Source organism: Streptomyces daliensis, assembly GCF_054782395.1.
Genome location: NZ_BAAGSO010000119.1, coordinates 1 through 55,116 on the forward strand (window position 1 = coordinate 1; position 55,116 = coordinate 55,116).

At 72.8% G+C, this 55,116-nt stretch carries 46 protein-coding genes, 1 pseudogene and 1 riboswitch; of the genes and pseudogenes, 21 read left to right on the forward strand and 26 right to left on the reverse strand.

Going from position 1 to position 55,116, the window contains the following annotated elements; all coding sequences use genetic code 11:
• From ACYVOO_RS33450 to ACYVOO_RS33470, 5 genes are all read right to left on the reverse strand, one after another.
• Positions 1-718 (reverse strand): putative T7SS-secreted protein (locus tag ACYVOO_RS33450; protein ID WP_461019483.1); only part of this gene is annotated, 718 nt, incomplete at its 3' end.
• A complete protein-coding gene (locus ACYVOO_RS33455; protein WP_461019484.1) occupies positions 715-1,296 on the reverse strand; it encodes a hypothetical protein in 582 nt (193 codons plus the stop codon). The genes ACYVOO_RS33455 and ACYVOO_RS33450, both read right to left, overlap by 4 nt.
• Before the next feature lie 106 nt (positions 1,297-1,402).
• The gene (locus tag ACYVOO_RS33460) at positions 1,403-2,470 is read right to left on the reverse strand and encodes a prenyltransferase (RefSeq protein ID WP_461019485.1); all 1,068 of its coding nucleotides are present in this window, start codon (positions 2,468-2,470) and stop codon (positions 1,403-1,405) included.
• Complete coding sequence (locus ACYVOO_RS33465; RefSeq protein WP_461019486.1) at positions 2,467-3,297, reverse strand: class I SAM-dependent methyltransferase; 831 nt, start codon at positions 3,295-3,297, stop codon at positions 2,467-2,469. Before ACYVOO_RS33465 ends, ACYVOO_RS33460 begins: the two co-directional genes overlap by 4 nt.
• A gap of 140 nt (positions 3,298-3,437) precedes the next feature.
• On the reverse strand, positions 3,438-4,943 hold the full coding sequence (locus ACYVOO_RS33470) for a glycosyltransferase family 4 protein (RefSeq protein ID WP_461019487.1): 1,506 nt from the start codon (positions 4,941-4,943) through the stop codon (positions 3,438-3,440).
• 266 nt (positions 4,944-5,209) lie between these two features.
• Between ACYVOO_RS33470 and ACYVOO_RS33475 the strand changes: the two genes are divergently transcribed.
• Positions 5,210-5,839, forward strand: a complete 630-nt coding sequence (locus tag ACYVOO_RS33475) for a TetR family transcriptional regulator (RefSeq protein ID WP_461019488.1) — start codon at positions 5,210-5,212, stop codon at positions 5,837-5,839.
• Positions 5,840-6,022: 183 nt separating this feature from the next.
• Positions 6,023-6,655 carry a LuxR C-terminal-related transcriptional regulator gene (locus ACYVOO_RS33480; RefSeq protein ID WP_453350892.1) on the forward strand — a complete coding sequence of 211 codons (633 nt, stop codon included), beginning with the start codon at positions 6,023-6,025 and terminating at the stop codon, positions 6,653-6,655.
• A 54-nt stretch (positions 6,656-6,709) separates the two neighbouring features.
• Here the strand turns inward: ACYVOO_RS33480 and ACYVOO_RS33485 are convergent, their stop codons facing one another.
• The 7 genes and pseudogenes from ACYVOO_RS33485 to ACYVOO_RS33515 all read right to left on the reverse strand — a co-directional run bounded on the left by ACYVOO_RS33485 (position 6,710) and on the right by ACYVOO_RS33515 (position 16,423).
• Positions 6,710-8,692 (reverse strand): ATP-binding cassette domain-containing protein, encoded by a 1,983-nt coding sequence (locus ACYVOO_RS33485; RefSeq protein WP_461019489.1) that lies wholly within the window; start codon positions 8,690-8,692, stop codon positions 6,710-6,712.
• Positions 8,685-10,535 (reverse strand): ABC transporter ATP-binding protein, encoded by a 1,851-nt coding sequence (locus ACYVOO_RS33490; protein ID WP_461019490.1) that lies wholly within the window; start codon positions 10,533-10,535, stop codon positions 8,685-8,687. The genes ACYVOO_RS33485 and ACYVOO_RS33490 overlap by 8 nt, the downstream gene beginning before the upstream one ends.
• Before the next feature lie 184 nt (positions 10,536-10,719).
• Positions 10,720-10,842: a SapB/AmfS family lanthipeptide gene (locus ACYVOO_RS33495; RefSeq protein WP_453350889.1), complete on the reverse strand. Its 123-nt coding sequence runs from the start codon at positions 10,840-10,842 to the stop codon at positions 10,720-10,722.
• A gap of 27 nt (positions 10,843-10,869) precedes the next feature.
• Positions 10,870-13,638 (reverse strand): class III lanthionine synthetase LanKC, encoded by a 2,769-nt coding sequence (lanKC, locus tag ACYVOO_RS33500; protein ID WP_461019491.1) that lies wholly within the window; start codon positions 13,636-13,638, stop codon positions 10,870-10,872.
• 257 nt (positions 13,639-13,895) lie between these two features.
• Positions 13,896-14,813, reverse strand: a complete 918-nt coding sequence (locus ACYVOO_RS33505) for a 5-oxoprolinase subunit C family protein (RefSeq protein WP_461019654.1) — start codon at positions 14,811-14,813, stop codon at positions 13,896-13,898.
• 210 nt (positions 14,814-15,023) lie between these two features.
• Positions 15,024-15,656: pseudogene (locus ACYVOO_RS33510) on the reverse strand (5-oxoprolinase subunit B family protein); the annotation flags it as partial.
• Entirely contained in the window at positions 15,653-16,423 is a 771-nt protein-coding gene (locus ACYVOO_RS33515; RefSeq protein ID WP_461019492.1) for a LamB/YcsF family protein, read from the reverse strand. The pseudogene ACYVOO_RS33510 and the gene ACYVOO_RS33515, both read right to left, overlap by 4 nt.
• Positions 16,424-16,503: 80 nt before the next feature.
• On the opposite strand from ACYVOO_RS33515, the gene ACYVOO_RS33520 reads away from it, so the two are divergent.
• The 6 genes from ACYVOO_RS33520 to ACYVOO_RS33545 all read left to right on the forward strand — a co-directional run bounded on the left by ACYVOO_RS33520 (position 16,504) and on the right by ACYVOO_RS33545 (position 23,431).
• Positions 16,504-17,214 (forward strand): GntR family transcriptional regulator, encoded by a 711-nt coding sequence (locus ACYVOO_RS33520; RefSeq protein ID WP_461019493.1) that lies wholly within the window; start codon positions 16,504-16,506, stop codon positions 17,212-17,214.
• Positions 17,215-17,476: 262 nt separating this feature from the next.
• On the forward strand, positions 17,477-18,187 hold the full coding sequence (locus tag ACYVOO_RS33525; RefSeq protein ID WP_461019494.1) for a DUF969 domain-containing protein: 711 nt from the start codon (positions 17,477-17,479) through the stop codon (positions 18,185-18,187).
• Positions 18,184-19,152 carry a DUF979 domain-containing protein gene (locus tag ACYVOO_RS33530; protein ID WP_461019495.1) on the forward strand — a complete coding sequence of 323 codons (969 nt, stop codon included), beginning with the start codon at positions 18,184-18,186 and terminating at the stop codon, positions 19,150-19,152. Before ACYVOO_RS33525 ends, ACYVOO_RS33530 begins: the two co-directional genes overlap by 4 nt.
• Positions 19,153-19,211: 59 nt before the next feature.
• Entirely contained in the window at positions 19,212-19,898 is a 687-nt protein-coding gene (pcp, locus tag ACYVOO_RS33535; protein ID WP_461019496.1) for a pyroglutamyl-peptidase I, read from the forward strand.
• A 77-nt stretch (positions 19,899-19,975) separates the two neighbouring features.
• On the forward strand, positions 19,976-21,001 hold the full coding sequence (locus ACYVOO_RS33540; RefSeq protein WP_461019655.1) for a DUF2891 family protein: 1,026 nt from the start codon (positions 19,976-19,978) through the stop codon (positions 20,999-21,001).
• 210 nt (positions 21,002-21,211) lie between these two features.
• Positions 21,212-23,431: an NADP-dependent isocitrate dehydrogenase gene (locus ACYVOO_RS33545; protein WP_461019497.1), complete on the forward strand. Its 2,220-nt coding sequence runs from the start codon at positions 21,212-21,214 to the stop codon at positions 23,429-23,431.
• Between the two features lie 146 nt (positions 23,432-23,577).
• Here the strand turns inward: ACYVOO_RS33545 and ACYVOO_RS33550 are convergent, their stop codons facing one another.
• A complete protein-coding gene (locus tag ACYVOO_RS33550; protein WP_461019498.1) occupies positions 23,578-23,814 on the reverse strand; it encodes a ferredoxin in 237 nt (78 codons plus the stop codon).
• Positions 23,815-23,819: 5 nt separating this feature from the next.
• Positions 23,820-25,316, reverse strand: a complete 1,497-nt coding sequence (locus ACYVOO_RS33555; protein ID WP_461019499.1) for an aldehyde dehydrogenase — start codon at positions 25,314-25,316, stop codon at positions 23,820-23,822.
• A 333-nt stretch (positions 25,317-25,649) separates the two neighbouring features.
• Here ACYVOO_RS33555 and ACYVOO_RS33560 point away from each other — a divergent pair, with 333 nt between their 5' ends.
• The 6 genes from ACYVOO_RS33560 to ACYVOO_RS33585 all read left to right on the forward strand — a co-directional run bounded on the left by ACYVOO_RS33560 (position 25,650) and on the right by ACYVOO_RS33585 (position 33,403).
• Positions 25,650-26,747 carry an MBL fold metallo-hydrolase gene (locus tag ACYVOO_RS33560; RefSeq protein ID WP_461019500.1) on the forward strand — a complete coding sequence of 366 codons (1,098 nt, stop codon included), beginning with the start codon at positions 25,650-25,652 and terminating at the stop codon, positions 26,745-26,747.
• Positions 26,748-26,840: 93 nt separating this feature from the next.
• Positions 26,841-26,940: riboswitch (cobalamin riboswitch) on the forward strand.
• A gap of 191 nt (positions 26,941-27,131) precedes the next feature.
• The gene (locus tag ACYVOO_RS33565) at positions 27,132-28,463 is read left to right on the forward strand and encodes a prenyltransferase/squalene oxidase repeat-containing protein (protein WP_461019501.1); all 1,332 of its coding nucleotides are present in this window, start codon (positions 27,132-27,134) and stop codon (positions 28,461-28,463) included.
• A gap of 2 nt (positions 28,464-28,465) precedes the next feature.
• Positions 28,466-29,224 (forward strand): SCO2322 family protein, encoded by a 759-nt coding sequence (locus tag ACYVOO_RS33570; RefSeq protein ID WP_461019502.1) that lies wholly within the window; start codon positions 28,466-28,468, stop codon positions 29,222-29,224.
• A complete protein-coding gene (locus tag ACYVOO_RS33575) occupies positions 29,221-30,429 on the forward strand; it encodes a CbiQ family ECF transporter T component (RefSeq protein WP_461019503.1) in 1,209 nt (402 codons plus the stop codon). Before ACYVOO_RS33570 ends, ACYVOO_RS33575 begins: the two co-directional genes overlap by 4 nt.
• Complete coding sequence (locus tag ACYVOO_RS33580) at positions 30,426-32,567, forward strand: ABC transporter ATP-binding protein (protein WP_461019504.1); 2,142 nt, start codon at positions 30,426-30,428, stop codon at positions 32,565-32,567. The genes ACYVOO_RS33575 and ACYVOO_RS33580 overlap by 4 nt, the downstream gene beginning before the upstream one ends.
• A complete protein-coding gene (locus ACYVOO_RS33585; RefSeq protein ID WP_461019505.1) occupies positions 32,564-33,403 on the forward strand; it encodes an ECF transporter S component in 840 nt (279 codons plus the stop codon). The genes ACYVOO_RS33580 and ACYVOO_RS33585 overlap by 4 nt, the downstream gene beginning before the upstream one ends.
• Before the next feature lie 10 nt (positions 33,404-33,413).
• Here ACYVOO_RS33585 and ACYVOO_RS33590 read toward each other — a convergent pair whose 3' ends face one another.
• A complete protein-coding gene (locus tag ACYVOO_RS33590) occupies positions 33,414-34,583 on the reverse strand; it encodes a steroid 3-ketoacyl-CoA thiolase (protein WP_461019506.1) in 1,170 nt (389 codons plus the stop codon).
• A 282-nt stretch (positions 34,584-34,865) separates the two neighbouring features.
• On the opposite strand from ACYVOO_RS33590, the gene ACYVOO_RS33595 reads away from it, so the two are divergent.
• Positions 34,866-36,110 carry a cytochrome P450 gene (locus ACYVOO_RS33595; RefSeq protein WP_461019507.1) on the forward strand — a complete coding sequence of 415 codons (1,245 nt, stop codon included), beginning with the start codon at positions 34,866-34,868 and terminating at the stop codon, positions 36,108-36,110.
• On the opposite strand, the gene ACYVOO_RS33600 is transcribed toward ACYVOO_RS33595, so the two are convergent.
• Positions 36,082-38,097 carry a bifunctional glycosyltransferase 87/phosphatase PAP2 family protein gene (locus tag ACYVOO_RS33600; protein ID WP_461019656.1) on the reverse strand — a complete coding sequence of 672 codons (2,016 nt, stop codon included), beginning with the start codon at positions 38,095-38,097 and terminating at the stop codon, positions 36,082-36,084. The genes ACYVOO_RS33595 and ACYVOO_RS33600 overlap by 29 nt on opposite strands.
• Positions 38,098-38,437: 340 nt before the next feature.
• On the opposite strand from ACYVOO_RS33600, the gene ACYVOO_RS33605 reads away from it, so the two are divergent.
• Positions 38,438-39,586, forward strand: a complete 1,149-nt coding sequence (locus ACYVOO_RS33605) for an acyltransferase (protein ID WP_461019508.1) — start codon at positions 38,438-38,440, stop codon at positions 39,584-39,586.
• 86 nt (positions 39,587-39,672) lie between these two features.
• Here the strand turns inward: ACYVOO_RS33605 and ACYVOO_RS33610 are convergent, their stop codons facing one another.
• The 3 genes from ACYVOO_RS33610 to ACYVOO_RS33620 form a co-directional block, all read right to left on the reverse strand.
• Positions 39,673-41,178 (reverse strand): polysialyltransferase family glycosyltransferase, encoded by a 1,506-nt coding sequence (locus ACYVOO_RS33610; protein ID WP_461019509.1) that lies wholly within the window; start codon positions 41,176-41,178, stop codon positions 39,673-39,675.
• 2 nt (positions 41,179-41,180) lie between these two features.
• On the reverse strand, positions 41,181-42,152 hold the full coding sequence (locus ACYVOO_RS33615) for a glycosyltransferase family 2 protein (RefSeq protein ID WP_461019510.1): 972 nt from the start codon (positions 42,150-42,152) through the stop codon (positions 41,181-41,183).
• A 531-nt stretch (positions 42,153-42,683) separates the two neighbouring features.
• Complete coding sequence (locus ACYVOO_RS33620; RefSeq protein ID WP_369696871.1) at positions 42,684-42,932, reverse strand: ArsR/SmtB family transcription factor; 249 nt, start codon at positions 42,930-42,932, stop codon at positions 42,684-42,686.
• A gap of 288 nt (positions 42,933-43,220) precedes the next feature.
• Between ACYVOO_RS33620 and ACYVOO_RS33625 the strand changes: the two genes are divergently transcribed.
• Complete coding sequence (locus ACYVOO_RS33625; protein WP_385223362.1) at positions 43,221-44,174, forward strand: NmrA/HSCARG family protein; 954 nt, start codon at positions 43,221-43,223, stop codon at positions 44,172-44,174.
• A gap of 61 nt (positions 44,175-44,235) precedes the next feature.
• Positions 44,236-45,195: a transposase gene (locus ACYVOO_RS33630; RefSeq protein WP_461019511.1), complete on the forward strand. Its 960-nt coding sequence runs from the start codon at positions 44,236-44,238 to the stop codon at positions 45,193-45,195.
• 102 nt (positions 45,196-45,297) lie between these two features.
• Here the strand turns inward: ACYVOO_RS33630 and ACYVOO_RS33635 are convergent, their stop codons facing one another.
• The 4 genes from ACYVOO_RS33635 to ACYVOO_RS33650 all read right to left on the reverse strand — a co-directional run bounded on the left by ACYVOO_RS33635 (position 45,298) and on the right by ACYVOO_RS33650 (position 47,963).
• Positions 45,298-45,573, reverse strand: coding sequence for a hypothetical protein (locus ACYVOO_RS33635; RefSeq protein ID WP_461019512.1), 276 nt, complete (start codon positions 45,571-45,573; stop codon positions 45,298-45,300).
• A gap of 131 nt (positions 45,574-45,704) precedes the next feature.
• The gene (locus ACYVOO_RS33640) at positions 45,705-46,187 is read right to left on the reverse strand and encodes a hypothetical protein (RefSeq protein ID WP_461019513.1); all 483 of its coding nucleotides are present in this window, start codon (positions 46,185-46,187) and stop codon (positions 45,705-45,707) included.
• A complete protein-coding gene (locus ACYVOO_RS33645; RefSeq protein ID WP_461019514.1) occupies positions 46,184-47,437 on the reverse strand; it encodes a DUF6973 domain-containing protein in 1,254 nt (417 codons plus the stop codon). Before ACYVOO_RS33645 ends, ACYVOO_RS33640 begins: the two co-directional genes overlap by 4 nt.
• A gap of 16 nt (positions 47,438-47,453) precedes the next feature.
• Positions 47,454-47,963, reverse strand: coding sequence for a hypothetical protein (locus ACYVOO_RS33650; RefSeq protein WP_461019515.1), 510 nt, complete (start codon positions 47,961-47,963; stop codon positions 47,454-47,456).
• A 157-nt stretch (positions 47,964-48,120) separates the two neighbouring features.
• Between ACYVOO_RS33650 and ACYVOO_RS33655 the strand changes: the two genes are divergently transcribed.
• The 3 genes from ACYVOO_RS33655 (at position 48,121) to ACYVOO_RS33665 (ending at position 49,640) form a co-directional block, all read left to right on the forward strand.
• Complete coding sequence (locus tag ACYVOO_RS33655) at positions 48,121-48,804, forward strand: hypothetical protein (protein ID WP_461019516.1); 684 nt, start codon at positions 48,121-48,123, stop codon at positions 48,802-48,804.
• An 86-nt stretch (positions 48,805-48,890) separates the two neighbouring features.
• On the forward strand, positions 48,891-49,253 hold the full coding sequence (locus ACYVOO_RS33660; protein ID WP_461019517.1) for an antibiotic biosynthesis monooxygenase family protein: 363 nt from the start codon (positions 48,891-48,893) through the stop codon (positions 49,251-49,253).
• 162 nt (positions 49,254-49,415) lie between these two features.
• Entirely contained in the window at positions 49,416-49,640 is a 225-nt protein-coding gene (locus ACYVOO_RS33665; RefSeq protein ID WP_461019518.1) for a DUF4236 domain-containing protein, read from the forward strand.
• Positions 49,641-49,744: 104 nt separating this feature from the next.
• Here ACYVOO_RS33665 and ACYVOO_RS33670 read toward each other — a convergent pair whose 3' ends face one another.
• The 3 genes from ACYVOO_RS33670 to ACYVOO_RS33680 form a co-directional block, all read right to left on the reverse strand.
• Positions 49,745-50,425: an HAD-IA family hydrolase gene (locus ACYVOO_RS33670; RefSeq protein ID WP_461019519.1), complete on the reverse strand. Its 681-nt coding sequence runs from the start codon at positions 50,423-50,425 to the stop codon at positions 49,745-49,747.
• A 250-nt stretch (positions 50,426-50,675) separates the two neighbouring features.
• On the reverse strand, positions 50,676-51,779 hold the full coding sequence (locus ACYVOO_RS33675; RefSeq protein WP_461019520.1) for a peptidoglycan-binding protein: 1,104 nt from the start codon (positions 51,777-51,779) through the stop codon (positions 50,676-50,678).
• A gap of 235 nt (positions 51,780-52,014) precedes the next feature.
• The gene (locus ACYVOO_RS33680; protein ID WP_461019521.1) at positions 52,015-54,093 is read right to left on the reverse strand and encodes an MDR family MFS transporter; all 2,079 of its coding nucleotides are present in this window, start codon (positions 54,091-54,093) and stop codon (positions 52,015-52,017) included.
• Positions 54,094-55,116: the final 1,023 nt, after the last annotated feature.

The window sequence follows — 55,116 nt, forward strand, 5'->3', positions numbered from 1 at the left end:
CCATCCCCGCCAACTGCATGGACGCACCATCCACGCCGTCCTCGACCAGGAACTCGAACTGCTTGAACAACCCCCACCCGGTATCCGCCGCACCACCGAGGAAGTCCTTGCCGCCCTGCTTCCACGCCTCCCACCCCTCCGGCTTGTCCGGCGCCTTCTCCGCCGCCCGCGCCAACGTCCGCTTCGAGGAGGAGACGACCCCCTCCAGCTCCTCCTCCAGCCGATCCAGCCGCCGGTAACACGCGTTCAGCGCCACGATCCCCGGATCATCCTCCGCCGGACGCTCCGGCAACGGATCATCCCCCCGCTCCACCGCCACGTTGTACGCATCCACCTCCCGCCAGTACCGCTTCGACGCCGCCCGCGCCGCATCCGCGTCCTCCACCAGCGGCTTCACCCGCCCCTGCACCGACCGCAACTTCTCCGCATACCCATCCAGCGCACCCGCCGCCGCGGAGAAATACTTGCGCGCCGCCTCCAACTCCCGCGGCAACGCCCTCGTCGCGTCCTTGAACCCCTCCGAACCCGCACCCGTCCAGTCCAGCAACGACAAATCGTCCAGCTTCGCCAGCCCGTCCCTGAACGCCCCCGCGTACGCCCGCAGCTTGACGACCAGATCATCCACATCACCCGGCGACCCGAAGACCACATCCGAAGGCTTCGCACCCGGCGGAATCCGCTCGACAGCCCCGCCCTCCACCGCGTCCTTCTGCGTCACGCGATCGTCCCCTTGTCGCCGCCGTCGGTCACCCAGCCGCCGTCGTACAGCTTGCGCGGGTTCGTCGGCAGCTCGCCCGTGCCCCCGCCACCACCACCGCCACCGCCGTCGTCGTCGAGCCACGGCTCCTGGTAGATCTCCGGCGGCGGGTCGAAGGAGGGACGGTCGCCCTCCTTCCACGCCCGCATGCCGTGCTCGCCGATGGGCAGCTTGGCCATGTTGTCCGCCGTCGGCGAGAAGTTCTTGATCGCCAGCAGGTCCGCGAGCATGTACGCCGCGATCACCTGCCGCAGCGTCTCCACCACCGTCTCCGTGTGCTCCGCGACCCGGCCCATCCCGAAGCCCCACTTGGAGAGCACGTCCTCGGCCGGGGACACGATGTCGATCGTCACCGTGTCGTGGATCAGCTCCGCCATCGGCTTCCAGTCGCTCTTGATCTTCTTGGCCGCGACCACCGACTCTTCCAGCGGCTTCAGGATCCGGCGCACGGAATCGATCTCGACCCGATACCCGTCACCCGGCTTCGGCCCGCCCGAACCGCCGTCCTTGCCCGTCACACCGACTCCCCCGTACTCCATCCGCACCCGCGCCCCCGCGCGCCCAGGTCACCGAGCCTTTGCCGAACGCATATCCGAACGGCATGATCGCACAGGGGTCCGACACGGCCGCCCCCGTACCGCCCCCTCAGCAGCAGTCCGGGGAGAGGCCTGCCGGGAGGGAGTCGCCGCCGAAGACCTGGACCGTCGCCTCGTCGCCGCCCAGTGCGGCGACCGCCAGGAGCAGGGAACCCGCCGTCCAGGAGGTCTGCTCGCGCGGCCACATCGCGTCGTCCTCGAAGACGTACCCCGTCCAGTACATGCCGCCCTCGGCACGCAGGTGCTGGATCCACTTCAGGATGTCCAGCGCACGGTCCGACTCCCCCATCGCCCACAGCGCGAGCGCCAGTTCCGCGCTCTCTCCCCCGGTCACCCACGGGTTCGGCAGCACGCACCGCACCCCGAGCCCGGGGACGACGAAGCGCTCCCAGCCCTCCTCGATCCGCTCCTTGGCCGCGGGCCCCCGCAGCGCCCCGCCCAGCACCGGGTAGTACCAGTCCATGGAGTAGCGCCCCTTGTCGAGGAACCGCTCGGGGTGGTGGCGCACGGCGTGGCCGAGCCAGCCGACGGCCAGCTCCCAGTCGGGCTGCGGCTCCTCGCGGTGCTCGGCCAGTGCCAGCGCGCACCGCAGCGACTGGTAGACGGACGAGGAGCCGGTGAGCAGCGCGTCGGTCACGGGGGTGCCGTCGGCCTCGCGCTTCCAGCCGATCTGGCCGCCGGGCTGCTGGAGGCGCAGCACGAACTCCATGGCGGCGACGGTGACGGGCCACATCCGTTCCAGGAACGCGTCGTCCCCCGTGGACAGGTAGTGGTGCCAGACGCCGACGGCCACGTACGCGCAGAAGTTGCTCTCCTTGCCCCGGTCGGTGGCGCGTGCCGCGTCGCCGTCCGCGTAGGCGGCGTACCAGGAGCCGTCGGGGAGCTGGTGGTCCGCGAGCCAGTGGTAGGCGGCCTCGGCGCGTTCGTGCTCGCCCGCCGCGTCCAGCGCCATCGCGGCCTCGACGTGGTCCCAGGGGTCGAGGTGGTGGCCCCGGAACCAGGGGATGGCCCCGTCGTCGCGCTGGACCGCCGCGATCCCGGCGACGGTCTCCACGGCCTGTTCCGCCGTCAGCACTCCGGGGAGGACGAGCCGCTCCGTGCGCTCCGGGCTCGTCACTTCGCCGCCGTCTGAGCCACGGCGTCGGCGGGGGTCACGTCGGCCGCGTCAGCCGCGTCAGCCGCGTCAGCCGCGTCGGCCACATCAGCGGCATCGGCCGCTTCGGTACGCGGCAGGTGCGGCTTCGTCGCGTACGCGACGAAACTCTTGCCGATCAGCGGGTCGAGCGCACGCTCGGCGACGCGCGTGGCCAGGGGCTTCTTCATGATGTCCCAGACCAGCAGCTTGTGGTACGCGCGCACCGGGAGCGCCTTCTCGTTGTCCACGCCGAAGGCGCACTTGAGCCACCAGTACGGCGAGTGCAGCCCGTGCGCGTGGTGCGTGCCGTACGGGCGGAGCCCGGCCTCGCGCATCTTGCGGAGCAGTTCGTCGCCGCGGTAGATGCGGATGTGGCCGCCCTCGACCTCGTGGTAGGCGTCGCTGAGCGCCCAGCAGACCTTCTCGGGCCCGTAGCGCGGCACGGTCACCGCGATGCGCCCGCCCGGCTTGAGGACCCGCACCATCTCGGCGAGGACGCCCTTGTCGTCGGGGATGTGCTCCATGACCTCGGAGATGATGACGACGTCGAAGCTGTCGTCGGGGAAGGGCAGCGCCAGCGCGTCGCCCTCCATGGCGGTGGCGGTCGCGCCCGCGGGGGCCTCTCCGGCCTCCTTCATGGCCGCGAACCAGGTGGCGACCTCCCGGATCTCCTCGCCGTTGCGGTCGAGCGCGACGACTCGCGCGCCGCGCCTGTAGCACTCGAAGGCGTGCCGCCCGGCGCCGCATCCCAGGTCGAGGACGCGGTCACCTGGGGCGAGCGGAAAGCGGGAGAAGTCGACGGTCAGCACGGGGGTCTGCCTCTTCCTTCGTACGTGCGCCCGTGCGGCCTCGTGTGGGGCCTGGCGGCGGGCGGTTCTGGACGGCGGTCGTCGGTCGTCGGTCGGCCGAGGGGGGCCGGCCTACGGGGGTGGTGACAGGGGGCTCAGGCTCAGCCGCCCGCGGCGACGGCGGGCCGGGAGGCTCCGGCCGCGCCGGACGGGGCGTCCTCTCCGGAGGGGACGTCCTCTCCGGAGGGGGCGTCCTCTCCGGACCCGCTCCCTTGAACGGGCTCGGACTCAGACACCGGCTCGGACACGGGCACCGGCTCCGGACGGGACCGGGCAACGGCCCCCGTGCCGCCCCCGCCCTGCTCCTCGATCGCCGCCCGGTACCGCTCCACGGTGCCCCGCGCGGCCTGCTCCCACGTGAAGTGCCGCAGCACGCGCTCGCGCCCCGCCGCACCGAGGCGGGCGCGCAGTTCCGTATCGCCGAGGAGGCGGGTCAGCACGGTGGCGAGCGCGCCCGCGTCGCCCGGCGGCACCGCGAGGCAGGTCTCGCCGTCCTTGCCAGCGACCTCCGGGATGGCTCCCCCGGTGGTGGCCACCAGCGGGGTGCCCGTGGCCATGGCCTCGGCGGCGGGCAGAGAGAAGCCCTCGTAGAGGGAGGGGACGCAGGCGACCTGGGCCGAGCGCACCAGGCCCGCGAGTTCCGCGTCGCTGATGCCCTTGACGAACTCGACGCGGCCGGCCAGCCCGTAGCGCTCGACGGCCGCCGCGACCGGCCCCTCCTCGGGCCGCTTGCCGACGACGACGAGGTGCGCGTCCTCGCGCTCCGTGCGGACCTTCGCGAGGGCCTCCACCAGGTGCACAAGGCCCTTGAGCGGAACGTCGGCGCTGGAGGTGGTCACGATCCGCCCCGGCACCTCGGCCACGGCGGGGTCGGGTGCGAAGAGACGGGTGTCGGCGCCGATGTGGACGACGTGGACGCGGTCCTGGCGCACCCCGAGGTGCCCTGTGATCTCCCCGCGCGAGGAGCCGGAGACGGTGAGCACGGAGGGCAGCCGCTTCGCGACGCGCTTCTGCATCCGCGTGAAGCCGTACCAGCGGCGCACCGAGGCACGCGCCCGCCAGCCCTGCGCCGCGTCCAGGTCCAGTCGCCGATCGACGGTGATGGGGTGGTGGATGGTGGTGACGAGAGGTGCGCCGAGGTTGCCGAGCAGCCCGTAGCCGAGGGTCTGGTTGTCGTGGACGACGTCGAACTCACCGCGTCGCGCGGCCAGATGGCGCCGGGCGCGCAGGGAGAACGTCAGCGGCTCGGGGAAGCCCCCGGTCCACATCGTCCCGACCTCCAGCAGGTCGGTCCAGTCCCGGTACTCGCCGCGCTTGGGCGTGCGGAACGGGTCGGGCTGCCGGTAGAGGTCGAGGCTGGGCAGCTCGGTGAGCGTGACGCCCTCGTCGAGCACGGGGTAGGGCTGCGCGCCGATGACCTCGACGGTGTGGCCGAGCCTGGCCAGTTCGCGGGAGAGGTGGCGTACGTAGACACCCTGTCCGCCGCAGAAGGGGTTCCCCTTGTACGTCAGCATGGCGATGCGCAGGGGGCGCTGGTCACCGCCTCCGGGCGCGCCGGGCCCCGTTCGGGGGCCGGACCCGGTGTCCTGTACGGCCTCTGCGGTCACTCGCGGCCCCCTTCATCACTGCACTTTCGCCGGAGCGTAACCGCTCGCGCTAACCTAGAACAAGTTTCAGGATGGCCGGGTCCGAGCGGATCATGAGCCATCCACAGGCTAAGAATTTACCGGCCAGTCACTTATCGGGCGGGGCCGGAGCAGGTGATTCGCGCCACCCCCTGACCGGCTGCGAGGATGCCCCCGGTTTCACCAGGGAGGCACTCTCGCCCGGCAGGGCCCGGAACGCACGGAAACACGCACGGAAACGGGGACACATGACGACACAGCCGAAGCCGTCCGCCTCCCCTGCCTCCCCTCCCCTGACCGAGCGCCAGGAGGCCAGGCGACGCCGCATCCTGCACGCGAGCGCGCAGCTCGCACGGCGCGGCGGCTTCGACGCGGTGCAGATGCGGGAGGTGGCCGAGTCCTCGAACGTCGCGCTGGGCACCCTCTACCGCTACTTCCCCTCCAAGATCCATCTGCTGGTCGCGACCATGCAGGACCAGCTCCAGCAGATGCACGAGACGCTGCACAAGCGCCCGCCGTCCGAGGAGGGCTCGGCGGCCCGCGTCGCCGAGACCCTGATGCGCGCCTTCCGCGCGATGCAGCGCGAACCGCACCTCGCCGACGCGATGGTGCGCGCGCTCACCTTCGCCGACCGCTCCGTCAGCCCGGAGGTGGACACCGTGTCCCGGCTGACGACGGCGATCATCCTGGACGCCATGGGCCTGGAGTCGGCGCCCACGCCCCAGCAGCTCTCCGCCGTACGCGTCATCGAGCACACCTGGCACTCGGCCCTGATCACCTGGCTCTCGGGGCGGGCCTCCATCGCCCAGGTGAAGATCGACATCGAGACGGTGTGCGGGCTCATCGACGTCACGGATCCGGAGCGCGGCCCTAACTAGGTCGGATGACCGCTCACGCGGCCGTGAAACTCGGGGGCGTGAAGTGTTTCCTCCCGCGCCGCCCCCGTGCGCCCCCTGTTGCACCGTCGTGGCCAAATCTACGCGTCTCCCCTCGCCGCCGAGGATGTATGTATTGACCCGTATTCGGTAGGCATGCCGAGCCGCGAGGCTGGAGGGGTGGGCGTGATTCGGGTTCTGCTGGTGCACGATGTGAGGCTTCTCAGATCGGGGCTGGCCGCGCTGGTGGGCAAAGCGCACGACATGGCCATCGAGTCCACGCCCTGGGGCGGTGCACTGGGCTACGCGCGTTCCTCGCCCACGGACGTGTGCGTGGTGGACGCGGACTCCTCCGGTGCCTCGGCGCTCCAGGAGATGGCGGCGCTGCCGCGCTTCACCTCGGCCGACGAGTACGGGAACCGGCGCGGGCGCGGGCGCTGCGGGGTGCTGGCGCTGGTCAGCGAGAGCCGCCCCGGCGCCCTGCGCAGGGCGCTGGACGCGCGCGCCCTGGGCTTCGTCGGCAAGGACGCGGCCCCTGAACGGCTGCTGACGGGCATCCGCCACGTCGCCCAGGGCAAGCGCTTCATCGACGACTCGCTGGCCGCGGCGTTCTTACGGGCCTCCGAAGTGCCGTTGACGCCGAGGGAGCTGAGCGTCCTGGCCGTGGCCGCCGAGGGCGCGTCCGTGGGGGAGATCGCGCGCAGGCTGAGCCTGTCGGACGGCACCGTGCGCAACTACATCTCCTCCATCACCCGTAAGACCGGGGCCCGCAACAGGGTCGACGCCATCCGCATATCCCAGGGCGCGGGCTGGCTCTAGGGGCCGAGTGGGCCATGTCCGCGGCACATACCGGCCACGCGGGGCCCTGGACGCTCATCTCTGGGCGTGTGGACGGGCAGGGCCCGGCGGGCGCGGGGAAGCCGTGCGAGGCGCCCATACGGCGGCCAGATCGCGGTAGAGCGGTGATCGCTCCAGGAGTTCGGCGTGGGTGCCGAGGTCGGTCCGTGCGCCGTCCAGCACGAGAACCCGGTCGGCACGCAGCGCCGAGCTGACACGGTGCGCGATGACGACGAGCGCGCCCGGCCGTCTGGCGAGAGCGCGCTCAGCGCACGCTTCGGCCACCGCGTCCAGTTGACTTCCGGCCTCATCCAGCAGCATCAGGGGCGCGGGCGAGAGATGGGCCCGCACCAGCGCGAGCAACTGCCGCTCCCCCGCCGAGAGCGCGGTGGGCTCCACAGGCCCGCCGGGCCCGCCCAGCCGCCGCACGAGATCACCCGCGCCCAGTGCGTCCGCAGCGGTGAGGATTTCTACGTCCGACGGCTTAGGGGGGGTGGCATCCGGCCCGTAGGAATCGGAGCAGTGATAGCCGAGGTTGTCCCGCACGCTCCCCGAGAACAGGTACGCCTCTTGCGGAATCAGCACCCTCTTTTGTGCCAGAAGTCTTGGATCGTCGCACGTCTGTACGGGGTGCCCGGCGATCCGGATCTCCCCGGCGCCGGGGTCGAGCAGCCCCGCGGCGAGAGACGCGAGCGTCGACTTGCCCGCTCCGCTCGGCCCGACGACCGCGAGGTGGCCGCCTGCGGGGAGCGTCAGATCCAGCGCGTCGAGGACGGGGCGCGCACCGGGTCCGTACGCGAAGGTCACGCCGCGCAGTTCGAGCGCGGGTGCGTGGTCAGGGGTGGGGTCGGGGGCGGGGTCGGCTGAGGGGCCGGGGGTGCGGACCTCGGCGGGGACGGTGCGCACGGGTACGGGGTCCGGGGCGGGGTCCTGGGCAGGCTGACGGGCGGGGTCCGGCGGGGTGTCCTCGCCCGTCAGCCTGCCGATGACCACGGCCAGCCGCGCCCCGGCGCCGCCCAGACCGTGCACCAGGCTCTGGAGCGCGGGCAGCAGCGACTGCGTCAGATAGGTCAGCGCGCCCGCGAGCGCGCCCGCCGTCACGCCGCGCGAGAGCAGCCAGGGCGCCAGCACGAGCAGCAGCACGACGGGCAGCCTGCCGCCGACGCCCAGCGCCAGGGCGCGGGCGACGCTCCAGCGGGCGAGCGCGTCGGCGGCCCCGCGCTCGGCCTCGACCCGGCGCAGCGCCGCACGGCGCACCGGCTCCTCTGCGCCGCAGGCCACCACGTCGCGCAGCCCGGCGACGGACGCGCCCAGTTCGTCCGCGATGCCCTCGTCCGCCACCAGGAAGGCGCGCTGGCGGCGGGCGAGCGGGCGCAGCGTCACGGCGAACAGGACGAGCCCCGCGAGGAGCGGGGGCAGCACGACCAGCAGGAGTTCGGGTGCCAGTGACAGCAGCCCGGTCAGCGCGCCGACGAGGGTGAAGAGGAAGGAGCGGGCCACCATCACCAGTCCTGCGAAGCTGTCCCGGGCGATCTCCACCTGGTGCGTCAGCCGCGAGACGACGGCGGTCTCCCCGCTCGGCGTGCCGCTGCGTGCGCCGGTACGGGGCGGGCGCGGGCGCTCCTCCGCCGCGGACGTGTCCGGCGCGCCGACACCGGCACCGACGCCCACGCCCACGCCCACGCCGACCGCCTCGCTCAGGCCGCGCGCGACGACCCGTCGCACCAGCGCGTCCCGCAGCGGCTCGGCCAGTGCCGCGACGGCGCGGTACACGCGCCCCGTGCCCAGCGCGCCGACCAGGACGCCGCACCCGGCGACGCCCAGCCAGGCCAGGCCCACGGCCGGGCGGGCGGCGAGGAAGCCGTCGTCGAGGGCGCGGGCGAGCCCGTAGCCGAGGGTGAAGGTGTGCCCGGCCTCCAGCACCGACCACCCGGCGAGCGCCCACAGCGCCCTCGGCCTGCGCAGCAGGAAGCGCGTGCCGTCGGCGACGAGGCCGTGCCTCCGCGCCGCCCTACGCACCGGCCACCTCCGGCCCGCCCTCGCCGAACACCGCGCGGTACTCGGGGAGTTGCCACAGCCGCTCGTGCGGGCCCAGGGCGCGGACGCGGCCTCCGTCGAGCCAGGCGGTCACATCGGCGCGGGCCGCCGTGGAGGCGCGGTGGGCGACGATCAGGCGGGTGCGGGCGCGGGTGCGGGGGCCCGCGTCGCCGGGCGGGTTCAACAGCGCCTCGGATACGCGCAGTTCGGTGACCGTGTCGAGGCTGGACGTCGCGTCGTCCAGGATCAGCAGTCTGCCGTCGTGCGCGAACGCGCGGGCCAGGCCCAGGCGTTGGACCTCGCCGCCCGACAGCGGGGCCTCGGCGCAGGGGGTGCCGTAGCCGTCCGGCAGGGTGCGGATGAAGTCGTCGGCGCACGCGGCGCGCGCGGCGGCGGCCACCCGCTCCGGCACGTTCACGTGCCGCGCGTCCCCTGCACCATCCAGGCCGTCGGGCCCGAAGGCGATCGTGCCCGCGATGGTGCCACCGAGGAGCGCGGGGCGTTCGAAGGCGTAGCCGACGGCGCGGCGCAGCTCGGCCCGGTCCAGTTCGGCGAGGTCCACCCCGTCGAGCAGCACCCGCCCCGCCTCCGGTTCCGCCAGCCGTCCGGCCAGCGCTGCCAGCAGGGACTTGCCCGAGCCAGAGCGGCCGACGAGGGCGACCGTGCGCCCGCCCGGCACCATCAGGTCCACCCCGTCCAGCACGGTGCGCGTCCCGCGCGTGGCGCGGACGCCGCGCAGCTCCAGCGCGCCCGGCCCCTCGGCCGGCAGGGCCCGGTGGCCCTGCGCGAGGGCGGGCACCTCGTGCACCTCGGCGAGGCGGCGGGCCGCGGCGCGGGCGCGCACGAGCCCGTTGAGCTGCCCGACGAGCACGCCGACGCCCGCCGCGAGCACCGCGTAGCGCGCCGCGGCCAGCAGCCCGCCCACGCTCAGCTCGCCCGCCGCCAGCAGCACTCCGCCGACCGCGACGACGGCGATCTGCAACAGCGGCACGAGCACGGCCGCCTGCGCCGTGGCCCGGCCCTGCACCCGCCACATCCGGTGGCCCTCGCCGCTGAGTTCGGCCAGCGGCTCCAGCACCCGGTCGCGTTCGCGCCGCCACGTACCGGCCGCCGCGATCGTACGGGCGCCGCCCAGCGCCTCCACCAGCCTGGCGGCGATGCGGCCCTGCGCCTCCTGGTAGCGGGCCACGCTGTCGGACGACGTACGGGAGAACGCGCGCAGCAGGAGGAAGAGGACCGGGGTGCCCGCGAGGAAGACGGCGACGAGGCGCGGGTCGAGCAGCGCGAGCGCGACGAGCCCGCCGAGCGGCGTGGCCAGCGCGGCGAGCGTCGAGGCCGCGGCGCTGGGCGCGGTGCCCGCGTGCGCCGCGTTGCCCGTGGACCGGGTGACGAGATCGCCGGGCCCGAAGCGCGCCGCCGGGCCGGGGCCGATGGCGAGGACGTGGTCGAGCAGCCGGGTGCGCAGCCAGGCGGTGGTACGGGAGTTGAGCGTGCCGGTGAGCACCGTGTCCAGTGCGTCGAGCACGACGAGCGCGTAGGTGAGGGCCGCGCAGAGCGCGATCCAGGGCGTGGCGCCGCCGTCGGCGCGGCCCGTCGCGAGCAGCAGGTCGAGGGTGTGTCCGAGGGCTGCGGGCAGCGCGAGGTTGGCGCCCGCCGCCGTGGCGGAGGTGAGGCAGAGCACGGTCGTACGGAGGGCGCTGTGCCGTCCCGCGGCGAGCAGCAGCCGGTCGGCGACCCGGTCACGGGCCCGGGTTCCGACGGCGCCGGTTCCCTCGGGCACGGGCCCGGTGCCTTCGTCGTCCTCGCGGGGTGTGGCGCTCGCCATCTCCCTCCTCGCACCTCGTCGTTCACATGGCGGCCGGGCCGTCGACGTCGACCGTCGCCGTCGGCCACCGTCGGGCCATGAAGACGGCCCCGGGCGGGGTTGACGCCACCGCCCGGGGCCGCCGGACATATCACCTCACGCGACTGTCAGACAGTTGCGGAGAGGCATGAGTCGCAGTGACGACTCACAGACACAGCAGGGTGCTGTGGGAGCTGTGCTTGTCGCACAGGAGGAGGCTGGCGCTGCTGTCGTCGCCGCCGCCGGTCCGCTCTTCCGGCTCAAGGGTCTGAAGGTCAAGAAGGCTCATGGTGATTCCTTTCGATTTCGTTGTTGCTCATGGGGACGGTGGTGCTCCGGTACGGCCCCCGAAGGGACCGGTCTGTGGGCCGCCGGGTGGCGGCGGAAGGAAGGGCAGGCCGACGGGCTGCCCGCCGAGCCGGGCGGTGGCGGCGGCACCGGCGGCGAGCAGGCAGCCCGCCGTTCCGGTGGCCAGGTCCATCGACAGGCGCATCATCTGGTCGCCGGGGAAGGCCAGTTGGCCCTCGTAGGGCATCGCGTACCACGCGAGGCCCGCGAGCTGTGCGTCCAGATCGGCGGCTGTCGCGCCCGGGGTGGTGGTCCGGCTCAGGTGGAGAAGCATTCCGGCCCGCCCCTGGAAGAGGCCGGGCTGCGCGTAGTAGCGCATACGGGCCGCGGGCAGGATGCCAGCGCGGGCCCGCTCGAAGTCGGGCTGGTGCGGCCGGTGTACGAGGTAGTCGTCGAGCACCGTCGCGATGCCGACGCTGCCCGCGCCCAGGTACGGCATGGTGCGCGTGCCCTCGTCGACCTGCCAGGTGCCGCCGCTGTCCACGACGCAGCGCGCCAGGTCCTGCTGGAGCGCCTCCTCCGCGAGGTCGAGCAGCGCGGGGTCGCGGTGGCGCTCGTACAGCCGCAGGAACAGCAGCGCCGGGCCCGTCGTGCCGTGCAGCAGCCCCGCGCGGGCCGGACGGTGCTCGCCGGTGCCCTCCTGGAGCCGGGCCGCGAGGAGCTGGGCCGCCTCCATGGCGCGGGTGTGCAGGGAGCCCTCACCCGTGCTGGCGGCGAGCTGGTCGAGGGCGAGGCCGAGGCCCGCGAGGCCGCTGTGCAGCGAGAGTCCCAGGCGCTGCCACTTCTCGTCGAGCACGCGGTCCGCGAGTTCGAGCGCGCGCTTGGCGTGGCCGAGGCGGTCCAGGACGAAGGCGACGCCGAGGAGCCCGTCGTAGAAGCCGAGCGGGGTGCCGCGCGGGAGCCGGGGCGCGCCGCCGGGTGCCGGGGACGGGTCGGTGTGGCGCAGCAGCCACTCCTCGCCCTCGGGGTAGTTGCCCGCGCCGGTCTCGGCGAGCGCGTAGAGGACTCCGGCCGCGCCGTGCGCGAGGCCGAGGCCGCCGCCGTCGCTGAACTGGCTGATGTCGCCGGGGAAGAGCCGGTCGTCGCGGTCCGGCGTCGCGGAGGCGAGGATGGCGGCTGCCATGGAGTCGCGGGCCGCGGGCCAGTCGGCGGGCTCGACGGTGAGCCGGGCGGCGCGCCGCACGCGGGGGCGGGCCGAATCGCGGGGCGCCTCCTCGTGCGCGGGTCCTTCGACGGGTCCCTCGATCGTGGCGACCGCCTCGGCCAGGAAGTCCTCGGGTATGCCGGGGAACTGCTCAGCCGCGATCCGCGCGAGGTCAGCGGCCTTGCGGCGGTCCACGGCGAGCAGCGTGGTCATCGGGAGGAAGAGGGCGAGGCGCAGACAGGCCAGCGCGTAGCGGTCGATGTCGTAGCGCGTGCGGTCGACGGGCGCGATGAAGCCGGGGTGCGCGACGATCTGACGCGGGTTCTCTGCCGCGAGGGCCGCCGCCTCGAAGTCCAGGAGCGCGACGGACTGTTCGTCGGGCGCGACCATGATGTTGAACATGTGCAGGTCGTTGAAGACCACGCCACGGGAGTGCACGGCCTCGACCGCGTCCTCCACGAGGCGGTGCATCCGCAGCGCCCACCGCGTGTACTCCTCGACGGCCTCCGGGTCGGGCTCGGCCGCGAGCAGCGGGTGGCGCTGCGCGAAGAAGGCGTTGAGGGTCTGGCCCTGGAGGTGGTCCATGACCAGGAAGCGGTGCCCGTCGAGCGTGAACCAGTCGCGTACGCCCGGGACCACGTCCAGCCCGGCCAGCCGGTCCAGCGCCTCCTTCTCGCGCTCCAGGCGGGTCACGGCGTCGGCGCCGTCGGCGGCGAGCCCGGCGTGCGGACGGGCCTCCTTGAGGACGACCTGATCCCCGGTACGCAGGTCCGTGCCGCCGTATACGCCGCCGCCGTTGGAGAAGTGCAGGGCGCGCTCGATGCGGTACGGCAGGTCGGCGACGGTGGACGCGGCGCGCGCGTCGAGGTGCGGGGTGAGGAAGTCGGGCAGCGTCACCCAGTCCGGTACGTGGAACGCCGGGTCCTTGCGGTCGGGGACGAGCCGCCCCTCGCCGTCCTCGATGGCGGGCACGAGGGTGCCCTTGGCGTCGAGGCAGAAGCGCGGCGCGAAGCCCCCGTAGCGCACGTAGAGCGGCCCTTCGCGCCAGCGCAGGTCGGTGAGGATGTACGGGCCCTGCTCGCCGTGGAGCACCTCGCCCAGCTCGGTGAGCACGGTGCGGAGCTGTTCCTCGCCGTTCGGATAGATAGTTGCGAATTTCCCGCTCGTTCCGCGTCCCGCGTACTTCGCATTCCGCAGATAGAGCAGGGTGCGGTCCGGGACGAACTTGAAGGGAATACCGCGGGGAATGCAGTACGCGCTGACGGCGGCGGCGACGGCGTCCGCGTTGCCGAGACAGGCCGACGCGTGAATCTTCCAGCCCTGGAGGGGGAATTCACCCTCTACGGGCCTCAGTTCGAGCCAGTCCCCCGATCGGGTGCTCCGCCAGCCCTCGGGAACCGGGCGGCGAGCTGTGGGGAAGGCGTCGGGCGAGACGCTTCCGGAGCCTTGGACACCCTGGGATTCCGGAGATTCCACGGAATCCGTCGCGGTGGTGGCGGCGGCGTCCGCCGCGTCCGTGGCGGCGGACAAGCGGTCCGGTGTTTCATAGAAATATCTATCCGCGAGGCAGAATACCTCGTACCGCTTGTCCATCGTCCCCCCTCGGGCAGCACGTGACGAGAATTCCACGCTGCCTGGAAGGGGGACTAGTCACGTCTGTCATAAAGCGACTGTGAAGAACTCATGAGTAACGGAAGATTACCGCCACGACATCCGAATAACACCCTTGACCGCACTGGGCCACACTGTGTTATTTGCCGGGTCACATACCGGGCCCCCGGTACAGGTATCGGCGCGCGCGGGGTGGCGCGGGGAGGCGGCGGCGCACGTCCGTACGCCGCCCGGTGTGCTCACGCCGCCCGTCGCACCAGGGTGAACCGCACCGGCGTGCCGGGCAGCGCCTGCGCGGCGGCGGCCAGATCCGGCTCCGGTACGACGCCGATCACCGGATAGCCGCCGGTGACGGGGTGGTCGGCGAGGAAGACCACGGGCCGCCCCTCGGGCGGCACCTGCACCGCGCCGAGTGCCATGCCCTCGCTGGGCAGTTCGCCCTCGTACGCACGCTCAAGGAAGGGACCCTCGGTACGCAGGCCGATGCGGTTGCTCGCGGAGGAGACGCGGTAGTCGCCGCTGGTGAGGGTGCGCAGTGCGCCCTCGGTGAACCAGTCGGCGCGCGGCCCGAGGACGACGGGCAGCACCAGTTCGCGTGGCGGCGCCTGCCAGGGCGCCGCGTCGGCGGGGGCGGCGCACACGGGTGCGCGCTCCCCCGAAGGGGTGGGGCGCAGCGGGAGCCGGTCACCCTCGGCGAGCGGCGCGGGACCGAGCCCTGAGAGCAGATCCGTGGCACGGCTGCCGAGCACGCGCTTCGCCTCCACGCCACCCGCGAAGCCGACGTAGGAACGCAGCCCGTACGTCGCGGGCCCCGCCTCCAGCACGGCTCCGGCGGGCAGGCGCACCGGGAGGCCCCAGGGCGCGGGCCGACCGTCGACGGTGACCCGGCAGGGTGCTCCGGTGACGACGGCGACGGTGGGGGAAAGCGCCCGCACCGCGCAGCCGTTGAGGGTGGTCTCCAGCGTGGCGACGGTCTCCGGGTTGCCGAGGAGGCGGTTGGCCAGCCGGTGCGCGGGCTCGTCCACGGCACCGGAACGGGGGACGCCGAGATGGGCGTGCCCCGGCCGCCCCAGATCCTGCACCGTGGTGAGGGCGCCGGGCCGCACGACGTGGAGGGCGGGGGCGGCGGGGGCGGCTTCGGGGGCAGGGGTGGACACGGGCTCGGGTCCGGGCTCGGGTTCGGCCTCGGCCTCGGCCTCGGGTTCGGGCTCGGACACCGGTACGGGTACGGGCGCGGGCTGGGGTGACCCGGCGGCGTCGGCCCCTGAAGCGGAACCGGAACCCGGAGCGGACGTGACCGTCAGCGTCTCCCGTGTCTCCCGTGCCGGAACGAAGCGGACGCGGGTGCCCGGAGCGAGCAGGGCCGCCGGGTCACGGTCCGGGTCCCACAGGACGGTGTCCACCGCTGTGCCGATCAGTTGCCAGCCGCCCGGCGAGGAGCGCGGATACACGCCGGTGTGGCCGCCGGCCAGCCCTACAGCGCCGGCCGGGACCTTGGTACGCGGGCTGGAGCGGCGGGGTACGTGGTACTTCTCGTCCAGCCCCGTCAGATAGCCGAAGCCGGGCGCGAAGCCGCAGAAGGCCACCCGGAACTCGGTCGCCGCGTGCAGCCGCCCGACCTCGCCGGGCGCGACACCCCACAGCCGGGCGACGTCCGCCAGGTCGGGCCCGTCGTAGCGGACGGGGATCTCGACGGCGGCCCCCGCGCCCTGGTCGAGCGGCGGTATCCGCCAGCCCGGCAGCTCGGCCGCCAGTCTGCCGGGGTCCGTCAGCCCGTCGAGCAGCACGGTGCGGGCACCCGGCACGATCTCGCGCAGCGGCGCGAGCGTGCCCTCGGCGCGGCGGCGCAGCAGTTCCGCGTGCAGCGCCTCGGCGGCCTCGGCTGTGGGCAGCTCCACCAGGAGTCCGTGCCGTCCCACCGGAAGGATGACGGGGGCGGTGTCCCCGGGAGAGGCAGCCGCGAAAGTGACGGACCCGGGAGATGAAGGGGCGTCGGTCATGCGAAGGCCCGGACCTCGACCCCCGCCGCGGTCAGCTCCTCCCTGACGCGCCGGGCCAGCCGCGCGGCGTCCGGGGTGTCACCGTGCACGCACAGAGAGCGGGCCCGCATCCGCAGCGCCCGGCCGTCGGCCGCCGTCACCTCGCCGTCGCGCGCGAGGCCGACGGACCGCTTGATCACCTGGTCGGCGTCGGTGAGCACCGCACCCGGCTCGCTGCGCGGTACCAAGGTGCCGTCTGGGCGGTAGCCGCGGTCGGCGAACGCCTCCCGCACCGTGGGCAGCCCCGCCTCCTCGGCCGCCGCGTGCAGCTCGGAGCCGGGCAGGCCCAGGACGGGGAGCGGGCCGAGGGTGGCGCCAGCGAGCCGGATGCCCGCCACGACGGCCGCGGCCTGCTCGCGGTCGCGCACGGCGCGGTTGTAGAGCGCGCCGTGCGGCTTGACGTAGCTGACGCGGGTCCCGGCGGCGCGGGCGAAGACGTCGAGGGCGCCGATCTGGTACGCGATCTCCGCCGTCAGCTCGTCGGCGGGGACGTCCATGGCGCGGCGCCCGAACCCGGCGAGATCGCGGTAGGAGACCTGTGCGCCGATCCGTACCCCGTGCTCGGCGGCCCGCTCACAGACCCGGCGCATGGTGGCGGGGTCGCCCGCGTGGAAGCCGCAGGCGACATTGGCGCTGGTGACCGAGGCCAGTAGGGCTTCGTCATCGGTGAGTTGCCAGCGGCCGAAGCCCTCACCGAGGTCGGCGTTGAGGTCGATGATCCCGTCCATCCGGAGAAACGTAAGCGATTGTTGAACGATCCGGCAAGGGGTCTGTTGTTTCGTGCTGATTTCTCGGCTTGACTGGCCCCATGACCGCCGACACCGCACTCGGGCTGTCCGAACTGGCCGCCGACCGCGCACTACTGGGCCGCACCAGCACGGCCGAGCGCGTGGCGGGCGTCCTGCGCGAGCGGATCGCGCAGGGCCTCTTCCGGCCGGGCGTACGGCTCTCCGAGGAGCGCATCGGCGGGGCGCTGGGCGTCTCGCGCAACACACTGCGCGAGTCCTTCCGGCTGCTCACGCACGAACGGCTGCTGGTGCACCGGCTCAACAAGGGCACCTTCGTGCGCGTCCTCACAGCGGCGGACATCGTGGACATCTACCGCGTAAGGCGCCTCGTGGAGTGCGCCGCCGTCCGCGGCCTGGACGCGGCGCCGTACCGGCTGACCGACGTGGCGGCCGCCGTGCGCTACGGCGAGGAGTCCGCGGCGCGGGGCGACTGGAAGGGCTGCTCGACGGCCAACATCCGCTTCCACCAGGCGCTCGCCGGGCTCGCGGAGAGCGACCGCACGGACGATCTGATGCGCGGCGTCCTGGCCGAGCTGCGGCTGGCCTTCCACGTCATGGACGACCCGCGCCGCTTCCACGAGCCCTACCTGACCAGGAACCGCGAGATCCTGAACACCCTGGAGGCGGGCGACGCGGCGACGGCCGAGCGGCTGCTCGGCTTCTACCTGGAGGACTCCAGGCGACAGTTGATCGAGGCGTACCCGGAGCACCCCGACACCTCCGCGCGCTGAAGCGCCGACGCGCCCCCGCCGCCCGCACCCCTCACCCTTCCCCCTTTCCCTCCTCCCCCTTCACGGGGCCCAGGTCGCGTGCCCGGCCGCGAAACCGCCCCTCCGGCCGCATTCGCATCCACACGCCCACTCCTGACGCAACAGAAATGCGTCACAGACTCTTGTCGGATCGTTCAACGATCCTCTAGCCTCCGTGCAACTCGCCTCACGCTCGTCGTTCACACATCGCTGAGGCGCCCCACGCACGGAAGGCCCGGAACGCATGATCGTTCTGCTTGGCGTCCTCGTGGTGATCCTCGGATTCGCCACACGACGCAATCCCCTGCTGGTGGTCGGGGTGGCCGGGATCGCCACCGGACTGCTGGGCGGGCTCTCCCCGCTGGACATCCTGCGGACGTTCGGCGAGAGCTTCGCGACCAGCCGTTCGGTGACGATCTTCGCCATCACCCTGCCCGTCATCGGCCTCCTGGAGCGCAACGGCCTCCAGCAGCAGGCCCGCACCCTCATCGGCAAGCTCGGCAAGCTCACCACGGGCCGCTTCCTCACCCTCTATCTGCTGCTGCGCCAGCTCACGGCCGCCGTCGGCCTCCAGACCATCGGCGGCCCGGCCCAGAGCGTCCGCCCGATGATCGCGCCCATGGCGGAGGCGGCGGCCGAGCGCTCCAACGGGGGCCGCGCGCTTCCGCAGCGCATCCGCGAGAAGGTCCGCTCCCACTCGGCGGGCGCCGACACGGTGGGCCTCTTCTTCGGCGAGGACTGCTTCCTGGCGATCGGCTCCATCCTGCTGATCACCGGGCTGGTGAACAGCACGTACGACACCCATCTGGAGCCCCTGCACCTGGCCCTGTGGGCGATACCGAGCGCCGTGTGCGCCTTCTTCATCCACGGCGCGCGCCTCCTGCGACTCGACCGCACTCTGGAGCGCGACCTCGTCACCGCCAACGCCGAGCAGGCCGGGGAGACCGCGAAGTGATCAAGTCCGAGTGGTTCTTCTGGCTCGTCGGTGCGGCGTTCCTCGTGATGGCCCTTCAGATGGTCAGGGACAGCACCAACCCCAAGCGCTTCGGCTCCGCCGCCTTCTGGGGCCTGCTGGGCGTCTGCTTCGTCTACAGCACGTGGGTCGTCGAGAAGACGGCACCTGCCGAGCCCCTCGGCGTCGCCGTCCTCGTCATGATCTGTCTCGGCGGCTTCAACCTCACGGGGAAGGGCACGCCCAGGACGACGAACGAGGAGCAGCGCACCGCGCTCGCCGCGCGCTGGGGCAACAAGCTCTTCATCCCCGCGCTCACCATCCCCGTCGTCGCGGTGATCTGCGCGGTCCTGGTCGCCAAGTGGCGCATCGGGGGCGAACCGATCCTGGAGGAGGGCAGCGAGACGATCCTCGGGCTCGGCTTCGGTGCCATCGCCGCGCTCGCCGTCGGCATGTGGGTGCTGCGCGAGCGCAAGGTCTCGGTGCCGATCCACGCGGGGCGCGGGCTGCTGGAGTCGATGGGCTGGGCCCTGCTGCTGCCGCAGTTGCTGGCCGTCCTGGGCTCCATATTCGGTGCGGCCGGGGTCGGTACCCAGGTCGGGAAGATCACCGAGTCCATCCTCCCCGACGGGCAGCGGCTCGCGGCCGTCGCGCTCTACTGCGGCGGCATGGCCATCTTCACGATCATCATGGGCAACGCCTTCGCCGCCTTCCCCGTGATGACGGCGGCCGTCGGCTGGCCCGTCCTGATCGAGCAGATGAACGGCGACCCCGCCGCCGTGCTCGCCATCGGCATGCTCGCCGGCTTCTGCGGCACCCTGTGCACCCCGATGGCCGCGAACTTCAACCTGGTGCCCGCGGCACTGCTGGAGCTGAAGGACCAGTACGGCCCGATCAAGGCGCAGGCTCCGACGGCCGCCGCCATGCTGGGCTGCAACATCCTCCTCATCTACTTCTTCGCCTTCTAGCCCCTCCGGCTCCTCCCAGAGGCCCCGGCCCCCCGAGCACCTACGGAGCGCCCGCACCCATGCCCTCCCCTTCTCCGTCCTCCCCTTCCTCCCCTCCCTCCCCCGCCAAGGTCCTCGTCACCGGCTTCGAGCCGTTCGACGGGGAGACCGTCAACCCCTCGTGGCTGGCCGTCCGCAGCCTCGCCGAGGCGCCCCCGGCCGGGGTGGACCTGGCCACGGCCGAGCTGAGCTGCGTCTTCGGCACCGCCATCGAGGATCTGCGTGCCGCGGTCGAGGCCACGTCGCCGGATCTCGTGCTCTGCGTCGGACAGGCGGGCGGGCGGCACGGGCTCACCGTCGAGCGCGTCGCGGTCAACGTGGACGACGCCCGTATCCCGGACAACGCGGGCCGTCAGCCCGTCGACGAGCCGGTCGTCGAGGGCGGCCCGGCCGCGTACTTCGCCTCGCTCCCCCTCAAGGCGTGCGTGGCCGCGGCCCGCGAGGCGGGCGTGCCCGCCGCCGTCTCGCAGACGGCGGGCACGTTCGTGTGCAACCACGTCTTCTACGGGCTCGCCCACCTCATCGCCACCGAGCGCCCCGCGCTGCGCGGCGGCTTCGTGCACGTGCCGTACGTGCCGGAGCAGGTCGTGGACCGGGCCGCGCCGTCGATGTCCGTGCGCGACATCGCCACCGGGCTCTCCGCGATCGTCACGGCGGCCCTCACCACGACCACCGACCTGCGCGTCACGGGCGGAGCGACCCATTGAGCCCCGACGGCACGAGCAGCGATGCGACCAGCGGCACGACCACCGGCACGCCGAGCGGCGACGGCGGACGCGCCGAGCTGGCCGCCCGCGCGGGCGCGTTCGCGCGGCTGGCCCTCGCCAACGTCACCCGTGAGTACCCGAACGCCCCGGCCCATCTGATCGCCTCGCCGGACGAGCTGGTGCCGCCCCGCGCGTACCACCCGGCGTTCTACGGCGCCTACGACTGGCACTCGTCGGTGCACATGCACTGGCTGCTGGTGCGGCTGCTGCGCCGGTACCCCGAGCACATCGACACGGGCGCGGTCACCGACGCGCTGGACGCGCATCTGACGCCGGAGGCGCTGGCGGCCGAGGCCGCCTATCTGCGGGCCCATCCCTCCTTCGAGCGGCCCTACGGGTGGGCGTGGCTGCTGGCGCTCACCGCCGAGAGCACCGCTCTCGGAGTGGAGCGGTGGTCCGCGCCGCTCACCGACGCCGCACGCGCAGCGGCCGGCCTCCTGCTCGCCTGGCTCCCCAAGGCCACCTATCCCGTGCGCCACGGCACCCACGCCAACAGCGCCTTCGCGCTCGGCCTGGTCCTGGACAGCGCGGACGCTGCCGGGTTCCCCGAGCTGACGGAGCCCGTCGTGGACCGGCTCCGCACCTGGTTCCTCGACGACCACGGCGCGGCCACCCGCTGGGAGCCCTCGGGCCAGGACTTCCTGTCCCCGCTGCTGTGCGAGGCGGACGCGATGCGCAGGGTGCTGCCGCGTCACGAGTTCGCGCGGTGGCTGACGGACTTCCTGCCCGAGCTGTCCGCGTCCAGGGCCCCTGACGGCTCCGGTGACGCGCCCGCCCCCGCCCTCCTCTCCCCGCCCAGGATCTCCGACCCCGCCGACCCGCAGATCGGCCATCTCCTCGGCCTCTGCCTCAGCCGCGCCGCCGCCCTCAGCTCCCTCGCGGACGCCCTGCCCCAGGGCGACGCGCGGGCCCGTACGCTCGCGGCCGACGCGCGTGCCCACCTCGCCGCCGGGCTCCCCGCGACGGACTCGGGCGACTTCACCACGGACCACTGGCTGGCCACGTTCGCGACGCTCGCCCTGGAGGCGGCCCCCGGCGCCTGACACCGGCGGCCGATCCAGCCGTCCGCCCCAGGCGCCCGACCCGCACCCGGGCCCCGTCAGCCCCCGTCACACCCCTCCGCACCCCTGTCACGGCCCCGCCACGGCCCCGTCGCGAACCGCCGGGGAACCCGACACGGGGGGCGGTGTCCGGGAGGGCCGCCCACGAGATATCTTGATATCGAGACGATGTAGACGTGAAGCGGAGTATCGGTGACTGACTCGACCATCATCTACACGCAAACTGACGAGGCCCCGGCGCTGGCGACGTATTCGTTCCTGCCCGTGGCCCGGGCGTACGCCTCGACGGCCGGGGTCGGTGTCGAGAGCCGCGACATCTCCCTGGCGGGGCGGATCATCGCCGGCTTCCCCGAGTGGCTGACGGAGGACCAGCGCGTCGAGGACGCGCTCGCCGAGCTGGGCGAGCTGGCCAAGACGCCGCAGGCGAACATCATCAAGCTGCCGAACATCTCGGCCTCCATCCCGCAGCTCAAGGCGGCCGTCGCCGAGCTCCAGGAGCAGGGCTACGCACTCCCTGACTACCCGGACGACCCGAAGACCGACGAGGAGCGCGACATCCGCGCCCGCTACGACAAGGTCAAGGGCAGCGCCGTGAACCCGGTGCTGCGCGAGGGCAACTCCGACCGGCGTGCCCCCGCCTCCGTCAAGAACTACGCGAAGGCCCACCCGCACCGCATGGGCGCGTGGACCCCGGAGTCGAAGACGAACGTCGCGCACATGGCCGCCGACGACTTCCGCTCCACCGAGAAGTCCGTGGTCATCGCCGAGGACGGCGCCCTCCGCATCGAGCTGGTGGGCGACGACGGCAACACCACCGTGCTGCGCGAGTCGGTGCCGGTGAAGGCCGACGAGGTCGTGGACGCCGCCGTCATGCGCGTCGGCGCGCTGCGCGAGTTCCTCAAGGAGCAGGTCGCCCGCGCCAAGGCCGAGGGCGTGCTGTTCTCGGTGCACCTGAAGGCCACGATGATGAAGGTCTCGGACCCGATCATCTTCGGCCACGTGGTGCGCGCCTTCTTCCCGAAGACCTTCGCCAAGTACGGCGACAAGCTCGCCGCCGCGGGGCTGACCCCGAACGACGGGCTCGGCGGCATCTACAAGGGCCTGGAGTCGCTGCCCGAGGGCGCCGACATCAAGGCGTCCTTCGACGCCGAGCTGGCCGAGGGCCCGGACCTGGCCATGGTCGACTCGCACCGCGGCATCTCCAACCTGCACGTGCCGAGCGACGTCATCGTGGACGCGTCCATGCCCGCGATGATCCGCACGTCGGGCCACATGTGGAACAAGGACGACCAGGAGCAGGACACCCTCGCCGTCATCCCGGACAGCAGCTACGCGGACGTCTACCAGGTCGTCATCGACGACTGCCGCGCCAACGGCGCCTACGACCCCTCGACGATGGGCTCGGTGCCCAACGTCGGTCTGATGGCGCAGAAGGCCGAGGAGTACGGCAGCCACGACAAGACCTTCGAGGTCCCCGCCACCGGCACGGTGCGGGTCGTGGACGGCAAGGGCGAGGCCCTGCTGGAGCAGACCGTCAGCGCGGGCGACATCTTCCGCGTGTGCCAGACCAAGGACGCGCCGATCCGGGACTGGGTCAAGCTGGCCGTCACCCGCGCCCGCGCGACCGGCGACCCGGCCGTGTTCTGGCTGGACGAGGGCCGCGCGCACGACCGGAACCTGATCGCGAAGGTCGAGCGCTACCTCCCGGAGCACGACACCGAGGGCCTGCGCATCGAGGTCATGTCCCCGACCGACGCGACCGCGTTCTCCCTGGAGCGCATCCGCAGGGGCGAGAACACGATCTCGGTCACCGGCAACGTGCTGCGCGACTACCTGACCGACCTGTTCCCGATCCTCGAACTGGGCACGAGCGCCAAGATGCTCTCGGTCGTCCCGCTGATGAACGGCGGCGGCCTGTTCGAGACCGGCGCCGGCGGCTCGGCGCCGAAGCACGTGCAGCAGCTCGTCAAGGAGAATTACCTGCGCTGGGACAGCCTGGGCGAGTTCCTCGCGCTGGCCGTCAGCTTCGAGCACCTGGCGCAGACGACGGGCAACGCGCGCGCCCAGATCCTCGCCGACACGCTCGACCGCGCGACCGCGACCTTCCTGGAGGAGGACAAGTCGCCGAGCCGCAAGCTGGGCGGCATCGACAACCGCGGCAGCCACTTCTACCTCGCCCTGTACTGGGCACAGGAGCTGGCGAAGCAGACCGACGACGCTCAGCTCGCCGAGGCGTTCGCGGCGCTCGCCGCGACGCTGGCCGAGCAGGAGCAGACGATCGTCGACGAGCTGATCGCCGTGCAGGGCTCGCCCGCCGACATCGGCGGCTACTACCAGCCCGACACGGCGAAGGCGGCGGCCGTGATGCGCCCGTCGAAGACCCTGAACGAGGCGCTCGCCTCGCTGGGCTGACGATGACGAGCGCGCGACGTCACGGCGTCGCGACGTCACACGCGTGAGGGAAGGGGCCCCGGCCCGACCGTCCACGACGACGGCGGCCCGGGGCCCCTTCCTTTCCTCCCGCCCCCACAGGCGCTCAGGGCCGGCCAAGGCGCCGGTCAGTCGTCCTCCGGCGGGAACACCGCCTCGCCGCTGTCCGCGAGGGTGATCGTGATCGCCTCGACGGGGCACCCCTCGGCCGCCTCCAGCACCGTCTCCGAGGGGTCGCGGTCCGGGGTCACCGGGCACGACTGGCGGGCGGAGTCGAGCCGGAAGTCCTCGGGCGCAGTGCCGACGCACATGCCCGAGCCGATGCACAGGCCGCGGTCGACCTCGACGTGCCAGCGGTCCCCCATCGCGCTCAGCCCTCCGCCCCGTCCGCGGCCCCGGCTCCGGCTCCGGCTCCGCCCCCGTCGGCCGGGAGGTGGATCATCTTGTGCTCCAAGTACTCGCCGAAGCCCTCGGGCCCGAACTCCCGCCCCAGGCCCGAGTTCTTGTAGCCGCCGAAGGGGCCGAGCATGTCGAGACTGAAGGTGTTGACCGAGTACGTGCCGGTGCGGACCCTGCGCGCGATGTCCGTGCCGTGCGCGACGTCGGCCGTCCACACGCTGCCCGAGAGCCCGTAGTCGGAGTCGTTGGCGATCCGCACCGCCTCCGCCTCGTCCTCGTAGGGGATGAGGCAGATGACGGGCCCGAAGATCTCCTCGCGGGCGATCCGCATCCCGTTGCCGACCTCGCCGAAGAGCGTGGGTTCGACGTACCAGCCGGTGGACTGCGCGGCCGGACGTCCGCCGCCCGTGAGGACCTTGGCGCCCTCCTCCTGGCCGAGCGCGATGTAGTCGAGGGAGCGCTGCCGCTGGCGTTCGGCGACGAGCGGGCCCACCTCGGTGGCCGGGTCCATGGGGTCGCCGACGACCAGGGCAGATGCCGCGGCGGCGAAGCGGTCCGCGATCTCCGCGTAGTGGCTGCGGGGCGCGAGGATGCGGGTCTGGGCCACGCACGCCTGGCCGTTGATCATCCACGCGAAGGGCACGATGCCCGCGACGGCCGCGTCGAGGTCGGCGTCGGGCAGGATGACGGCGGCCGACTTGCCGCCCAGCTCCAGCGTGACGCGGGTGAGGTTGCGCGCGGCGACCTCCATGACCCGCTTGCCGGCGGCGACGGAGCCCGTGAAGGAGACCTTGTCGACGCCGGGGTGCCCGACCAGGTACTCGCTCACCTCGCGGTCGGCGGGCAGGATCGACAGCACGCCCTCGGGCAGCCCGGCCTCGGTGGCGATCTCGGCCAGTACGTACGCGTCCAGCGGCGTCTCCGGCGAGACCTTCAGCACGGCCGAGCAGCCCGCGAGCAGCGCGGGCGCGAGCTTGGCCGCCGCCGTGAACTGCGGGACGTTCCACGGGACCACGGCCGCGACGACCCCGACCGGCTCGCGCCGCACGAGCAGCGGCCCGAGCACCCCGGCCCTGCGCTCCTCGTAGGGGAAGTCGCGCGCGACGGTGAGGGCCGAGTCCCAGACCATCATCGCGGCGAGGGACTGCACCATCACGCCGGAGGTGTAAGGGGTGCCGTTCTCGGAGCTGATGATCCGGGCGATCTCGTCGCTGCGCACGGCGATGGCATCCTTGATGCGGGTGACGACCTCGATCCGCTCCGCCAGGGGGCGGTCGGCCCAGACCCCGGAGTCGAAGGACTCGCGCGCGGCGGCGACGGCGCGGTCCACGTCCTCCCGCGAGGCGTGCGGCACCCGTCCGATGACCTGCTCGCTGTGCGGCGAGACCACCTCGATGGTGTCCGTACCGGCCGGGTCGGTCATCCTGCCGCCGATGTAGAGCTGTCCGTGCTCGATGAGGTCGGTCATGGCCCTGCCTCCCACGCTGACTGCCACTGGCACTGCCTGCCGTGTACGGGTGTCGGGTACGGGTCCTGCGTATGGGTGCTGCGTACGGGTGTTGGCTGACGACTGAAGCTGTTGGCTGATGGCGCGGCGCCCGGACGCCCGGCAGCCGCCCGGCCGAGCTTTCCTGACGCCGCATCAGAACTGATACCAGTTCCACTTCCAGGAGTCCACGGCACGGACCGCCCCGAACGACCGCCCGAACGTCCGCCCCCGGCCCACTGGTTGAGCATGCACTGAAACTGGTTCTAGTTATAGTGGGCGGTGCGCGCGCTCCGACGACGAGGGGACCCGGCCATGACGAACGCACCGCACACACCGCAGGTGACCGATCACGGCGGTGGGGTGTGGAGCATCCCCGTGCCCATTCCGGACAACCCCCTCGGCCACACCCTCGTCCACCTCCTGGACACCGGCAGGGGGCCCGTACTGATCGACACGGGCTGGGACGACCCGGCCTCGTGGGACGCGCTCGAACGGGGGCTGGCCGCGTGCGGTACGTCGATCGCCGATGTGCACGGCGTGCTGGTCACCCACCACCACCCCGATCACCACGGCCTGTCGGGGCAGGTGCGCGAGGCGTCCGGGGCGTGGATCGCCATGCACGAGGCGGACGCCGCCGTCGTACGACGCTCCCGCGAGACCGACCCGCACCGGTGGCTCGACTACCTCGCCGCGAAGCTGACGGCGGCCGGTGCCCCCGACGCGCACACGGCGCCCCTGCACGAGGCGCGGGCCGGGGGACGGATGCGGCGGATGCCGGGCGGGCGGGGCGCGCTGCCCGACCGGGAGATCGTGCCCGGTGAACTGCTGGACCTGGCCGGGCGCAGGCTCCGCGCGATCTGGACCCCTGGGCACACGCCGGGCCACGTCTGCCTGCATCTAGAGGAGCGCCATCCGGGGCGCGGCCCCGCGGGCGGCGAGGTGGACGTGCCGCAGGGGAACGGGCGGCTGTTCTCCGGGGACCACCTCCTCCCCGGCATCACCCCGCACATCGGCCTCTACGAGGACCCTGACGACGCCGCGCTCGCCGACCGCGGCGACCCCCTCGGCGACTACCTCGCCTCCCTGGAGCGCATAGCGGCGCTCGACCCCGCCGAGGTGCTGCCCGCGCACCAGTACGCCTTCGCGGACGCGGCCGGGCGCGTACGGGAGCTGCTGACGCACCACGCGGAACGGCTGGCCTCGCTGCGCACCCTCCTCACCGGGCGTCCCCTCACGCCGTGGGAGCTGGCGGAGTCGATGGAGTGGAACCGGCCGTGGGCCGAGATCCCGTACGGCTCCCGCAACATCGCCGTCGCCGAGGCCGAGGCACACCTGCGGCGCCTGGTGAAGCTGGGTGAGGCCGAGGCGACGGTGGGCTCGGACCCGGTGACGTACCAGGCGACGAGCTGACGAGCCGACGAGCCGACGCCGCCCGCTCAGGGGCCCGGGGGCTCCTCGGGGGCCCCGGCTACAGTGGACGGTGCAGACATCGCCTCCGTCCGGGGGAAGCCGGTGGGACTCCGGCGCTGACCCGCAACCGTGAACGGTGTCTCCGCGCGCCCGCGTCGGCCCTGCCGGTCGCACCGCCGCGCGCGAGGACACCGTGAGCCGGAGCACCCGGCAGGAGGCAAGGCTCCCGTGGCCGCCGCTCCCGCCGTACGGCGAGGGGCGCGGTCACCGGCACCGTCGAGGTATACGGAGCCGAGCCCGGTGTGCCGCCGCCCGGACCGAGTCCGCGCGGCGGGGCGGCCGTGCCCGGCTGCGGACCGCTCCGCCCACCGAAAGGCACCCGTCATGTTCCTGCGCCGCATGTTCCTGCGCCGCAGCGCCGCGGCTCTCGCCGCCTCCGCCGTGCTCTGCGCGGTCGCCGCGCCCGCGGCCCTCGCCGACGCATCTTCCGCGCCGAAGGACCCGTCCTCCGGCGCCGGGAAGCTGCCGGACGGGCGCGGGCTCTACGGGAAGGCCGACCCGAAGTTCGACGGGGTGTGGCGGCAGTCCGTCGCCCTCCTCGCCCTCGACGCGGCGGGCGCCACACCGGCGCCCGAGGCCGTCGACTGGCTCGCGGGCCAGCAGTGCGCCGACGGCTCCTTCACCGCGTACCGTGCCGACACCGGCAAGGAGTGCGACCCGAAGAAGACCCCGGGCGACACCAACGCCACCGGCGTCGCCGTCCAGGCGCTGTCGGCCGTCGGCGGCAGGAGCGCGGCCGTGAAGAAGGCGGTGGACTGGCTGGAGTCCGCGCAGAACGAGGACGGCGGCTGGGGCTACACCTCGGGCAGCCCCTCCGACGCCAACTCGGTCTCCGTCGTCATCGGCGCCCTCGCGGCGGCGGGCCGCGACCCCGGCAAGACGGTGAAGGAGGGCAAGACGCCGTACGACGCGCTGCTCTCCTTCCAGCTCGGCTGCGACGCGAAGGTCACAAAGGGCACGGAGGACGCGAAGAAGGGCCAGTTCGGCGCCTTCGCCTACCAGCCCGGCAAGGACGGCACGCTCGCGCCGAACGACGATGCGACGGCCGCCGCCGCGCTCGCGGGCCTCGGCGAAGGGCTGCTGGTCTCCGCGAAGGGCAGTAACTCCGCGCTCACGCCCCTGACCTGCGACAAGGACGGCGACGGGGACATCGGCGACGGCCCGGAGAAGGCGGCCGGTGCGGGCGCCGCGTATCTCGCGTCCGTACTGAAGAAGAACGGCGGCCACCTCGACTCCGTGCTGCCCGGCGCCGAGGGGCAGCCCGACTACGCCAACACCGCGGACGCCGTCGTCGCGCTGGCGGCGGGCGGCCACCGCGACGAGGCGAAGAAGCCGCTCGGCTGGCTGCGCGAGAACCTGTCCAAGTGGGACAAGGCCGACGACGACCCGGCCGCCATCGGCGGCCTGATGCTCGCCGTGCACGCGACGGGCGGCGACGCGGCCACGCTCGGCGGCACCGACCTCCTCAAGCGCCTCAACGCCACCGGGCCCCGCCCGGCGAAGATGCCGGACGCGTCGGACTCCGCGAAGTCCGACGAGGGCGAGGGCGACGGCGGCGGCACCGTGCTGTTCTGGTCCATGATCGGCGCGGGTCTGGCGGCGGGCGCGGGCATCGGCATCATGCTGAGCGGCCGTCGCAAGCGGCAGGGACTGTGACGATGGCCGGGACGACTGCTGACGCGATGTCCGCGCCGACGAGAGCACGTTCACCGCACACGGGCCGCGCGCTGCTGGTGCTGCTCGCCGGTCTCCTGGCCCTGCTCGCCGGCCAGGCACCGGCGGCGCACGCGGTACCGGCCGCGAAGGACGGCTACCGCTACTGGTCCTTCTGGGAACAGGACGGGAAAGACTCGTCCTGGTCGTACGCGACGCAGGGCCCCTCCGTGCTGCGGCCCGCCGACGGCGACGTGCTCGGCTTCCGCTTCGCCGTCAGCGAGGACTCCAAGGACGCCGCGACCCCGCGCGGCACGGCGGGCTTCGACACCGTGTGCGGGGACACGGACGCGAAGTCCGGCACCAAGCGCGTCGCCCTCAGCATCGACTTCGGCACCGCGTCGGACGCGCCGGGCGGCGAGAAGCCGCCGAAGGCGCGTACCGCCTGCGCGCGGGTCGGCGAGGACGCGACGGCCGCCGAGGCGCTCGCGGCCGTCGCCGAGCCCCTCCGCTACAACTCCGACTCGCTCCTGTGCGCCATCGACGGCTACCCCGCCAAGGGCTGCGGCGAGCAGACCTCCGGCGACGGCGACGGCGACAGCGACGACACCGGGGACGACACGGGAGACCGGGCCGCGCAGGACAGCGGTGACGACGAGGGCGGCGAAGGGCTGTCCACGGGCCTCGGCGTCGCGGCGGGCATCGCGACGGTCGCCGCACTCGGCGCGGCAGCGCTCTGGCAAGCCCGTCGCCGCCGCACATGACCCCCGGCACCCCCCACCGGAGCGACGCGCTGCACCCGGGGGCCTGGTGGATGTGGGCGCTGGGCCTGGCCGTCGCCGCCTCGCGGACGACGAATCCGCTGCTGCTCGCGCTGCTGATCGCCGTCGCGGGCTACGTCGTGGCCGCGCGCCGCACGGACGCGCCCTGGGCGCGCTCGTACGGCGCGTTCCTCAAGCTCGGGCTGCTCGTCCTGGGCATCCGGCTCGTCTTCGCCTTCTTCCTCGGCTCGCCCGTCCCCGGCAGCCACGTCCTGGTGACGCTGCCGGAGGTTCCGCTCCCCGAGTGGGCGCGGGGCGTGCGCGTCGGGGGGCGAGTCACGGCGGAGGGCATGGTGTTCGCGTGCTACGACGGGCTGAAGCTGGCCACCCTGCTCATCTGCCTCGGCGCGGCCAACGCCCTCGCCAACCCGGCCCGGCTCCTCAAGTCCCTGCCGGGCGCGCTCTACGAGGCGGGCGTCGCCGTCGTCGTCGCGCTCACCTTCGCGCCGAACCTCGTCGCCGACGTCCAGCGGCTGCGTGCCGCGCGCCGTCTGCGCGGGCGTGACGACAAGGGCGTACGGGCGCTGCTCCAGGTCGGGCTGCCGGTGCTGGAGGGCGCGTTGGAGCGCTCTGTGGCGCTGGCCGCCGCGATGGACGCGCGGGGTTACGGGCGCGCGGCGGAGGTGCCGCGCGCCGTGCGCCGTACCACGGCCGCGCTCACGCTCGGCGGGCTGCTGGGGGTCTGCGTCGGCACGTACACGCTGCTGGCGGCGCAGGGCGCGGCGTACGGGACGCCGTTGCTGTGCGTGGGCGTCGTCCTCGCGCTGGCCGGGCTGTGGCTGGGCGGGCGGCGCAGTATCCGTACCCGCTACCGCCCTGACAGGTGGGGCGCGCGGGCATGGCTGGTCTCCGCCTCGGGGGCGGCGGTCGCGACGGCCATGATCTGGGCGAGCGGCGCGTATCCGGGCGCGCTGCACCCGCCCGCCGTGCCGCTGACGGCGCCCTCCTTCCCCCTGTGGCCGGCGGCCGCGGCACTGCTCGGGCTGCTGCCCGCTCTCGTGGCCCCCGCGCCAGGGCCCAGGTCCGGGGCCGCCCGCCCACCGTCCGACGGGGGCATCGACGACCCGGCTCCGAACACGTACCCGTACCCGTACCGCCTGCGCCCCGCCCGTGGCGCGCGGTCCAGCACCGAGGAGTCCGCACAGTGATCCGCTTCGAGCAGGTCTCGGTCACGTACGAGGGGCGGGCCGAACCCGCGCTCCAGGGCGTCGATCTGGAGATCCCCGAGGGCGAACTGTGCCTGCTCGTCGGCCCGTCGGGCGTGGGCAAGTCCACCCTCCTGGGTACCGTCTCCGGGCTCGTCCCGCACTTCACCGGGGGCACCCTGCGCGGCAGGGTGACGGTCGCGGGCCGTGACACGCGGACGCACAAGCCGCGCGAGCTGGCCGACGTCGTCGGCAGCGTCGGCCAGGACCCGCTGGCCCACTTCGTCACCGACACCGTCGAGGACGAACTCGCCTACGGCATGGAGTCCCTGGGCCTGCCCCCTGGCACGATGCGCCGCCGCGTCGAGGAGACCCTGGACCTGCTGGGCCTCAACGAGCTGCGGGACCGGCCGATCGTCACCCTCTCCGGCGGCCAGCAGCAGCGGGTCGCGATCGGCTCCGTCCTCACCCCGCACCCCCGGGTCCTCGTACTCGACGAGCCGACCTCGGCACTCGACCCGTCGGCCGCCGAGGAAGTGCTCGCCGTGGTCCAGCGCCTGGTGCACGACCTGGGGACGACGGTGCTGATGGCGGAGCACCGGCTGGAGCGGGTCGTGCAGTACGCGGACCAGGTGCTGCTGCTGCCGGGTCCCGGCGCGCCCGCCGGGCTCGGCGATCCCGCCACGCTGCTGGCGGCCTCCCCCGTCCAGCCGCCCGTGGTCGAACTGGCCGCGCTGGCGGGCTGGTCGCCGCCGCCGCTGTCCGTACGGGACGCGCGGCGCGGGGCTTCCGCGCTGCGGGAGCGGCTGGCGGCCCTTACGCCTCCGGCCGACGGACCGCCGGAAGGCCGCCGACGCCCGCGAGGCGATGGCGACGGCACATCCGCGCCGCAGGAACGGCTGACAGACCGTACGCCCCCGGCCCCCGCGGCCGACCAGCCGCCAACCGGCCCGGCGCAAGCAGACCCCGCGCCGGAAGGCCGCATGCAGGGAGGCCGCCGCACGCGAGACGGGGGCGACAGTACGCCCGCGCTCCCGGAACGACCGACAGACCACACGCCCCCGGCCCCCGCGGCCGACCAACCGCCAACCAGCCCGGCGCAAGCAGACCCCGCGCCGGAAGGCCGCATGCAGGGAGGCCGCCACACGCGAGACGGCGGCGACAGTACGCCCGCGCTCCCGGAACGACCGACAGACCACACGCCCCCGGCCCCCGCGGCCGACCAACCGCCAACCAGCCCGGCCCAGACAGGCCCCCGCATCCGGGGAGGCCGCCGCTCACGAGACGGCGGCGACGGCGTCAGCGCCGGTGCCGGTACCCGTCCCGGTGCCCGTGCTGGCACCGAGGCCGCGTCCGCCGCGACGCCCCTCGCCGCGCTCTCCCGGCTCTCCCTGCGCAGGGGCCCCGTGACGGCGCTGCGCGAGGTGGACCTGACCGTGCGCCCCGGCGAGACGGTGGCCCTGATGGGCCGCAACGGCGCGGGCAAGTCCAGCCTCCTCAACACCCTCGTCGGCGTCCACGCGCCCACGTCAGGCAGCGCGTCCGTCGGCGCGGAACGGCTCACCCCGCACCGGACGCGGCCCGCCGAACTGCTGCGGCACGTGGGGCTCGTACCGCAGGAGCCGCGCGATCTGCTGTACGCGGACACGGTGGCCGCCGAGTGCGAGGCGGCCGACGCGGACGCGGGCACCGCCGCCGAGCCCGGCGCCTGCCGCGCCCTGGTCTCGACGCTGCTGCCCGGAGTCTCCGACGCCACCCACCCGCGCGACCTGTCCGAGGGCCAGCGGCTGGCCCTCGCCCTCGCGGTGATCCTCACGGCACGGCCGCCCCTGCTGCTGCTCGACGAGCCGACGCGCGGCCTGGACTACGCGGCCAAGTCCCGCCTCGTCGGCGTGCTGCGCGGCCTCGCGGCCGAGGGGCACGCCATCGTGCTGGCCACGCACGACGTGGAGCTGGTCGCCGAGCTGGCGCACCGCGTCGTGATCCTCGCCCAGGGCGAGGTCGTGGCCGACGGCCCCACGGCCGAGGTCGTCACCTCATCGCCCTCCTTCGCGCCCCAGGTGTCCAAGATCCTCGCCCCCACCCCCTGGCTGACCGTCCCCCAGGTGCGCGCCGCGCTGGAAGCGGAGGGACCCCGATGACCGGCACGACGAGCCCGCGCCCCGTACGGGCCGTACGGGCCGTGCGGCTCGGGCCCCGTTCCGTCGCCGCGCTGCTGCTCGTGTCCCTCGCGGGCGTCGCCGCCTTCGGGTGGCCGCTGCTCGCCGACTCGGCGTCCGGGCTCGCGCACTCCGAGGACGCGCCCTGGCTGTTCGCCGCGCTGCTGCCGCTGCTGCTCGCCGTCGCCGTCGCGACCATCGCCGACACCGGACTCGACGCGAAGGCCGTCGCGATGCTCGGCGTACTCGCCGCTGCCGGGGCCGCGCTGCGCCCGCTGGGCGCGGGGACGGCCGGACTGGAGCCGATGTTCTTCCTGATGGTGCTCTCGGGCCGGGTGCTCGGGCCCGGGTTCGGCTTCGTGCTGGGCGCGCTCTCGATGTTCGCGGGCGCGCTGCTCACGGGCGGGGTCGGGCCGTGGATGCCGTTCCAGATGCTCACCATGGGCTGGGTCTCGATGGGCGCCGGGCTCCTCCCCGGCCCCGCCCGGCTGCGCGGGCGCCGCGAACTGCTGCTCCTGTCGGCGTACGGTGCCGTCGCCGCGCTGCTCTACGGGCTGGTGATGAACCTCCAGGGCTGGCCCTACATCGCGGGCATGGGCTCCGGCGTCTCCTTCGTCCCCGGCGACCCGCTGCCGGAGAACCTGGCGCGGTTCGTCGCCTACGTACTGGCCACGTCCCTGGGCTGGGACGTGCCCCGCGCCCTGCTCACCGTCGTCCTCACCCTCACCCTCGGCGGCACCGTCCTGCGCGCCCTGCGCCGTGCGACCCGCCGGGCCGCGTTCGAGGCACCGGTGCGCTTCGAGGCGCCCGCGCCCTAGCCGAGCCCCTTCACAGCCGCTGGAGGATCGTCGCCGTGGACAGCGCGCCGCCCGCGCACATGGCGATGAGCGCGAACTCCTTGTCCCGGCGTTCCAGTTCGTGCAGCGCCGTGGTGATCAGCCGGGCGCCCGTCGCGCCGACGGGGTGACCCAGGGCTATGGCGCCGCCGTTGACGTTGACCTTCTCCAGGTCCTGTTCGAAGACCTGGGCCCAGGAGAGGACGACGGAAGCGAACGCCTCGTTGATCTCCACGAGGTCGATGTCCTTGAGGGACATGCCCGCCTTGCCGAGCACCGCGCGGGTCGCGTCGACGGGACCGTCGAGGTGGAAGTGCGGGTCGGCGCCGACCAGTGCCTGCGCGACGATGCGCGCCCGAGGCTTCAGCTTCAGCGCCCGCGCCATCCGCTTGGACGCCCACAGCACCGCGCTGGCCCCGTCGGAGATCTGCGAGGAGTTCCCGGCGGTGTGGACGGCCGTTGGCATCACGGGCTTGAGGTTTCCCAGTGCCTCCATGGACGTGTCGCGCAGCCCCTCGTCGCGCTCGACGTGGCGCCACATGCCCTGGCCGCCCGCCTGCTCCTCCTCGGTCGTGGGCACCTGCACGGCGAACGTCTCGCGCTTGAAGCGCTCCTCGGCCCAGGCGGTGGCGGCGCGCTCCTGGGAGAGCAGCCCGAGGGAGTCGACCCGTTCCCTGCTGAGGCCGCGGTGGCGGGCGATGCGCTCGGCCGCCTCGAACTGGTTGGGCAGGTCGACGTTCCACTCGTCGGGGAAGGGCTTGCCAGGGCCGTGCTTGGAGCCGCTGCCGAGCGGAACCCGCGACATGGCCTCGACGCCGCAGCCGATCCCGACGTCGATGACGCCGGCGGCGACCATGTTGGCGACCATGTGGTTGGCCTGCTGCGAGGAGCCGCACTGGCAGTCGACGGTGGTCGCGGCCGTCTCGTACGGGAGGCCCATGGCCAGCCAGGCGTTGCGGGCCGGGTTCATGGACTGCTCCCCGGCGTGGGTGACGGTCCCGCCGACGACCTGTTCGACGCAGTCGGCGTGGATGCCGGTGCGGCCGAGGAGTTCGCGGTAGGTCTCGCCCAGCAGGTAGGCGGGGTGGAGGTTGGCGAGGGCCCCTCCGCGCTTGCCGATCGGGGTGCGTACTGCTTCGACGATGACGGGTTCTGCGGCCATGGAGCGTCCTTCCGGGGCGGCAGCGGGGGCAACCGGGGCAGGGCACCAGGTCTCTTCCGGTGGGTCCCGGCACCGGAAGGGCCCTAGTAGTACGCGTTCTAGTTCCGCAAACAGTCTTATGAGCCCCGCCCCCGCCGCGCAAGGGTCGTGCAAGGGGCGTGCACGAGAAGCGCACACAGCCCGTACGCAATCCCTCACGCCGCGACCCTTGCCACTTGTAGAACCCGTTACTACCTTCATGGCCGAATCTGATGGGCCGTCAGACATGGAGTGGAGCTGCCGATGTCCTCCTGCCCCGCGATGCCCGAGCTGCCCGAGGGGTTCGACTTCACCGACCCCGACGTGTACCAGGAACGCGTCCCCGTACCGGAGTTCGCGCTGCTGCGGCAGACGGCTCCCGTCTGGTGGAACGCCCAGCCGCACGGACTGGCCGGGTTCGACGACGACGGCTACTGGGTGGTGACCCGGCACGCGGACGTCAAGGAGGTCTCGACCCGGCCCGAGATCTACTCGTCCACCACCAACACCGCCATCATCCGCTTCGGCGAGCACATGACCCGCGAACAGCTCGACGTCCAGAAGCTGATCATGCTGAACATGGACCCGCCCGAGCACACCCGCGTCCGCCAGATCGTCCAGCGCGGCTTCACCCCGCGCGCGATACGCGCCCTGGAGACCGCGCTGCGCGATCGCGCGGGCCGCATCGTCGAGACCGCGAAGGCCCAGGGCACCGGGGACTTCGTCACCGACATCGCGTGCGAACTGCCGCTCCAGGCCATCGCCGAGCTGATCGGCGTCCCGCAGGACGACCGCGCCAAGATCTTCGACTGGTCCAACAAGATGGTGGCCTACGACGACCCCGAGTACGCCATCACGGAGGAGATCGGCGCCGAGTCGGCCGCCGAACTCGTCTCCTACGCGATGACCATGGCCGAGGCGCGCAAGGAGTGCCCCGCCAAGGACATCGTCAGCCAGCTCGTGGCGGCCGAGAGCGAGGGGAACCTCAGCTCGGACGAGTTCGGCTTCTTCGTGATCCTGCTGGCCGTCGCGGGCAACGAGACCACCCGCAACGCCATCAGCCACGGCATGCACGCCTTCCTCACCCACCCCGGGCAGTGGGAGCTGTTCAAGCGCGAGCGCCCGGAGACGGCGGCGGAGGAGATCGTGCGCTGGGCCACCCCGGTGGTCTCCTTCCAGCGCACCGCCACCCAGGACACCGAGCTGGGCGGCGCCGCGATCAAGGCGGGCCAGCGCGTCGGCATCTTCTACTCCTCCGCCAACAACGACCCCGAGGTCTTCGAAGAGCCCGGCACCTTCGACATCACCCGCGATCCGAACCCCCATCTGGGCTTCGGCGGCGGAGGCCCGCACTTCTGCCTGGGCAAGAGCCTCGCGGTGCTGGAGATCAACCTCATCTTCAACGCCATCGCCGACGTCCTCCCCGACATCTCCCTCGCGGGGGACCCGAGGCGGCTGCGCTCGTCCTGGCTGAACGGGATCAAGGAGCTGCGGGTGGCTTACGCGTAGGGCGCGCCTCGGCGCGGGCGCTGGACGCGGCCGTTCCCGGTGCCGGTTCCGGTCCCAGCTCCCGTTCCGGTTCCGTCGGCGCGCTCGTCGCGGCCCGCGTCGCCGCCGTGAACCGCCGCCCCAGCCAGCAGCCCGCGGCGACGACGGCGGCGCCGCCCACCGCGTCGAGCAGATAGTGGTTGGCGGTGGCCAGCACCACGAACGTGGTCAGCAGCGGGTACAGGACGCCCAGCGTCCGCAACAGCGGTCGGCGCGTCACACGCAGCACGACCACCGCGCACCACAGCGACCAGCCGACGTGCAGGGAGGGCATCGCCGCGTACTGGTTCGACAGCTCCGTCAGCGCGCCGAAGTCCGGGTCCGAGAGGTCCTGCGGGCCGTGCGCGGTGTCGACGTAGCCAAGGCCCGGCATCAGCCGGGGCGGCGCCAGCGGGTACAGCCAGAAGCCGATCAGCCCCAGGAGCGTGGCCAGGCCGAGCGCGGTGCGCGCGGCGCGGTACTCGGCGGGACGGCGCACGTAGAGACAGGTCAGCAGGACGCCGGGGACGAGGAAGTGGAAGGTGGTGTAGGAGAAGTCGGCAGCGGCCTCCAGCCAAGGGGTGCGCGCGGTCAGCCGGTTGAGCGCGTGCTCCACGTCGATCCGCAGCACCGACTCGATGCCCAGGATCTGGCTCCCGTGGTGCTCGGCTGTGCCGCGCGCGTCGGGCGCGTGGCCGCGCACGTACGAGTACGCCCAGTACCCGAAGCGGATCAGCAGCAGCTCCAGCATCAGATTGGGGCGGCCGAGCGGGCCCGAGCGCTCGGGCGCGTCCCACAGCGGTGAGGCGCGCGGCAGGAACGGGAGGGCGCAGGCCGCCAGCAGGGCCGCGAGCAGCGGGGCGTTGGCGGCGACGGCGGACAGTCCGGGCAGGTGGGGGACCAGCGCGTCCCCGTCGAGCGACATCACCAGCACGACGAACACCGGCCACACCAGCCGGTCGGCCCTGCGCCGTCCCACCCGCCCGACGACGGCCAGCAGGATCCACAACTGCTGGTGCTGCCAGGCGGTGGGCGAGACCGCGACGACCGCGCACCCGGCGACGGCCGCGGCCAGCAGCGGCTGCCCGTCGCGGGCGTAGCGCACGGCGCGGCGCAGCGCGCACCAGCAGACCGCGCCGGCCAGCACCACGAGCAGCACGGTCTCCAGGGGCCCGCGCAGCCCGACCCTGAGCAGGGCGCCGTGCACCGACTGGTTGGCGGTGGCGTCGGCCGGATCGCCGAGCCCGGTGCCCGCGAGGTGGTGCACCCAGTACGTCCAGGAGTCGGCTGGCATGGCGGCCCAGGCCAGTGCCGTACCGGCGGCGAAGGTGCCCAGGGTGCCGAGCGCGGCCCGGCGGCGGCCCGTCGCCCACAGGAGGGGGACGAAGAGCAGCACGGCGGGCTGGAGCACGGCGGCGAGACCGATCAGCACTCCGGCCCAGCGGCTCCGCGCGGCCGAACCTCCCACGCGTTCCGCGCGCACACGTCCCGCGCGCTCCCCGTCGACCAGGCGCAGCCAGCCGACGAGCACCAGCAGCACCGGGAGGATGCTGGTCTGCCCGAGGTGGAAGGTGTTGCGCACCGGCACCGAGAGCATCAGCAGCCCCAGCGCGACGGGCACGGCGAACAGCACGGTACGGCGTGCGGCGGGGTGCGAAACGGGCTGCGGCAGCGCCCGTACGGCCACCACGCCGACGGCGGCGACGAGCAGCAGCGTCCCGAACGTCCAGGCCACGCCGAGCCCTTGCTCGGCGGCGCGGGTCAAGGGCCGGAGCACCAGGCCCGCGAACGGCGTCCCCGTGAAGGGCGTAGGCCCGTCGTAGAGGGAACCGCGCGCACGCAGGACGCCGTTGTCGCCGATCCAGGCGAGCAGGTCGCTCAGCCGCTCGTCCGGCGGCAGCCGCAGCACCGCGGCGGCCTGCCGTACGGCCAGCGCCGCCGCCAGCAGCCAGAGCGCGGCCAGCGCCATGCCCCCGCGCGACCCGAGCTGTTCCGCCAGCCTCGTGCGGGCCCCGTCGCCTCTGCCCGCGCCCCGGCCCGTTCCCCCCGCCGTGTCCGCCACCACGCCCCGTCGTCCCCGATCTCTCCGCAGGTCTTCCCCGGTTCGTCACCCGGGCGGTCAGACGCAAGAAACCTGTTGGTCACCTGACACGCACGGGCGGCGAAGGGCAAGAGGGGCCGGGGGCGGAGAATTCCACTGCTGTTTCCCTGACGGACAGATTCCGAACGGTGATCGCTGCGAAGATCTGGATCCGCTCGCCCGTAATAGGCGAGGGAGTACAGAATTCCTCGCATTCACAGGGCAGGGCATGACCACTGAAGAAGTGTCGGCACATTCGGCGGCTCCGCCGCTTCCGGAATCCCCCATTCCCGCGCCTCGACCGGAATCAGGGCCAGCGGACAAGTCCCGGAACTCGCAGAACTCCCAGCAGAAGCCGTTACGCCGTGCGCACCGTGACGACATCGATCTGCTGCGCGTCATCTGCGCCTTCTCGGTCATCGTCGGCCACGTCGGCGGCGAATGCATGGCGGCGGTCGGCAAGAGCGCGGAGAACGGGCGCGCCGTCTACTGGACGGGGCTGTTCCTCGACTCGGTGACGAGCTGGGCCGTCCCCCTGTACTTCGCCATCGCGGGCTGGGCGGTCCTGGTGGGCGCGCCCCCGAGGAACGGCGGGACGCTGCGCAAGCGCTCCCTGCGCATGATCGTCCCCGTCGGCATCTGGTCGGCGCTCTATCTCGCCTGGGGCTGGTGGCGGGACACGAACGAGCGGCCGCTGCCGAAGCTGGCCCTGGACGCCGTGTTCGGCACCGTCCAGCCCGCTTACCACCTCTGGTACTTCTACGCCCACGTCCCGCTGATCCTGATCCTGGGCTTCGTGATGCTGCTGAAGGCCGGGCAGCGCCCCTGGGGCGTGGTCGCGGCGCTGGCGGTCGTCTCGGCCGGTCCCACCGTCTTCAGCGACCTGGCGCGGCTCACCGGCTGGGACGTGCCGCACTTCGGCTGGCAGGCCGGGACCTACTCGCTGGTGTACGCCGTGGTCGGCGCCCTGCTGCTCAGCCTCCCCGCGACGAGGCGCGGGCACCGCCGCTGGTGGCTGGCGGGCGCGGTGGTGGCGCTGGGCGCCGTGCTGTGGTCCCAGGACCGGATCCACTTCGTGATCCCCAACGCCAGCGTCTTCGTCGCAGCGCTCAGCGTCTGCGCGCTGCTCGCGGTCAACGGGGTGCGCGTTCCGGAGCGGGTACGTCCGCTCCTGGCCAGGCTGACGGACGCGGGGCTGGGCGCGTTCATGTTCCATGTGTTCCTGCTGAAGGCTTTCGCGCCCTCGCTCGTCTCCGACGGCCACGGCTGGCTGGGCGCTGCCGGTGCCGCGGCTGCCCTGACCGTCGTCACGGTGGTGCCGTCGTTCGGCCTGAGCATGCTGTGGGGGCGGCTCGGACTGCGGCGCTTCCTGGGCTGAGCGGGCTGAGCCGGACGGCTCGACGCGACGGGCAGGGGACGCCGCTTCTGCCGCGTCCCCTGTCCGTCGCGTCCTCCCCCGGTCCCCTACGGGATGGCGTCCGGCGGCATGGGCACGGCGCCGCCCGCCCGGGCGGGGCCGTCGTCGCGCCGCAGCCTGTGCTGCGCTGCGCGAACGCGGCGTCCCGCCCAGCGCGCGGAGGGGCTGCTGCGCAGCAGCCGCGCGCGGACCGACGTACCGCCGCCGGGCAGGACGAGCGCGGTCAGGCGGCGGCGCTTGAAGTAGCGGGCCGTGGTCTCGTCCAGGTGGGCCGACAGCCAGGCGACGGCCTCCTCGCGCAGGAGCGGGTAGAGCTTCGCCTGCATGCAGTAGCCCACCGTCCGCACCAGCGCGGCGAGTTCACCGGTCTTCTCCCCGATGGCGGACGCCGACGCGAGCGCGGACGCGGGGTCCGCGTCTCCCTCCAGATCGGGCACGGCGTAGTCGACGATGGTGACGGGCACCCGGTTGCTGTTCTGGTAGGGCGTCAACCGGTCCAGGAGCGGTTCCGTGCCGACCCGCGCGATGGCGATGCCGTAGTAGGCCGCCGCCGTCAGCAGCGCGGTGGAGAAGCAGCCCACGACCAGGGTGGGGCGGCAGCGCGCGTAGACGGCCTCGGCCAGCACAGGGCCCTCCAGCACGTGCAGCCGCACTCCGGCCTGTGCCGCCGCCTTCTCCAGCAGGTGGGAGTAGCGGGCGGGGGCCGTGGGGTGGGGCTTGAACACCAGGCACGCGTGGCCCGCGGCGACCGCTCCTTCGAGCATCCGCACATGGAGGTCTTCCTCCTCCTCCGGCGTGAGGATGTTCAGCGCCGCGAGGTACTGGCCCAGCAGCACGGCGGTCGGCCCGTCAGCGGCGACCCGCTCCAGCTCGGGCTCCCCCGCCGCCGCCTCGCCCAGTTCGCCGAGCACCTTGGTGAAGGCGTCGTCGGGCACCGTCTCGGAGGGCACGCCGTGCTCGGTCAGCAGCAGGGGGCGCAGCCCCGGCACCAGGTCCAGGTGCAGCAGCCGCTTGACGCGGCAGCCCAGCGACTGCGGCAGGCGGTCCCTCGTCGGGCCGTAGCTCATCAGGCCGTCGGCGTAGACGTGGACGACGCTGCCTCCGAAGGCCGTGGCCAGCGCCTTGGCGGGGTTGGCGTGCACGGACTCCACGACCAGCTCGACGGGCGCGTCCCCGAGGGACCACAGGGTCCGGAACATCCGCTCCCAGATGGGCGATTCGTCGCGCGGCGGGGCCCATGTGCTCGGGTGGTGGGGGCGGATGGCGTCGTTCCAGTCGACGGTCTCGTCGAAGCGCTCCGCGAGGCCGCCGAAGCCGTTCATGCTGACCAGCGGGGTCGCCGCCTCCGGGACCGCCGAGTTGTTGGACACCAGGAGGATGCGGCGCGCCGCGTCGCGCGGGCCGAACTGTCCGGCGTCGAGCGAGGCGGCGAGGGTCGCGGCGCCGTAGAGCGTGGAGACCTCGAAGATCTGGACGGTACGGGTGGACCGGGCGGACTGGCCGGACTGGGCGGACCGGGCGCCACGGCCGGACGGAGCAGTCGGGACGGACATGGTCAGGCCGCCTTCCCCGTCGTCGCCGGGCGGAAGCGCCGCAGCGTGTCGGCTCGCCGGTCGTCCATGGTGGCCAGGGTCGCGTCCAGCACGTCCTGGGGCATGCCCCGCAGCGCGGCGGTCGCGCTCTTCTTCAACTGCCTGGCGACGGGCGCGTGGTAGCGCCCGATGCGGGCGAGATGGAACTCGATCAGCGCGCAGTAGGTGCGCACCGCCTTGGGCAGGAAGCGCTCACCCTCGGGGTCGGCGGCGAGGTCGGCGAGCAGCGCGTCATGGGCGGGGATGAAGTCCAGTTGCCGCGCGTCGCGTATCTGGGTGAGTGAGGTGGCCACCCCGCGCCGGTAGAACACGCCGAGCAGGCCCGTCGCCGCGAACGACCGTGCCTTCAGGTGCAGTCGCCAGGTCCACAGCCGGTCCTCCGCGGTACGCAGGTCGGTGGCGAACCGCATCGCGCCGTCGTCGAACAGGCGGCGGTGGTAGACACCGGCCCAGACGAAGGGGTAGTCCACCATCGTCTCCGCGTGCGGCGAGCCGATCACGTCGCGCGGGTCCAGCACCGTGTCCCGCGCCGGTGCCGGGGCCCGGCGCACGACGCGCTGGGTGCCGGTGCTCTGCACGTGGTCGGTGCGCAGGAAGTCGCAGTCCAGGTCCTTGATGGTGCGCGTGAGCGCGTCGAGGTAACCGGGGCCGTACCAGTCGTCCCCGTCGAGGAAGGTGAGGTAGCTGCCGCGCGCGGCGTCGATGCCGCTGTTGCGGCTCTGCGCGATGCCCCTGTTCTCCGGGTGCCGGATGACCGTGGCGCCGGGGAGGCGGCTCTCCCAGCGGTCGAGGATCTCGGGGGTGGCATCGGTGGAGCAGTCGTCGACGAGGATGAATTCCGTTTCGGGCCCCGCGTTGTGGGCGAGACTCCGTAAGGTTTCTTCCGCGAATTCCTGTACGTTGTGACACGGAACAATGACGGAGAGTTCAGGCATGTGCGATCCAGGCGGTACGGCGGGACGAATAACGGAGGGAATCCGACGGGAGCGGCGAAAGGCCCGGGCGAAGAAGCGGAGGCCGACCAGCCGGAAACGGAAACGCGGAGGTCCCGGAATAGCATCGGTCGACGCGTCCGGAACTTCAGAGTAAGCGCATGCCTGGATGCTTTGACGAGTGATTTCAGTGGCCCGAAATAGCCTGCCGCGGCAACTGGATGGGCATAGAACCTAATTTCGGGCAGTTGCCCACATCATCGATGAATTCTCTGTGATACATGTCACAGCAGCGGAATGCCGGCTCTTCCTGCTTCAGGTGGGGGCAACGGTCGCCAAGTGCTTGATCGATCTGGTGGAACACGCCGCCCTGGTCGATGCCTGGGGGAATGATCGCGGCTAGCGTGGAAAGCGAGGCTTCGAGGATCGCGGAGGCAGGGATTGGTTCCTGCCTCAGTCACGCCCGCGATGTCGCGAGGAGTCCGGTGTGCCGTGCGCCGTTGGTCGCCTCGTGGCGCCCTTTCGTGATCGTCGCTATGTGCCGCGGAGCATCTCCGCGAGTCGCGACAGCGTACCCTCGTTGCGTTTGTAGTGGATCCACTTGCCGACCCGTGTGGCCTGTACCAGGCCTGCCCGCTCGAGGGTTGCCATGTACGAGGAGACTGTCGATTGCGCCAGCCCCGACTTGGCCTGCAGATGGCTGACGCAGACTCCGACCTCGTCCCGGTCGGCTATCGGCTCCCACTGAGCGAACTCGCCGTGAGGGTCCCGCAGCCAGTCCATGATTTGCAGCCGTGCAGGGTTCGCCAGCGCCTTCAAGGCCTCGACCGCAGCCAGAGGGGGCTCGTTCTCCGCGTCGCCTCCTGAGTTCGTTGCCTGTGACGTCGCCACGGTCACCTCCTCACCTCTCACACACCATCGTATCTCGATGTGACGAACCGAGTTCATCCCCAGCCACGCATTGACACATCGCGATATCACGATATGTTTGTTGCGTTCACGCCCCTCCGGTATCTGTCGCGCAACTGCCGTCCGCCGCGAACACCGGGGATACACAAGAGGAAGTACACGATGTCTGAGAGCAGCAAGCCGTTGATCGTCGTCGCGGGTGCCACTAGCAAGCAGGGAAGGAGCGTCGCCACCTCCTTGCTTGAGAGCGGCAGGTTCCGAGTGCGAGCCCTGACCCGAGACGCCGGCTCTGCCCAGGCCCGGAGCCTGGCAGGACTGGGAGCGGAGATCGCCGAGGTTCCTCTCGCGCTGGGTCACCAGCGCGAGCTCGTCGACGCGTTCAGATCGGCCGAGGGGGCCTTCCTGATGACCCCGCCCATCGCGCCGCCCTCCACCGAGGAGTTCCCTCTCGGGCGCCAACTTGCCGATGCAGCGGTCGAGGCCGGAGTGATACACGTCGTCTTCAGTGCTCTCGAGAACGTCGACGAGCGGTCCTCGGGCACCAAGTACGCCCCGCACTTCACCGACAAGGCGCTCATCGCGGAGTACATCCGGACTCTGCCGATCGCGCACACCTTCATCATGCTCTCGTTCTTCTACACCAACGCGCTGGAGTACTACCCCCCGCGCATCGATGGTGACACGGTGCTCATGCCTTTCTACCTCCCCGAAGACTTCCGTGCCCCGTTCGTGGACCCACTCACCGCGACCGGGCCGGCCGCCCTCGAAGTGTTCTCCAACCCCGACACCTACCGCGGCGCCTGTCTGCCGGTCGTGGGGGACGTCATCTCCCCAGCCGAGATGGTCGAGGAGTTCTCCCGCGTCACCGGACTCAAAGCCGAATACCGCAGCGCCTACTCTCGCGAAGACCTGCTGACCTACTTCCCCGCGCTGGGAGAGAACCCTCTGTTGGTCGACGAGACCCTCGGCATGGTCCAGTACGCGGTCGACCTCGGATACTTCCGAGACGACCGCGACACGACGTGGAGCCGGCGCATCGATCCCAACACGCTGAGCTGGGAACAGTTCCTCCGCAAGACCGACTGGCATGGCCAGCCGGTCACCTTTGGTCACTAGACCCATCGCCGACGAGATCAGACACGCGCCATTCGGGAAAGCCTCGACGTTGTCTGAGCCCGTGGCGCGTGCCGCTGCGCGCTGCCATCACGCCAACACCTACTGCGTGAACTGCGACCTGCTCGTCGGTCTCGACGATCTCCACGTGATTGACGTCGACCCGGGTGATGGCGACCGATTGACTGTTCGGGTCGAGTCGGCGCGGATGGTGATGGGCTGCCGGACCTGCGGCGCGATCGCTCACTCCCACGGTCGACGCGAGGTGGTCCTAACCGACGCACCTTGCTTCGACCGGCCCGTGAAGATCGTGTGGCGCAAGCGGACCTGGCGCTGTGTCGAACCGGCCTGCCCGGTCGGCACGTTCACCGAGCAGAACCATACGGTGGCCGAGCCGCGGGCGCTGCTCACCGTGCGGGCGTACTGGTGGGCGATCCGACAATTGCGGCGTGAGCACGCCTCCGTGCGCGGGATCGCCCGCCAGCTCGGCACGACATGGAACACGGTGTGGACCTCGATCCGTCCCCTGCTCAAGGCGATGGCCGATGACGACACGCGGTTCGACGGGGTCACCCGGCTCGGGGTCGATGAGCATGTCCGGCACCATGTCAGCGAACGACCCATCGACCAAGGGGGTCGCGGGCCGAAGATGCTGGGCGGGATGGTCAACCTGACCACCGACGCGAAGGGAAGGACACGAGCCCGGCTCTGCGCCCAGCAACTGCGAGCCGCCTACCAGGCCGACAGTCCCGCCGAGGGACGCAAGATCGCCGAGAAGGTCCTCGCTACCTTCCCGACGTGCCCGATCAAGGAGATCAAGCGACTCGGCAAGACGCTGCGGCAATGGCGCGAAGCCTTCCTCGCCTACTTCGACACCGGCCGCGCCAACAACGGCGGCACAGAGGCCATCAACGGACTCATCGAACTCCAACGCCGCATCGCACGAGGCTTCCGCAACCGCGATCACTACCGACTACGCATGCTGCTCATCGGAGGCGGACTCACCAGCCCCCACCTGAAGTAGGAAGAGCCGGAATGCCTGGTTCAGCCAGGGGCCGGGGAACGGGGCGGGGAAACGCGGCCGGGGAACCACCGCCACGGCACCGCGACACCGCGAAGTCTCCCGTCAGCGCCTTCTCCTGGGCGGGTACACGAAGCCGCGCGCCGGCCCTGACGGCCATCCGACCGGTTGCGGCGGCTGCCGCAGCGGGCGGGCGCCGCTGAGTTCGACGACGACCGCGACCAGGGTGTCCGCCGTGATGTCGAGGCGGCCGTCGGGGTCGGCCTGGTCGTAGACCCGCCACTCCCCCGACGCGTCGCGGGGGTCGACCGGCGCGACGACACCCGGGAGCGCCAACCTCCGCATCGCGGCGTCCACCCGCCGCGCTTCCTCCGCGTTCACGTCCCCACCTTTCCGGAGCCTCCGGGCACCCTAGTGCGTTTCCGGCACGGCCGGTCACCGCCGACCGGGCGTATGGCGGAATGCCCGCACGGGGACGGAGGCGGGGACACGGGCCACGGCTACGGCTACGGCTACGGCGCCGTCAGCTTCAGCAGCGCGGGCCGCGACGCGGACTGGGGCTTGAGCACCGTGTCCGCGTCCCACGTCGTCCTGCCCTCCGTGACGAGGAGGTCCGGGAGCACCGAGAGGGACTTGTAGACCTGCCCGTTGTACTCAAACACCAGGAGGTTGCCCGCGTCGTAGTAGTGCTTGCCGCCGAGCACCGGTTCGCCCACCGCACGCTCGACGTCCTTCGCCGACGCGCCCTCGCTGAACACGTGCACCTTCTCCCAGGCGAAGCCGGTGAGATCGGCGAGCTTCGCGGTGCCGCCCCGGCCGCTCAGGTCCCGCAGCTTCTTGGACAGTTCGCGGTCGTGCACCACGTCGGAACCGCCGTCACCCATCTGATACGCCTCGCTCACCTGGTTCGTCTTCTCCGCACACGCCCCGCACAGCAGCAGCGCCGCCGCTGCCGCTGCCGCTGCCGCGCCCTTCGCGATCCGTCCGCGCCTCAACTTCCGCTCCCCACTCCGCTGCCCTTGCCGGTGGCCGAGCCCCCGGCGTCCGTCGAGCCCGAACCCGTCTCGCGCGGCTCCTCGGGGAGCGGGAGCGTCGGGTCGCCCGTCTCGTCCGGGGTGAGCTGGTCGCTGAAGGCCAGGCGGCCACCGCCCTTCGGCACGACCACCATCTCGCCGCCCCGCACCGCCTCCTGGATGAGATCGGCCAGCTCGTCCTCGCTCGCGTCCGGGTTGGCCTGCGCGACCCGCCTTCCGACCTCGTTGTTGTGCAGGTCCATCGCCTCGCGCTCGGGGTTGTTGCCCGGGATGGCCTCGTGCGCGAGCGTGTACTTCTCCGTCCAGTCGGCGCCGTACTTCTTCGTCATGAGCGCGTTCCAGTAGGCGTGGCGGAAGGCGTCGTTGTGGTCGTCGTTCTTGTCCTTGCTGGGGAAGCGTTCGTCGGCGCTGCTGAACGCGTTGTCGCGGATGCCCTGGAAATCCTGGAGACCGCTGATCCCCAGCTCGTCGAGCATGTCCGCCTCCTTGCTGGTGACCGTCACCCCGCCGCCCGCGAGAAAGCGCAGCGCCCCGTTGCGCGGGTAGTCGACCATGCCGTCAGGGTCCGGGGCGACCTGGTACTCGCGGAGGATGCGGTCCAGGTCCTCCCTGGAGCCCGGGGGCGCGTAGTCGACCTGCTTCGCGTTGAAGCCGTGCATCCCGGCCGCGCGGCTGCCGGGCGGCGCGGCGGAGGCTTCGAGGGCCGCCTTGATCGCGGCGTCGGCGTCGTTGACGGACTCGACGGCCTTGTCGATCGCGTCCTGCCACTCCGTCACCTTGGCGTTCAGGGCGGCGGCGAACGAGGGGTCCTTGCGCCGCGCCTCCTTCTGCTCCTCCGTCAACGCTTCGGTGTCCAGCTCGACGTGGCCGCCGCCGTCCACCTTCATCGCGGCGTCCTCGGCCTCCTTCACCCGCTTGTCGAGGGTCCGCTTCCGCTCCACGAGATCGCCGTACGCCTCCGTCAGCAGCTTGGCGATGCCCTCCGCCTGGCTCTTCGCGTTGCCGAACTCACCGGCGGAGACCTTGGCGACCTCGTCGTACGTCACCTTGGCGACGCCCGCCCAGTGGCCGCCCGACAGATGGCCGCGCACGTGCGAGTCGTAGTCGGTCAGCAGCTCGCCGAAGCGCTTGCCCATGCGCTTCCACGCCGCCGCCGCGTCCTCCAGCGTGGTGAGGTCAGCGGCCATGATCTCGCGGAACGAGAGTGTCATCGCGGGGAACCGCCCCTCACTCGGCCGGCCGGAGGCCGGTGGGCTGGTTGCCGGGGAGACCGGGCAGAAGGGGCGCCGGGGTGGTGAAGGAGTTGCGCACGAGCCCGTCCCGCGTCTGGAAGAGCACCCTGGCGCCGCGCAGCGCGTCCCGCTCGCCCTCCAGCCGCTGTTCGAGGTTGCGCACCTGCTTGCCCCACTCGCGCAGTACGTGCTCGACGCCCTGCCACGACTGCCAGTTCTGCATCGTGCCGCCCGGCTGGGCGCGCTCGCTGCCGAGCATCCCCGACGGCGGGTTCCCCGCGGGCTCCCCGCCGATGCGGCCCGCGCCGCGCAGATGCGGCAGCAACTGCTCCTGGATGTACTTCGCCGAAGCGGCTTTCCCGGCGGGGTCCGTGGCCAGCCGGTCTCCGGCGCCGGGCCCGTTGCCGCCGCCCTCGGCCGGTGCGGAGTTGAGCCGCATCTCCACATCGCGCCGCGCCTGGCCCTGCGCGACGAGCGCGTCCCACTCCGCCTTGAACGTGTCCAACGTGACACTCCCCCTTCGACGCTGAGAAGACGTACGGCCCCCTCCCATGGTTCCGGGGCGATGGTTCCGGTTCCGGAGGTTCCGGGCCGACGCCTCCGGTGCGGGGGCGGGCGTACGGGGCCCCGGCACGGCGTCGCGCGGGTGCGAGACTGCCGCCATGACGACCGCGCAGCTCATCTCCGTGATCGGGAACAGCCCGGGTGTCGGCAAGTCCACCCTGTGCGTCGCCGTGGCCGACTGGCTGGCCGGTACCGGCGCCTCGGTCGACCACTTCGAAGAGGCGGACATCCTCACGCGGCCGGCCTTCCGGCCCGTCGCCGAGGAGTTCGCCGACGGAACCTCGGGCGTCCGGCCCGAGACCCTCGTCGCGTCCACTCGCGCCTACATCGCGGAGTCGCTCGCGGCGGGCAGGGACTACCTGGTGACGGACGCCCTCCTGCCCTTCGTCCCGTCCCTCGTGGCGTGGGGGCACGACGAGGCCGCTCTCGCCCGCGTCGTGGACGAGCTGACCCGGGCGGTGGAGCCCGTCCGGGTCACCGTGGTGTACGTGCACGACGACCCGGGGACGGCGCTGCGCCGCGCCGTCGAGCGGGAGGGGGACGACTGGGGGGACTGGTACGTCCGCAAGCTCGCCGGTTCCCCGGGTACCCGGTCCGTCCACGACCTCGACTCGGCCGCCGCCCATCTGCGCGACGAGACGGATCTGACCCGCCGCCTCCTCGCGCGGACCCCCTGGCAGGTGCTGACCGTGGACGCGGGAGCACTCGGCGCCCAGGAGGCAGCCGCCTACGCCCGACGCCACCTGACGGACCTGCTGGGGCTGACGGGACCGGCGCGCTGACGGGCTGACGCGGCCGACCGCCGTAGTTCGACGCCCCGCAGGCGGGCGGCGACGGGAGGGGCGGAGCCGTCCGGCAGGATGGGGGCATGAGCATCGTGAAGATCAATGTGCTGACCGTTCCCGAGGAGCAGCGGGAGACGCTGGAGCAGCGGTTCGCGGCGCGGGCCGGGGCCGTGGAGAACTCGGACGGGTTTGAACACTTCGAGCTGCTGCGCCCGGTGGAGGGCACCGACCAGTACCTCGTCTACACGCGCTGGCGGGACGAGGCGTCCTTCGAGGCGTGGATGGCGGGTTCCATGAAGACCGCCCACAAGGGCACGGACCAGGGCGCCGGTCAGGGCGGCGGGGACGCCGCTGACGGTCAGGCCGAGAAGCCGAAGCCCGCGGCGAGCGGCGCGACGCTGTGGTCCTTCGAGGTCGTGCAGCAGGCCGAGCCGAAGAACGGCTGACGCGGCGCGCACGGCACAGCAGACCCGTCCCGCGACGTGCGCCGCGCGCGCCACGCACGTCACGGGGCGGGCGCTCCACGTCGGAAGAGCCCCGGCGCGGGGCAGTTGACCCGCCGCGTGCGGGGTAGTCGCACGGAGACAGCGTGCGAAAGGGAGGCCAGGATGCCTTTGACGTTCCGCAAGAGCTTCCGGATCCTGCCGGGCGTGCGGTTGAACATCAACCGGCGTTCCGTGTCCTTCACGATGGGGCACAAGGGCGGGCCGAAGCGCACCGTGAGTTCGACGGGGCGGCGCACGACGTCCATGGACCTGCCGGGGCCGTTCGGCTACCGGAACACGACTACGCGCAGCAGCAGGCGCCGCGCACGCCGCGCCGACAGGGACTGACGCCGGGGCGCCGGGGAAGCAGGCGCCAGGGAAGCGGGCGGGCGGAACCGGAGGGGCCGGGTCCGCGAGCCGCGCCCTCGGGCCCGTCGTGCCCCTCGGGTCCGTCAGGCGGTGGCGGTCGCGGTCTCCGCGAAGTGGAGCCGGATGCCCGCGCCGTCCGGCAGTTCCTCGACGCGGATGCCCGTCAGATCGCGCACGTGCACCGTCGGCCCGTGGTCACCGGCGCGGGGGCCGACGCCCACCACGCGCATCCCGGCCGCGAGGGCCGCCGCGATACCGGCTCCCGAGTCTTCAAAGGCCACGCAGTCGGCCGGGGCGAAGCCCAGTTCCGCCGCGCCCTTGAGGAAGCCCTCGGGATCGGGCTTGCTGGCGCTGACGTTCTCGGCCGTGACGCGCAGCCGCGGCATCCGCACGCCCGCCGCGCCCATCCGCGCCGCCGCGAGAGCGGTGTCGGCCGAGGTGACCAGGGCGTGCGGGAGCGGCTCGATCGCGGCCATGAAGGCGTGGGCGCCCGGCACGGGGACGACGCCCTCCACGTCGGAGGTCTCCTGGGCCAGCATCGCCTCGTTCTCCGCCGCGTTGACCTCGGCCGGGCGTCCCGGCAGCAGCTCGGCCATGGTGGCGTGGCCCTGCCTGCCGTGCGCGACCCTCAGCACTTCGTCGGCGTCCAGGCCCTTGTCCGCCGCCCAGCGGCGCCATACGCGTTCGACGACGGCGTCCGAGTTGACCAGCGTGCCGTCCATGTCGAGCAGCAGGCCGCGTGCGGCGAGGGGCGGTGTCGGCATGACGGGCGGGCTCCCTGGTGGCGATGCGTGTGCGGCGTGCGGTGTGAGACATGCGGCGTGCGACGGACGTCGGGCCGTCTCGGGGCGCCACGACGCCGACGGAGGACGCCGACGGGGACAAGGTGGCTCCGCCCGCCGGTCAGGGACGCCCCTCTCGTCAGGTGAGGGGCACGGGCGGAACCACTTTGTTTTTCTACGATACAAAGCGAGCCGCCCGCACGCCAGTGGTGGACCCCAGGAAGCTCGCGTCTCAGCCCGAGGTCTCCGCCTCCAGCTCCCTGCGCGTGTAAGGCCCGTACTCGCCGTCGGGGTCGCCCGTGATGTGGCGCGCGTACTGGTAGCGGACGACGGCCTCCGTGACCGTCGTCGAGTAGTTGCCGTCCTCCGGGGCCTCGGCGTCCAGGTAACCGGCCTGCTTCAGCCGTCGCTGCAACTCGCTCACCTCGGGTCCCGAGTCCCCGGCGCGCAGCGTCGGCCCCGACGGGCGCTCCCTCGACGGGTCGCGGTCCCCGCCCGTACGCCCGTCGCCGTCGCCGCGTCCCCGGCCACCGTCGTCGTGCCGGGAGCCGGAGCCGGACGAGGAGCCCGAGCCCTCGGACGTGCGGGTCGGGGTCGCGCTCGGTCCGGTCACGTCGCGGCCGGTGTGCGCTTCGCTGTCGCGGTTCGCGCGCGGGGTGCCCGAGCCCTGGGCCCGTGAGGGGGTGCCGGAGGGGTGCGCGTCGTCGTCGGCGCCCGAGGAGGGTGCGACGCGGGTGGGGGCGCCCGTGGGGATCTCGGTGAGCGAGCGGTCCTCGGTGCTGAGGCTGCGGTCGTCGCCGCTGTCCTCGTCATCGGTCAGCGCCTGGGTCGTCAGCAGCCCGGCGCCCAGCGCGGCGACGACGCCCACAGCGGCCAGCACGGCGGTCGTGGGGCGGCGGCGCTTGGCGGCACGGTGCGCGTTGCCGCCCTCGTGGCCGTGGCGCGCGCCGACGACGGCTTCCTGCTCCGCCGCGATCCGCGCGTCGTCCCGCCCGCTCCCCCCGGCCCGGTTACGGCCGAGGCCCAGACCGGCGAGCTTCGTGCGCGGCCCCTCGGGGATCACGGGCAGCTCGGCCGTCTCGCTCGTACCGCAGCGCGCGAACGGCGCGAGGTCCGGCTGTGGCGCCCCGTCCTCGCCGGGTCTCTCCTGGCCGCCGGGCGCCGCGACGGCGCCCTCGCCCGAGCCGGTCTCAGGGCCTGGCCCTGGCCCCTGCTCGGGCTCCGGTCCCGGCTCCGGCTCCGGCTCCGGCAGATCCACGTAGGGGCGTATGTGCATCGGATCGACGTGCTCGGCCGTGAACGGTCCGGCGCAGCCGCACTGCGCTGGACTGTTCACACCCCCCGGTTCCAGCTCCGCACCACATCCCGGACAGCAGCGGTGTGCCGTCAACGCGGTTCCCTCCCCTGGGCGGTGACGCCGTGCTCCGCACGGCACCTGTGCCCGAATCGCCAGTAACTGTCCAGTCCGGGACCTTACGCGGTCCTGGCAGCCGACGGTCAAGCCAGCCCCAAATCAGCCATAAAAGGACTTGTCTGCGACCCGGACCGCACCCGCTTCCGCGCACGCCGCCTCACGTCGCCGCGCCGGGCCGTCCCTCGCGCCGCACCAGGCGGCCCGGCTCGCGCGGGCAGTCGCTGTCGGCGCCGCCCGTCTCCGTGTTCAACTCCCGTACCAGCTCGGTCAGGTCCCGCGGCCTGTCCGGTGTCCACCAGTCGCCCAGCAGCTCGGACAGCTCCGCCTCGCGCGCCCGCGAGAGTCGCGCGGCCAGCGCCCCGCCCTCGTCCGTCGGGACCAGCGGCAGCCCCTCGCGCAGCGCCAGTCCGCGCCCCTCCAGTTCGCGCGACGCCTCGGAGAGCACGTGCAGGGGCAGCGCGGTGCGGTCGGCGAGCAGCGACGGCTCGACGGAGCCGTAGCGGTGCAGGCGCAGCAGCAGCCAGCAGGCGGCGGGGCCCAGTTCCGCTTCGGCGCGCTCGGAGATGCGCGCGTACATGTCGCGGCGGCCCTCACGCGTGCAGAGGAGGGAGAGCGCGCGGGACAGCTCGTCGGCGGAGGAGCGCTCGACGGGGTTGGCCGCGAGCGTCTCGCTGCCGTCAGGCGACCTGACGCTACCGCGCAGCGGCTCCTCCTTGAGGAACCAGGAGAGCACGAAGGCGATGAGCACGACGGGCGACGCGTAGAGGAAGACGTCGGTGATGGCGGTGGAGTACGCGCCCAGCACGCCCTCGCGCACGGCGGGCGGCAGCGAGCCCACCGCGCGCGGATCGCTGCGCAGCGACTCGGGCGTCACGCCCTGCGGCAGCCGCTTGCCCCGCATGGCGGCGGCCAGTTCGTCGCCGAGCCGCCCCGTGAAGATCGCGCCGAAGACGGCGACGCCGAACGAGGCGCCGATGGAGCGGAAGAAGGTGGCCCCGGAGGTGGCGACGCCGAGGTTCTCGTAGCCGACGGAGTTCTGCACCGCCAGCACCAGGACCTGCATCACCAGGCCGAGACCGAGCCCGAAGACGAGGAAGTAGAGGCTCATCTCCAGCGTCGAGCTGGACACCCCCATGCGGTGCAGGAGGAGGAGCCCGAGCGCGGTGACGGCCGTGCCGACGACGGGGAAGACCTTCCAGCGGCCCTTGCGGCTGACCAGTTGCCCGGAGAGCGTCGAGGAGAAGAGCACCCCCGCCACCATCGGCAGCATGTGGACGCCCGACATGGTCGGGGTGATGCCGTGCACGACCTGGAGGAACGTCGGCAGGTACGTCATCGCGCCGAACATGGCGAAGCCCACGACGAACCCGATGACCGAGCACAGCGTGAACGTACGGATGCGGAACAGCCCCAGCGGAATCACCGGCTCCGACGCCCTGCGCTCCACCAGGACGAAGCACACCAGCAGCACGGCCGCCAGCGCGGCGAGCAGCACGGTCTGCCCGGACATCCAGGGCCAGCTCGTCCCGCCGAGGGACGTCAGCAGGACGAGACACGTCGCTACGGAGGCGATGAGGAAGGTACCGAGGTAGTCGATGCGGTGCTTGTGCCTGCCGACGGGAATGTGCAGCACGGCCGCCACGACGAGCAGCGCGACGGCGCCGATGGGCAGGTTGATGTAGAAGACCCAGCGCCAGTCCAGATGCTCGGTGAAGAAGCCGCCCAGCAGGGGCCCCAGCACGCTCGTCGCGCCGAAGACCGCGCCGAACAGTCCCTGGTAGCGGCCCCTGTCGCGGGGCGGCACCAGATCGCCGACGATCGCCATCGACAGCGTCATCAGCCCGCCGCCGCCGAGGCCCTGGAGCGCGCGGAAGCCGATGAGCTGCGGCATGTTCTGCGCGATGCCGCACAGCGCCGAGCCGATCAGGAAGATCACGATCGCGGTCTGGAAGAGCTTCTTGCGCCCGTACTGGTCGCCCAGCTTGCCCCACAGCGGGGTCGCCGCCGTCGCCGCGAGGAGATAGGCGGTGACCACCCACGACAGGTGGTCGAGGCCGCCCAGGTCGCTGACGATGGTGGGCAGCGCGGTGGCGACGATCGTCTGGTCCAGCGCGGCGAGCAGCATGCCCAGCAGCAGCGCGCCGATCGCGAGGAGCACGGTGCGGCGGGTGTGCTCGCCGCCCGTGGGGGCCGCGGGGGCCGCGCCGGCCGCGCCGGACGCGGGCTGCGCCGTCATGGGGGCCTCCTGACTCTCGTACGGGTCCGTCCCATGGTCACCGCCACAGGGGCGGCCGTCCTGTCGAGAGGGCCATTCGCGGGTCCCCTTCGCGGGGGCGCCGCTTCACGGGGTGGTTGCGCGGGACGGTCGGCCGGTGTGGTGGGTGCCGTAGGGTCCCGCGCTGATTTTTGTGCCGCTGCACGGTGCGCTGCGCTGGGCGGGGCGCCGTTTCCGGGTGCGGCTGGGTGGCTTCGGCGCGGCGTGTGGATCGGTGCTTTGCGGCTGGCGCCGCGTGGTTCTTGGTTTGTGCCGGTGGTTATGGGGTGCCTGTGTGGTGGGGGTCGGCGCCGCGCCGGGGTGTCTCCTCGGCGTGAAGGTCTCGTTGTCGGCTCTCGGCCGGTGACTTTCTCGACCTGCGGGGACACCCCACCACGTCCCCTCCCAGCAGTGGCCAACCTCCAGCCGGTGGCCTGTACCGGTTGTTCCCATGCTGTGGACCGGCGTCTCACTGGCACCGGTGCACCATGTCCGTGGACCGGCGCCTCGCCGGAGGGGCCCGCCCCTGCTCATGGGCGACGCCCTGGTGGTGACGGCGCCACCCTTGTTGTGCGCCCGCCCCGTGCCGCGCCCGAGGGGCCCAGCCCAGCCACCCCTGTTGTGGGCCCGACCCCGGCGCCTCGCCGAGGGGGCCCACCCCTGCCACTGGAAGCCGACGGCGGCGGCACGCCCCACTGTTGTGGGCAAGCGTCCCGCTCGGCGAGGGGGCACCTCCCAGCGGTAGCTGGGGAAGGGTGGGCACAACCCGTGCCACCGGCCCGCAGCACGCGAACGAAACCCCAAAGGGGCACCCAGGCCAGCGCACCCCCGACAGGGGGTGTTGCGCGGGACGGTTGGCCCGGGGAGTGGGGACCGGAGGTCCCGCGCTGGGGGCGTGCCGCCGCACGCCATGGAGCCGGGCCCAGCCGACCCGGAACCGGGCAGGGGGCCACCGGCGGGACGGGGACGGGGTGGGGTGTCCCCGCAGGTCGAGAAAGTCACCGG

Excerpts from the sequence above, each read along its gene's own strand:
- ACYVOO_RS33660 (WP_461019517.1), top strand. The coding sequence starts at position 48,891 with ATGAGCATCGTGAAGATCAATGTGCTGACCGTTCCCGAGGAGCAGCGG.
- ACYVOO_RS33565 (WP_461019501.1), top strand. The coding sequence starts at position 27,132 with ATGTTCCTGCGCCGCATGTTCCTGCGCCGCAGCGCCGCGGCTCTCGCC.
- ACYVOO_RS33600 (WP_461019656.1), bottom strand. The coding sequence starts at position 38,097 with ATGGCGCTGGCCGCGCTCTGGCTGCTGGCGGCGGCGCTGGCCGTACGG.
- ACYVOO_RS33625 (WP_385223362.1), top strand. The coding sequence starts at position 43,221 with ATGTCTGAGAGCAGCAAGCCGTTGATCGTCGTCGCGGGTGCCACTAGC.
- ACYVOO_RS33490 (WP_461019490.1), bottom strand. The coding sequence starts at position 10,535 with ATGGCGAGCGCCACACCCCGCGAGGACGACGAAGGCACCGGGCCCGTG.
- lanKC (WP_461019491.1), bottom strand. The coding sequence starts at position 13,638 with ATGGACAAGCGGTACGAGGTATTCTGCCTCGCGGATAGATATTTCTAT.
- ACYVOO_RS33515 (WP_461019492.1), bottom strand. The coding sequence starts at position 16,423 with ATGGACGGGATCATCGACCTCAACGCCGACCTCGGTGAGGGCTTCGGC.
- ACYVOO_RS33610 (WP_461019509.1), bottom strand. The coding sequence starts at position 41,178 with ATGTCCGTCCCGACTGCTCCGTCCGGCCGTGGCGCCCGGTCCGCCCAG.
- ACYVOO_RS33495 (WP_453350889.1), bottom strand. The coding sequence starts at position 10,842 with ATGAGCCTTCTTGACCTTCAGACCCTTGAGCCGGAAGAGCGGACCGGC.
- ACYVOO_RS33595 (WP_461019507.1), top strand. The coding sequence starts at position 34,866 with ATGTCCTCCTGCCCCGCGATGCCCGAGCTGCCCGAGGGGTTCGACTTC.
- ACYVOO_RS33655 (WP_461019516.1), top strand. The coding sequence starts at position 48,121 with ATGACGACCGCGCAGCTCATCTCCGTGATCGGGAACAGCCCGGGTGTC.
- ACYVOO_RS33620 (WP_369696871.1), bottom strand. The coding sequence starts at position 42,932 with ATGGACTGGCTGCGGGACCCTCACGGCGAGTTCGCTCAGTGGGAGCCG.
- ACYVOO_RS33665 (WP_461019518.1), top strand. The coding sequence starts at position 49,416 with ATGCCTTTGACGTTCCGCAAGAGCTTCCGGATCCTGCCGGGCGTGCGG.
- ACYVOO_RS33525 (WP_461019494.1), top strand. The coding sequence starts at position 17,477 with ATGATCGTTCTGCTTGGCGTCCTCGTGGTGATCCTCGGATTCGCCACA.
- ACYVOO_RS33585 (WP_461019505.1), top strand. The coding sequence starts at position 32,564 with ATGACCGGCACGACGAGCCCGCGCCCCGTACGGGCCGTACGGGCCGTG.
- ACYVOO_RS33670 (WP_461019519.1), bottom strand. The coding sequence starts at position 50,425 with ATGCCGACACCGCCCCTCGCCGCACGCGGCCTGCTGCTCGACATGGAC.
- ACYVOO_RS33455 (WP_461019484.1), bottom strand. The coding sequence starts at position 1,296 with ATGGAGTACGGGGGAGTCGGTGTGACGGGCAAGGACGGCGGTTCGGGC.
- ACYVOO_RS33680 (WP_461019521.1), bottom strand. The coding sequence starts at position 54,093 with ATGACGGCGCAGCCCGCGTCCGGCGCGGCCGGCGCGGCCCCCGCGGCC.
- ACYVOO_RS33570 (WP_461019502.1), top strand. The coding sequence starts at position 28,466 with ATGGCCGGGACGACTGCTGACGCGATGTCCGCGCCGACGAGAGCACGT.
- pcp (WP_461019496.1), top strand. The coding sequence starts at position 19,212 with ATGCCCTCCCCTTCTCCGTCCTCCCCTTCCTCCCCTCCCTCCCCCGCC.
- ACYVOO_RS33520 (WP_461019493.1), top strand. The coding sequence starts at position 16,504 with ATGACCGCCGACACCGCACTCGGGCTGTCCGAACTGGCCGCCGACCGC.
- ACYVOO_RS33590 (WP_461019506.1), bottom strand. The coding sequence starts at position 34,583 with ATGGCCGCAGAACCCGTCATCGTCGAAGCAGTACGCACCCCGATCGGC.
- ACYVOO_RS33475 (WP_461019488.1), top strand. The coding sequence starts at position 5,210 with ATGACGACACAGCCGAAGCCGTCCGCCTCCCCTGCCTCCCCTCCCCTG.
- ACYVOO_RS33550 (WP_461019498.1), bottom strand. The coding sequence starts at position 23,814 with ATGGGGGACCGCTGGCACGTCGAGGTCGACCGCGGCCTGTGCATCGGC.
- ACYVOO_RS33605 (WP_461019508.1), top strand. The coding sequence starts at position 38,438 with ATGACCACTGAAGAAGTGTCGGCACATTCGGCGGCTCCGCCGCTTCCG.
- ACYVOO_RS33575 (WP_461019503.1), top strand. The coding sequence starts at position 29,221 with ATGACCCCCGGCACCCCCCACCGGAGCGACGCGCTGCACCCGGGGGCC.
- ACYVOO_RS33560 (WP_461019500.1), top strand. The coding sequence starts at position 25,650 with ATGACGAACGCACCGCACACACCGCAGGTGACCGATCACGGCGGTGGG.
- ACYVOO_RS33615 (WP_461019510.1), bottom strand. The coding sequence starts at position 42,152 with ATGCCTGAACTCTCCGTCATTGTTCCGTGTCACAACGTACAGGAATTC.
- ACYVOO_RS33645 (WP_461019514.1), bottom strand. The coding sequence starts at position 47,437 with ATGACACTCTCGTTCCGCGAGATCATGGCCGCTGACCTCACCACGCTG.
- ACYVOO_RS33555 (WP_461019499.1), bottom strand. The coding sequence starts at position 25,316 with ATGACCGACCTCATCGAGCACGGACAGCTCTACATCGGCGGCAGGATG.